Here is a 54,961-nt window from a genome sequence, read left to right on the forward strand (position 1 = left end):
CGCTGCCATGACACCGACCCAACTCGCCGAGGCGCATCACCTGGTCGAAAGCCGTTGGCAGGCGATCCGCAAGTAGAGGTCGCGCGGACCTCAGTTCACCTTGCAGCCGAGACGCTTTTCCTGCCGCCGAATCTGGTCGATCCGCCGCTGTTCGGCCTTCGTGAAGCTCGGATCGCTGGTGTAGCAGTCGCTGTTGTCGAACACACGCTTGCCGAGCGCCGTCTTGAAGCAATAGCCGTTGTCGTCATAGATCGCGTTGCGCTCGTACCAGAGATCGTAGCAGCTGTCCGCGAAAGCGCTCTGTGCGCTGAAGACGAGCAGCGATGTTGCCAGCAGATGAAATGAAAGTCTGCGCATGGATGACCCCCGAGCCGAAATTGATGACGCCCCGGGCGACATCTGCGCCCTCCGGGAGGTCCTCGTCAATCGTGATCGGGAGCCATGCTGCTGACGCCCGTTTACTGCGTCAGCGACAGTTGGGCGATGGCGTTGCCGATCTTCTGGAATGCGACCTTGAGCTGGCTGACATTGCTGGTCGGGTAGTAATTTGACGGGCTGGATGCGCAGGCGGAGTAGAGCGTGCGGTTGGCGGCGGTGTCGGCGCCCAGAAGCACGGTGAAGATCTGCACGTCCTGGTTCTTCAGCGCGGTGCACATCGACGAGGTCCAGGTGTTGACGTTGGTCAGCGCCGTCGAGCGGTTGGTGGTGCCGAACCGGCCGGAATCGAGGAAGCTGTAGGCGCCATAGTCCGACGTGTTGAAGCTCTGGCTGCTCGCGCCGAACACCGTGTTCTCGCCGTCGGTGAACACCACGACGACCTTCGACACGCTTTCCTGCTTGAAGGGCTTTCCCTGCGTGTAGGGCTCGCCGGGAGAGAGCACGCGCATGCCCCAGGCCAGGCCCTCCGACACGTTCGTACCCCCGCCTTCCCAGTAGGTCATGGCGCTTATGGAGGTCTTGAGTTTGGTGAAATCATCGGTCAGCGGGGTGATCGGCGTGGCGCAGGCATAATTGGGTCCGGTGCTGCGCGGTGGCTTGTCCTCGATATAGCGGGCGGTCGCGGAGGAAAGATAGCGGGCGACATCCTTCACCTTCGACTTGTCGGAGGAGGTGAAGCTGTCGGCCAGGTAGGAGTTGTTCCAGGCGCTCGACGAGTTCGGCGACTTGGCCGCGGCGCCCGGATTGTCCGGCGCGAAGGACGGCACGAAAAGCGTCGCGGGCGTCTTGGGGTCGGGCGCGGTGTCGTCGAGATTATAGGGCGCCGGCCTCGCCTCGACACAGCCCTTCCACTCCACATTCAGGTGCTTGAACAGGTCGAGGTGGTTGTAGTTCTTGTTGCCGTTCTTGTCGAAGTTGGCGCCGTTGTACGGAGCCTTTCCATCGGTGTCGATCCAGCCCGCGTCGTAGCCTTCGCCCTTCACGTTGACCTGGGCGACGAAGGGGACGAGGGCCGCCCGGACCTTGCGATTCGAGGAGCTCGCATTCTCCAGGATGTTGACGAGATCAGTGGCGGCGGAGCGCAGGGCCGCCATGTTCGTGGCTCCCATCGAGCCGGTATTGTCGAGGACCAGCGCTACTTCGAGCTCGTTGGTCGACTCATATGCGGAGGCGTTGACGGAAAGGCGCTGGACGGGGCCGCGCAGCAGCATCAGCTTGACGTCGGCCGTCAGCGTCGCATCCGTGCGGATGTAGTTGAGGCCCTTGTCGATATTCAGATCCCCGTCGGCGTTTTCGATGCTGTTCATATTGGCGAGATTGGCCGCGAGGAAAGCCTGGAACAGTTCGTCCCGCGCCTCGGCCGTGTCGTCCAGCCGGGATGCGGCAAGCACGGCCGCGTCAAGCGCCGACTGCATGTGCGAGCGCGCGCTGGCCAGCGTGGTGATATCGACTGCAAGTCCTATGGCGCCAAGGAAAACCGGCGCGACAAGCGCGAACATCATGCCGAAATTGCCGCGCTCGGATGCGAGAAAGCGATCGAAGATCATGAGTGCCCCAACCCATTGGTCGGGTGAAGATCGCTGAAAAACCTCAATAACGGGTTCATGCGAACGATTGGCCGCCCGGTATCCGGCGCGCTGTCGCGATTTCGTTGGCAGGGAAGGGGAAATGGTGGGCGATGACGGGCTCGAACCGCCGACATCTTCGGTGTAAACGAAGCGCTCTACCAACTGAGCTAATCGCCCCTGACGCGCGGATTTAGGCGGTCGGCCTTTTGGGCGCAAGGAAAAAGCGGCCGGATGGCCTCGCAATCGGCCTTTTCCGCGGCCTTTCGCATGGGCATGCGAAAGAGCCGGCAAAACCGGTGCGGGGCAGCTTGACAGCCCGGAACGAACCCCTTAATTCCGCGCCATCGACGCGGCGCCCACGGCTCCATGTCGCAAGCGCGGGTGTAGCTCAGTCGGTTAGAGTGCCGGCCTGTCACGCCGGAGGTCGCGGGTTCGAGCCCCGTCACTCGCGCCATTTTTTCTTCTCGTGATTCCAGTTCTCATGCAGGGCGTTGCGGTGCTCCCGGGGCATCTTTTCGCAGCTGCGAATGCCGTGTTGCGTTCCGGTGGCCGTCTCCGTCGCTGGAAGCGCCAGCGCGATCACGAGACAGTGACAAAATCGCGCACAATCCATTGACGCTGAAAGGAGGAATCCGGGCGATTGGGGCCAATGTTTGGCTTGCACCGCATCCGCCGCTGGGATAACCCTCGCCGCATTGCAGCAAGCGTTGGAGCTGGTCGCGCGGGCGGCCAATCTGTCGCGTACGAACGACCTGAAACCATGCTAGGGTCTGCCGTATCAGAAAGACCCACAAGGCACGTCATGGATGCACTCCTGAGTTCCTATCTGCCGATCGTCATCTTCATGGGCGTCGCGCTCCTGATCGGCGTGGCGCTGATCGTTGCGCCGTTCCTGGTGGCCTACCGCAACCCGGACCCCGAGAAGCTCTCGGCCTATGAGTGCGGCTTCAACGCTTTCGACGACGCGCGCATGAAGTTCGACGTCCGCTTCTATCTGGTGTCGATCCTGTTCATCATCTTCGACCTCGAAGTGGCGTTCCTGTTCCCCTGGGCCGTATCGTTCGGTGAGATCGGCATGCTCGGCTTCTGGTCGATGATGGTCTTCCTCGGCGTGCTGACGATCGGCTTCATCTACGAATGGAAGAAGGGAGCGCTCGAATGGGATTGAACGATTCGACCGGAACGCTCGTCGCGCCGAAGCCGAAAGGGATCCTTGATCCGGCCACCGGCAAGCCCATAGGCCATGACGATCGCTTCTTCACCGAGATCAACGACGAGCTGGCCGACAAGGGTTTCCTCGTCACCTCGTCCGAGGCGCTGATCACCTGGGCCCGCACCGGCTCGCTGATGTTCATGACCTTCGGTCTGGCCTGCTGCGCGGTGGAGATGATCCACACCTCCATGCCGCGCTACGACAGCGAGCGCTTCGGCGTGGCGCCGCGCGCGTCTCCGCGCCAGTCCGACATCATGATCGTGGCGGGCACGCTGACCAACAAGATGGCGCCGGCGCTGCGCAAGGTCTACGACCAGATGCCGGAACCGCGCTACGTCATCTCGATGGGCTCCTGCGCCAACGGCGGCGGCTACTATCATTATTCCTATTCGGTGGTGCGCGGCTGCGATCGCGTGGTGCCGGTAGACATCTACATTCCGGGCTGCCCGCCGACCGCGGAGGCGTTGCTCTACGGCATCCTTCTCCTGCAGAAGAAGATCCGCCGCACGGGCACGATCGAAAGATGAGGACCGATGCCGGCCGATTGGCGGCCGGCGTCGACAACGGCCGGACACGCGCGGTGTCCGGTGAACTGGAAACGGACAGATGAGCGAAGCGCTGAACGACCTCGCGGCCTATCTGAAGGAAAAGCTCGGCGACGACATCGAAAAGGCTGTCGTGGCGTATGGCGAGCTGACGGTCACCGTCGCGCCCGACGACCTTATCGATGTGCTCAATTTCCTTAAGCGCGATGTGCAGTGCCAGTTCATCTCAATCATCGACGTCTGCGGCGCCGACTATCCCTCGCGCCAGCGTCGTTTCGATGTCGTCTACCATCTGCTGTCGCCGCGCCAGAACCAGCGCATCCGCGTCAAGGTCGAGGCCGACGAGGAGACGCTGGTGCCATCCGCCACCGCCGTCTACCCCGGCGCCGACTGGTACGAGCGCGAGACCTACGATCTCTATGGCGTCCTGTTCACCGGCCATCCGGACCTGCGCCGTCTGCTCACCGACTACGGTTTCGAGGGACACCCGCTGCGCAAGGATTTCCCGCTCACCGGCTTCGTCGAGGTCCGCTACGACGATGAGGTGAAGCGCGTCGTCTACGAGCCGGTCGAACTCAAGCAGGAATTCCGCAACTTCGACTTCCTGTCGCCGTGGGAAGGGACCGACTATGTCCTGCCCGGCGACGAAAAAGCGAAGCAGTGAATGGTGAATGGTGAATGGTGAATGGACGAACAACGCGATCAGATTCGGGACTACCGCGATCTGATCGTTTGGAAAGAGGCGATGGATATCGCCGAATTGGTCTATTCGTTCACGCGGAGCTTTCCGCGGGAAGAGGCATTCGCCATGACGTCTCAAATGCGCCGGGCGGCAATCTCCATTCCGTCCAACATTGCGGAAGGCTTTGGTCGAGCGCAGCGGAAGAGCTTCGTGCAGTTTCTGAGGATATCTCAGGGATCGTTGAAGGAACTGGAGACGCAGGCGTCGCTGGCTATGCGCGTGGGCTTGCTTTCGGCGGAGCAGGAAAAGGATTTTCTGACTCATACTCAGCGGCTCGGAAAGCGGCTCGTCCAGTTCGTTCGGTCTCTGGAACGCGCTCCGTGACAATGACCATTCACCATTCACCATTCACCATTCACGGCGAAGCCTGCCATGGCTGAGACAAACGTCCGCAACTTCAACATCAACTTCGGTCCGCAGCATCCGGCCGCGCACGGCGTGCTGCGCCTCGTGCTCGAGCTCGACGGCGAGGTGGTCGACCGCGTCGATCCGCATATCGGCCTCCTGCACCGCGGCACCGAGAAGCTGATCGAGGCGAAGACGTATCTACAGGCTGTGCCCTATCTCGACCGGCTCGACTACTGCGCGCCGATGAACCAGGAGCACGCCTTCGCGCTCGCCACAGAGCGCCTGCTCGGCATCGAGGTGCCGAAGCGCGGCCAGATCATCCGCGTTCTCTATTCCGAGATCGGCCGGATCATGTCGCACATCCTCAATGTGACGACTCAGGCCATGGACGTCGGCGCGCTGACCCCGCCGCTGTGGGGCTTCGTCGAGCGCGAGAAGCTGATGGTGTTCTACGAGCGCGCCTCCGGCTCGCGCATGCACGCGGCCTATTTCCGGCCGGGCGGCGTGCATCAGGACCTGCCCGAGAAGCTGGTCGAGGACATTGGCAAGTGGATCGATCCGTTTCTGAAATCGATTGACGAACTCGATGCGCTGCTCACGCCCAACCGCATCTTCAAGCAGCGCAATGCCGACATCGGCATCGTGTCGCTGGAAGACGCCTGGGCTTGGGGCTTTTCCGGCGTCATGGTGCGCGGTTCGGGTGCCGCTTGGGACCTGCGCAAGTCGCAGCCCTACGAGTGCTATGCCGAGATGGATTTCGACATCCCGATCGGCAAGAACGGCGACTGCTACGACCGCTATCTCATCCGCATGGAGGAAATGCGCCAGTCGGCCAAGATCATGCGCCAGTGTGTCGACCTGCTGCTCGGCAAGGAAAAGGTCGGGCCGGTGTCGAACACCGACGGCAAGATCGTGCCGCCGAAGCGCCAGGCGATGAAACGCTCGATGGAAGCGCTGATCCACCACTTCAAGCTCTACACAGAAGGCTACCGGGTGCCCGCCGGCGAGGTCTATGCCGCCGTCGAAGCGCCGAAGGGCGAGTTCGGCGTCTATCTCGTCTCCGACGGTACGAACAAGCCATACCGCTGCAAGTTGCGCGCACCGGGTTTCGCGCATCTGCAGGCGATGGATTTCCTCTGCCGCGGTCACCTGCTCGCCGACGTTACGGCGGTGCTGGGGTCGCTCGATATCGTGTTTGGTGAGGTCGATCGCTGAAATGTCCGTCCGCCGTCTCGCCGAGCCAGCTCTCCAGCCAGCCGCGTTCGCCTTCTCCAAGGCGAAGGCCGCGGAAGTAAAGACCTGGATCGCAAAATACCCCGAGGGCCGTGAACAGTCGGCCGTCATCCCGCTGTTGATGCTTGCTCAGGAGCAGGAAGGTTGGGTCACGCGGGCCGCGATCGAGCACATCGCCGACAAGCTGGGCATGCCCTACATCCGCGTGCTCGAGGTCGCGACGTTCTACACCCAGTTCCAGCTGAAGCCGGTGGGCACGCGGGCGCATGTGCAGGTCTGCGGCACGACGCCCTGCATGCTGCGCGGCTCCGAAGAGCTGATGGACGTCTGCCGTTCCAAGATCCATCACGAGCAGTTCCACACCAATGCCGACGGCACGCTGTCGTGGGAAGAGGTGGAATGCCTCGGCGCCTGCGTGAACGCGCCGATGGTGATGATCTTCAAGGATACCTACGAGGACCTGACGCCGGAACGGCTGGCGGAGATCATCGATGCCTTCGAGGCCGGCAAGGGCGACACCGTGAAGCCCGGTCCGCAGATCGACCGCTTCTATTCGGCGCCGCAGGGTGGTTTCACCACGCTGAAGGACGAGAAAGCCGTTTTGAAGTCGACGCGCGACCGCGAGGCGAAGGCGGCTGCGGCAGCCGCACCTGCCGCCGAGACCGTCGCGCCGTCGAATGCGGCCAAGCCGAAGACGGACGCGCCCGAAACCAACCCGGCAATCAAGTCGCCGTCGAAGGTGAAGGTGGCTCCGGCCGCCGAACAGACCAAGAGCGTCGCGCCGGCGGTTTCCGCCAAGGCCGCGAACCTTGCCGAGCCGGCGGTCGAGAAGACCGTCAAGCAGCGCAACGGCAAGACCGCGAAGGCCGAGCCCGTTTCCGCCTACAAGGCGCCCGAGGCGTCCGCCAAATCGTCGGCGAAGCCCTCGCTGACCGACAAGAACCGGCCGGCCGGCATCGAAAAGCCGTCTGCGCTCGACGACCTCAAGCTGATTTCGGGCGTCGGGCCCAAGATCGAGGGTATCCTGCATTCGCTCGGCATCTACACCTTCGCGCAGGTCGCCTCGTGGAAGAAGGCCGAGCGCGAATGGGTCGACGGCTACCTGAACTTCAAGGGGCGGATCGAGCGCGACGATTGGGTCAAGCAGGCCAAGGCGCTCGCCAAGGGCGGTGTCGCCGAATACATCCGCGTCTTCGGCAAGAAGCCGGTCTGAGGGATAGAGCATGCTTCAGGACAAGGACCGCATTTTCACCAACATCTACGGCCGCTTCGACAAGTCGCTGAAGGGAGCGATGTCGCGCGGAGCCTGGGACGGCACGAAGGGCATCATCGACAAGGGCCGCGACTGGATCATCAACGAGATGAAGGCGTCCGGCCTGCGCGGTCGCGGCGGCGCGGGCTTCCCGACCGGTCTCAAATGGTCGTTCATGCCGAAGGTGAGCGACGGCCGTCCGTCTTATCTGGTCGTCAACGCCGACGAATCCGAGCCGGGCACCTGCAAGGACCGCGAGATCCTGCGCAACGACCCGCACACGCTGGTTGAAGGCTGCCTGATCGCCGGCTTCGCCATGGGCGCGATCGCGGCCTACATCTACGTCCGCGGCGAGTTCATTCGCGAGCGCGAAGCGCTGCAGCGAGCGATCGACGAGGCCTACGAGGCCGGGCTGATCGGCAAGGGCAACAAGAACGGCTACGATTTCGACGTCTACGTCCACCATGGCGCCGGCGCCTATATCTGCGGCGAGGAGACGGCGCTGCTCGAGAGCCTCGAAGGCAAGAAGGGCCAGCCGCGCCTGAAGCCGCCGTTCCCGGCCAATATGGGCCTCTACGGCTGCCCGACGACGGTGAACAATGTCGAGTCGATCGCGGTCGCGCCGACCATCCTGCGCCGCGGCGCGGCCTGGTTCTCCTCGATCGGTCGTCCGAACAATGTCGGGACAAAGCTGTTCATGCTCGTCGGCCACGTCAACACGCCGTGCACCGTCGAGGAAGAAATGGGCATTTCCTTCCGGGAGCTGGTGGAAAAGCACGGCGGCGGCATCCGCGGCGGCTGGGACAACCTACTGGCGGTCATTCCCGGCGGCGCGTCCTGCCCGGTTATCCGTGGCGAAGACATGGGCGACGCGATCATGGACTTCGATGGCATGCGCGAGAAGAAGTCGTCGTTCGGGACGGCGGCTGTCATCATCATGGACAAGTCGACCGACATCGTTAAGGCGATCGCTCGGCTCTCCTACTTCTTCAAGCACGAGAGCTGCGGCCAGTGCACGCCGTGCCGCGAGGGCACCGGCTGGATGTGGCGCGTGATGGAGCGTCTCGTCGTTGGCCAGGCGCAGAAGCGCGAGATCGACATGCTGCTCGACGTGACCAAGCAGGTGGAAGGGCACACGATCTGCGCACTGGGCGACGCCGCGGCCTGGCCGATCCAGGGCCTGATCCGCAATTTCCGTCCGGAAATCGAGCGGCGCATCGACGAATTCTCGCGCAACGCGCATCAGACGCAGCCGCTGATGGCGGCCGAATAGAACAGGAGCTTCCGGCCGCGTGCCGGGCGAAAGGGGCAATCGATGACAGAAGGAAAGGAGCGATCGATGACGAATGACGCCCTCCCTGGCGGTCGTCTGCCCGATGCGGACGACGTCGCCAAGCTGAAACAGCAGGTTTCCGACATGATGCCGAGAGAGTTCGAGAATGCGGCCCGCCTGATGGCGCAGCCGATCGCGGGCGCGGCGGCTCTCTCCGCGCTCGGCTTTGGCATGGCGACGCAGGCCTTCGGCTTCTGGCTGACCGCCGTTTCGAGTGCGATGCGGGCGGGCCATGACATCGCCCATGCTGGCGAGCGCGATGCGGCCGCGAAGCCCGCCAGCCTGCGCGCCAAGGCGACAGCGGAAGCCGTCATGGCCGACGCCAAGGCTGCCGCGACGGATGCCGGCGACAAGGTGGTGAAATTCGTTTCGAAAGCCGAGCGCGCCGCAAAGGTGGCGAAGGCGCCGAAGCATCGGGCAGCGCCGCCGGCCAAAGCCGTGGCACCGGCCCCGGCGGTCGTGAAGCCGGTCGCAAAGGCGCGTGCCAAGTCGGCCGACGATCTCAAGGCGATCGGCGGCATCGGCCCCAAGCTCGAAGCCGTGCTTAACGGGCTCGGCGTCCGCACCTATGCGCAGGTCGCGGCGCTGACGGCGTCGGAGATCGCCTCGATCGAGGACAAGCTCGGCTTCAAGGGCCGGATCGGCCGCGACGACTGGGTCGGGCAGGCGAGGGCGCTGGTCAAGGGAGGCAAGGCATGAGGCTTGCCGCCGGACGTGACCGCCTCGACGCGGTCGATTTCGACATGACGGGGTCGGTCTTCGACGATGTGAACCTGACGGGCGCGCGGTTTCACAACGTCAAGCTGCAGGACGTCACGATCGAGGAATCCTGCGTCGCGGGGCTTCGGATCAACGGCATCCTCGTGACCGAACTCCTCGAAACATACGAAGCGGCGAAGGCTGCCGGGGGCAAGTGATGGCAAAGCTCAAGGTCGACGGGAAAGAGATCGAGGTACCCGACCACTACACGCTGCTGCAGGCGGCGGAGGCGGCCGGCGCGGAAGTGCCGCGCTTCTGCTTCCACGAGCGCCTGTCGATCGCGGGCAACTGTCGCATGTGCCTGGTCGAGGTGAAGGGCGGCCCGCCGAAGCCGACCGCGTCCTGCGCCATGGGCGTGCGCGACCTGCGCCCGGGCCCGAATGGTGAAGCGCCGGAGATGTTCACCAACACGCCGATGGTCAAGAAGGCCCGCGAAGGCGTGATGGAGTTCCTGCTGATCAACCATCCGCTCGACTGCCCGATCTGCGACCAGGGCGGCGAATGCGATCTGCAAGACCAGGCAATGGCCTTCGGCGTCGATTCCTCGCGCTATCACGAGAACAAGCGCGCGGTTGAGGACAAGTATATCGGCCCGCTGGTCAAGACGATCATGAACCGCTGCATCCACTGCACGCGGTGCGTGAGGTTCACGACGGAAGTGGCTGGAATCTCCGAACTCGGCCTGATCGGCCGCGGCGAGGACGCCGAGATCACCACCTATCTCGAGCAGGCGATGACCTCCGAGCTGCAGGGCAATGTCATCGACCTCTGCCCGGTCGGCGCGCTGACCTCCCGGCCGTATGCCTTCCAGGCCCGTCCGTGGGAGCTCTCCAAGACCGAATCCATCGACGTGATGGACGCGGTCGGCTCGGCGATCCGCGTCGACACGCGCGGCCGCGAGGTGATGCGCATCATGCCGCGCATCAACGAAGAGGTGAACGAGGAGTGGATTTCCGACAAGACCCGCTTCATCTGGGATGGCCTGCGCACGCAGCGCCTCGACCGGCCCTATGTCCGAAAGGGCGGCCGGCTGACGCCGGCGAGCTGGCCGGAAGCCTTCGCGACGATCCGCGACGCGGTGGCGAAGACCTCGGCTGAGAAGATCGGCGCGATCGCCGGTGACCTCGCGGCAGTCGAGGAAATGTATGCGCTGAAGCTGCTGATGGCCTCGCTGGGCTCGCCGAATGTCGACTGCCGTCAGGACGGCGCGGCGCTCGATCCGTCCTTCGGCCGCGCGAGCTATGTGTTCAATCCGACCATCGAAGGCATCGAGCAGGCCGACGCGCTGCTGATCGTCGGCGCCAATCCGCGCTACGAGGCCTCCGTTCTCAATGCCCGCATCCGCAAGCGCTGGCGGATGGGCAACTTCCCGATCGGCGTGGTCGGCGACATCGGCGACACACGCTATGACTATGAGCGCCTCGGCGCCGGTGCGGAGACGCTGAAGGATCTCGCGACGGGTCGCGGCAAGTTCATGACCGCGTTCCGGCAGGCGAAGAACCCGATCATCCTGGTCGGCCAAGGCGCTATTTCGGGCGAGGGCGGGGCTGCCGTCCTGTCGCTGGCAGCGAAGCTGGCCGCTTCGGTCAACGCCGTGCGCGAGGATTGGAACGGCTTCGGCGTGCTGCACACGGCGGCTTCCCGAGTCGGCGGCCTCGATCTCGGCCTCGTGCCGGGCGAGGGCGGCAAGGACGTCGCCGGCATGATGGGCGCGATGGACGTGCTGTTCCTGCTCGGCGCGGACGAGATCGACATGAACCGCATCGGCAACGCCTTCACGGTCTATATCGGCACGCATGGCGACGCGGGCGCGCACCGCGCCGACGTCATCCTGCCGGGTGCGGCCTACACCGAGAAGTCGGGCACCTACGTCAACACCGAAGGCCGCGTGCAGGTCGCAAATCGCGCCGGCTTCGCGCCGGGCGAGGCCAAGGAAGACTGGGCCATCCTGCGTGCTCTGTCGGACGTGCTCGGCAAGCGGCTGCCGTTCGATTCGCTGCCGCAGCTGCGCGCGAAGCTCCATGCGGAGTTCCCCCACTTCGTCGGGCTCGACCAGATCGCGCTTGCCGAGGTGGAGGGCCTGTCGCGCCTGGCGCAGGCAGGTGGGGAAGCCGGCCGCGCGCCGTTTGCCTCGGCGGTCAAGGACTTCTATCTGACGAACCCGATCGCGCGGGCCTCGGCCGTGATGGCCGAATGCTCGGCTCTCGCGCAGAACGGTTTCCGCCAGGCGGCCGAATAGGGCAGGGACGATGGACAGCTTCTTCTCAATCTACGTCGTCCCGGCGCTCTGGATCCTTCTCCAGTCGGTCGTGCTGATCGTCGTCCTGCTGGTCGCGATCGCCTTCATCCTCTACGCCGACCGCAAGATCTGGGCGGCGGTCATGCTGCGTCGTGGCCCGAACGTCGTCGGTCCGTGGGGACTGCTGCAATCCTTCGCGGACCTGCTGAAGTTCGTCTTCAAGGAGCCGGTCATTCCGGACGGCGCCAACAAGGCGATCTTCCTCCTTGCTCCGCTCGTCTCGACCGTGCTCGCGCTCGCGACCTATGCCGTGATCCCGTTCGATGAGGGCTGGGTGATCGCCAACATCAATGTCGGCATCCTCTTCATCTTTGCGATCTCCTCGCTCGAGGTCTACGGCGTCATCATGGCCGGCTGGGCGTCGAACTCGAAATATCCGTTCATGGGCGCACTGCGCTCGGCGGCGCAGATGGTGTCCTACGAGGTTTCGATCGGCTTCGTCATCGTCGCCGTCCTGCTCTGCGTCGGCTCGCTCAACCTGACCGACGTCGTCCTGTCGCAGAAAGATGGTCTCGGCACCCATCTCGGCCTGCCGAACAGCTTCCTCGACTGGCACTGGCTCGGCCTGTTCCCGATGTTCGTGATCTTCTACATCTCGGCGCTGGCGGAAACGAACCGGCCGCCCTTCGACCTTGTCGAGGCGGAATCGGAGCTCGTCGCCGGCCACATGGTCGAATATTCGTCGACGCCGTATCTGCTGTTCATGCTGTCGGAATATGTCGCGATCGTGCTCCTGTGCTGCCTCGGCGCGATCATGTTCCTCGGCGGATGGCTGCCGCCGTTCGACTTTGCGCCCTTCACCTGGGTGCCGGGCATCGTCTGGTTCGTGCTGAAGGTCCTGCTCGGCTTCTTCTTCTTCTCGATCGTGAAGACCATCGTGCCGCGCTACCGCTACGACCAGCTGATGCGGCTGGGCTGGAAGGTGTTCCTGCCGATCTCGCTGTTCATGGTCATCGCCACGGCGGCGTTCCTGAAGTTCACGGGGCTGGCGTGATGGATTTATCCTTCTTCGCCGAGCTTTCGAAGCCGATGGGCGCGCTGGTAGGCGCGGTCGTTCTAGGTTTGGTGGCTGTGGCTGCTGGTTCATTCATGCTGGTTGTCCTGCGGCGTTCGGAATTTATGCGAAATACGGAAGTGGCGCAGACGATTTTCTCACGGGTAAGCCCGCCCGTGTTCTACTTCGGCGTCGTCGCACCGGTATGGGCGATTTTCGGAGCCATGGCCGGCTATCAGATCGCGGGGACCCCCTGATGTCCGGTTCGCTCATCGGCGCCCTGGCTGGACTCGTCATCGCAGCGGCGGATTTCGTCGTCCTGCGGATGCTGGCCGGTCGCGTCGATCTGGATGAAACCAAGCGGGTGCTCAGGATCACTGCTGCCAGCCAGTTCGTGTTGCTGCCGCTCGTGGGCTGGTTCGTCGGCCCCTACGTGTTTGGAGAATAGAGATGTCAGCGCTAGCCCAAGCCGCCAAGTCGCTGTTGCTGCAGGATTTCGTCAGCGCGTTCTTCCTTGCCATGCGCCAGTTCTTCCGCGCCAAGGAGACGATCAACTACCCGCACGAAAAGGGGCCGCTGTCGCCGCGCTTCCGCGGCGAGCACGCGCTGCGCCGCTATCCGAACGGCGAAGAGCGCTGCATTGCCTGCAAGCTGTGCGAGGCGATCTGCCCGGCGCAGGCGATCACCATCGAAGCCGGTCCGCGCCGTAACGACGGCACCCGCCGCACGGTGCGTTACGACATCGACATGGTGAAGTGCATCTATTGCGGCTTCTGCCAGGAGGCCTGCCCGGTGGATGCGATCGTCGAGGGCCCGAATTTCGAATTCGCGACCGAGACGCGCGAGGAGCTCTACTACGACAAGGAGCGGCTGCTCGCGAACGGCGATCGGTGGGAGCGCGAGATCGCGCGCAACATCGAGCTGGATTCGCCTTACCGCTGAGGGCGATGGACGGGGCGCAACGCCTCGTCTAAGGAACGCGCGAATTCCGGGTCGGGGGTATCCGGGAGTCGCCAGAGAACGGAATGAGCGTCCCGCGTGGACGCCGCAGTACGAACCGGGGGCAACCCATGCTGTCAGGACTTGAAGCGGTATTTTTCTACCTCTTCGCCTTCGTCGCGGTCGCGGCGGGGTTCATGGTCATATCGGCCCGCAACCCCGTTCACTCGGTGCTCTATCTGATCCTGACCTTCTTCAACGCGGCGGCGCTGTTCCTGCTCACCGGCGCGGAATTCCTCGGCATGATCCTGCTCGTCGTCTATGTCGGCGCGGTGGCGGTGCTGTTCCTGTTCGTCGTCATGATGCTCGACGTCGATTTCGCCGAACTGAAGCAGGGTGCTTTGCAATATGCGCCGATCGGCGCGCTGGTCGGCCTGATCCTGGCGGCGGAGCTGATCGTCGTCGTGGGCGGCTATACCTTCGCGCCGCAGCTCGCCTCGACGGTGGCGCAGCCGACGCCGGACCTCGCAACCCGCAGCAACACGGCGGCACTCGGCGACATTCTCTACACGGACTATTTCTTCCACTTCCAGATCGCGGGCCTCGTGCTGCTGGTCGCCATGGTCGGTGCCATCGTGCTGACCCTGCGCCACAAGACGGGCGTCAGGCGCCAGTCGATCGCCGCGCAGGTCGCGCGCACGCCGGCGACCGCGATCGAGGTGAAGAAGGTCGAGACGGGGAAGGGCATCTGATGGAAATCGGTATCGCGCATTTTTTGACCGTCTCGGCGATCCTGTTCACGCTCGGCGTGTTCGGCATCTTTCTGAACAGGAAGAACGTCATCGTCATCCTGATGTCGGTCGAGCTCATCCTGCTCGCTGTGAACATCAACTTCGTCGCATTCTCGGCCGCGCTCGGTGATCTCGTCGGCCAGGTCTTCGCGCTGTTCGTGCTCACCGTCGCGGCGGCGGAGGCCGCGATCGGGCTTGCCATTCTCGTCGTCTTCTTCCGCAACCGCGGCTCGATCGCGGTGGAAGACGTCAACATGATGAAGGGCTGAGGAAGCCATGTATCACGCCATCGTCTTCCTTCCGCTCATCGGCTTCCTGATCGCCGGCCTCGGCGGCCGCGCGATCGGCTCCGCGGCGTCGGAATACATAACGTCGGGCTTCCTCGTGATCGCGGCCGCGCTGTCGTGGATCGCGTTCTTCTCGGTCGCCCTGGGCGACGGCCAGGCCTTCACCGTGCCGGTGCTCACCTTCATCCAGGTCGGCGCGATGGACGTGGACTGGGCATTCCGCGTCGACACGCTGACGGTGGTGATGCTGATCGTCGTGACGACGGTCTCCGCGCTCGTGCACATCTACTCGATCGGCTACATGCACCACGATCCGCATCGGCCGCGCTTCTTTGCCTATCTGTCGCTGTTCACCTTCGCCATGCTGATGCTGGTGACGTCGGACAACCTGGTGCAGATGTTCTTCGGCTGGGAAGGCGTCGGCCTCGCGTCGTACCTGCTCATCGGCTTCTGGTACAAGAAGCCGTCTGCAAGCGCTGCCGCGATCAAGGCCTTTGTCGTCAATCGCGTCGGCGACTTCGGCTTCATCCTCGGCATCTTCGGCGTCTACATTCTGTTCGGTTCGGTCAATTTCGACACGATCTTCAACAATACCGCCTCCTTCATTCCGGCGGCCGGTCACGGCGAGGCGGCTGCGGGCGCCGAGGCGGCTGCGGCGCATGGCGAGACGGTGCTGACCTTCCTCGGCTACCATCTCGACAAGGCAGCCGCGCTGACCGTCACCTGCCTGCTGCTGTTCATGGGCGCCATGGGCAAATCGGCGCAGGTGCCGCTGCACACCTGGCTGCCGGACGCGATGGAAGGCCCGACGCCCGTGTCGGCGCTGATCCACGCTGCGACGATGGTGACCGCCGGCGTGTTCCTTGTCGCCCGCATGTCGCCGCTGTTCGAGCTGTCGCATACGGCGCTGATCGTGGTCACCCTGGTCGGCGCGATCACCGCGATCTTCGCCGCCACGGTCGGCCTGGTGCAGAACGACATCAAGCGCGTCATCGCCTATTCGACCTGCTCGCAGCTCGGTTACATGTTCGTGGCGCTCGGCCTCGGCTTCTATTCCGCCGCGATCTTCCACCTGTTCACGCATGCCTTCTTCAAGGCGCTGCTGTTCCTCGGCTCGGGCTCGGTGATCCACGCCGTCTCCGACGAGCAGGACATGCGCAAGATGGGCGGCTTGAGGAAGCACATTCCGACCACATACTGGATGATGGTGATCGGCACGATCGCGCTGACCGGCGTCGGCATCCCCGGCACGATCATCGGCACCGCCGGCTTCTTCTCGAAGGACGCCATCATCGAAGGCGCGTTCGTCGGTCACAACGTGATCGCGCCGATCGCGTTCACGCTGCTGGTGATCGCCGCGATGTTCACCTCCTTCTATTCGTGGCGGCTGATCTTCATGACCTTCCACGGCAAGCCGCGCGCTTCGGCCGACGTCATGCACCACGTGCACGAATCGCCGATGGTCATGCTCGCGCCGCTGTTCATCCTGGCGGTCGGCGCGCTGTTCGCCGGCGTGCTCTTCCACGAGTTCTTCATCGGCGAGGGCTATGAGCACTTCTGGAAGTCGGCGCTGTTCACGCTGCCCGACAACCATATCCTGCACGACTTCCACTCCGTGCCGGTCTGGGTGAAGCTCGCGCCGTTCGTGGCGATGCTGCTCGGCCTTGTCACCGCCTGGTATTTCTACATCCGTTCGCCGGAGACGCCGAAGGCGCTGGCGGAGCAGCATCGCGGCCTCTACGCGTTCCTGCTCAACAAGTGGTATTTCGACGAGCTCTACGACTTCCTGTTCGTTCGCCCGGCCAAGCGCCTCGGCCACTTCCTATGGAAGAAGGGCGACGGCTACGTCATCGACGGCTTCGGACCGGACGGCGTGTCGGCTCGCGTGGTCGACGTCACCGATCGTGTCGTCAAGCTACAGTCCGGCTACCTCTATCACTACGCCTTCGCCATGTTGATCGGCGTCGCGGCGCTCGTCACCTGGATGATGCTCGGGAGCAGTTTCTAGACCATGACCGACTGGCCCATCCTCTCCACGGTCACGTTCCTGCCGCTTGTCGGAGCGTTCCTGATCCTCTGGATCGGCGACGACAACGAGGCCGGACGCCGCAACATCCGCTCCGTGACTCTGTTCACGACGGTGTTCACCTTCCTTTTGTCGCTCGGCATCTGGATCGGCTTCGACAATGCGACGCCCGGCTTCCAGATGGTCGAGAAGGTCGAGTGGCTGAACTCAGGCATCGCCTATCACATGGGCGTGGACGGTATCTCGATGCTGTTCGTGATCCTGACCACCTTCCTGATGCCGCTCTGCATCCTGGCGTCGTGGGAATCGATCCAGAAGCGCGTCAAGGCCTACATGATCGCCTTCCTCGTGCTCGAGACGCTGATGATCGGCGTGTTCTGCGCGCTGGACCTGGTGATCTTCTACGTCTTCTTCGAGGCCGGCCTGATCCCGATGTTCATCATCATCGGCGTGTGGGGCGGCAAGCGGCGCGTCTACGCCTCGTTCAAGTTCTTCCTCTACACGCTGCTCGGCTCGGTGCTGATGCTGCTGGCCATCATGGCGATGTACTGGCAGGCGCAGACCACCGACATCACCCAGCTCCTGACGCATGAGTTCCCGGCCAACATGCAGACATGGCTGTGGCTCGCCTTCTTTGCCTCCTTCGCGGTGAAGATGCCGATGTGGCCGGTGCACACCTGGTTGCCCGACGCCCACGTCGAGGCGCCGACGGCGGGCTCGGTCATCCTGGCCGGCATCCTGCTGAAGATGGGCGGCTATGGTTTCCTGCGCTTCTCGCTGCCGATGTTCCCGCTCGCCTCGGACTGGTTCGCGCCGTTCGTGTTCACGCTCTCGGTGGTGGCCATCATCTACACCTCGCTCGTCGCGCTGATGCAGGAGGATATCAAGAAGCTGATCGCCTACTCATCGGTCGCCCACATGGGTTACGTGACCATGGGCATCTTCGCGATGAACGTCGAAGGCGTGCAGGGCGCGATCTTCCAGATGCTGTCGCACGGCCTGGTGTCGGGGGCGCTGTTCCTCTGCGTCGGCGTCATCTACGACCGGCTGCACACCCGTGAGATTGCCGCCTATGGCGGGCTGGTCAACAACATGCCGAAATATGCGGTGGTGTTCCTGATCTTCACCATGGCCAATGTCGGCCTGCCGGGCACCAGCGGCTTCGTCGGCGAGTTCCTGACGCTGCTTGGCGCCTTCAAGGTGAACACCTGGGTGGCCCTGTTCGCGGCAACCGGCGTGATCCTGTCGGCGGCATATGCGCTGTGGCTCTATCGCCGCGTCATGTTCGGCGCGCTGACCAAGGAAAACCTGAAGGCGATGCTCGATCTCTCGCTGCGCGAGAAGATCATCCTCTACCCGCTGGTGATCCTGGTCATCTTCTACGGTGTCTATCCGTCGGCGCTGCTGAACCCGACCACCGCCTCCGTCGAGGCGCTGGTGAACAATCTGACGATCTCGCGCGAAGCGGCCGCCGCCGCCGAGCCTGTCGCCGCCCCGGCGCCGGCACATTGACGAAGGCCCGACGACATGACGCCTGACATGATCTCGAACCTGTCCACGATTGCCCCCGAGCTGATCCTCGCGGTCGGCGCGATGGTGCTTTTGATGATCGGCGTCTTTTCCGGCGAGCGCGGCAACACGATGGTGACCGGCCTCGCGGTGGCGATCCTGATCGGCGCGGGCGCCTGGATGGTCCTGATCGGCGAGCAGGGCGAGGCCTTCGGCGGCGCCTACATCTCCGATCCGTTCGCGCGCTTCATGAAGGTGCTGACGCTGATCGGCTCGGTCGTGACACTGGCCATGTCGGTCTCCTTCGCGCAGGAGGAGAAGTTCGACAAGTTCGAGTATCCGGTGCTGATCCTGCTCTCGACGCTGGGCATGCTGCTGATGGTCTCGGCCAACAACATGCTGACGCTCTATCTCGGCCTCGAACTGCAGTCGCTGGCGCTCTACGTTGTCGCCGCCATCAACCGCGACAGCACCAAGGCGACCGAGGCGGGCCTGAAATACTTCGTTCTCGGCGCCCTGTCGTCGGGCATGCTGCTCTACGGCATCAGCCTCGTCTACGGCTACACCGGCAACATCGGCTTCGACGCGATCGCGGCGGCGCTCGGCCAGGGCGAGCGGCAGCTCGGCCTCGTTTTCGGCCTGGTCTTCGTGCTCGCCGGCCTCGCCTTCAAGATCTCGGCCGTGCCGTTCCACATGTGGACGCCGGACGTCTACGAGGGCGCGCCGACGCCGGTGACGGCCTTCTTCGCCGCCGCGCCGAAGATGGCGGCCATGGCGCTGGTCGTGCGCGTCGTGGTCGGCCCGTTCGAACCGGTGGCGGCCGACTGGCAGCAGATCATCGTCTTCATCTCCATCGCCTCGATGCTGCTCGGCGCCTTCGCGGCGATCGGCCAGAAGAACATCAAGCGCCTGATGGCCTATTCGTCGATCGGCCACATGGGCTTCGCGCTGGTCGGACTCGCCGCCAACACCGAGGTCGGCGTACGCGGTGTCGCCATCTACATGGCGATTTATCTGGCGATGACGCTCGGCACCTTCGCCTTCATCCTCGCCATGCGTCGCAAGGACGGGAATGTGGAGCAGATCGAGGACCTGTCGGGCCTGGCGCAGACCAATCCTATGATGGCCACCATCATGACCATCCTGATGTTCTCGCTGGCCGGCATCCCGCCGCTCGCCGGCTTCTGGGCCAAGTGGTACGTCTTCCTCGCCGCGATCCAGGCGAACCTGCTCGCGCTCGCCATCATCGGCGTGCTCGCCTCGGTCGTGGGCGCCTACTACTACCTGCGCATCATCAAGATCATGTGGTTCGACGAGCCGGCCGGCGGCTTTGTGCCGATGACCGGCGAGCTCCGGATCGTGCTCGGCCTCTCCGGCCTGTTCGTGCTGTTTTACATGCTGGTCGGGCAGCCGGTCGAAGCGCTTGCCGAGGCGGCCGCGCGGGCGTTCTTCTGAGCGGATGGGATTTCGCCTTTCCCCGATCGCCGAAGCCGCGGGCTACCGTCTGGAGGCATTCGAAGTCTCCGGCTCCACGAATGCGATCGCGCTCGAACGGGCACGTCAGGGGGAAACCGGCCCGCTCTGGCTCGTCACCACGCGCCAGGAGGGGGGACGCGGCCGTCGCGGCCGGCCCTGGGCATGGGTCGACGGCAATCTCGCGGCCACCTTGCTTCGGGTCGAGACCGATCTGCGCCAGGCAGCCACGCTCGGCTTCGTCGCGGGCCTTGCCCTTGGGGAGGCCCTTGATGCTCTCGCGCCCGATGCCGACATCTCCATCGGCATGGACGGCGCAAGCGGCCCGAACGCGCCGCGGTTCGAGCTGAAGTGGCCGAACGACGTGCTCTGTTCCAATGCCAAACTCTCCGGCATCCTGCTCGAATCGTCCATGTTGCCGGATGGTCGCTTCGCGCTTGCGATCGGCATTGGCATAAATGTCGTGGCGCATCCTGCCGGCTTGCCATACCCCGCGACGTCGCTTGCAGCACTCGGCTTCAAGATCGACGCCGAAACGCTCTTTCTCGCGCTCTCCGACGCCTGGACGCGGCTCGACCGCATCTGGGCCGAGGGCAGGGGGATCGCCGAGATCCGCCGGCTCTGGCTCGCCCGCGCCGCGGGTCTCGGCAGCGAAGTGGCGGTCAATGTCGACGGAAATATAGTGCGCGGCGTGTTCGAGACGATCGACGAGGATTGCCGCTTCGTCATCCGCGACGATAAAGGTGGCACTGTAGCGATCGCTGCCGGCGACGTGCATTTCGGCGCGGTCGCCTCGGCGGGCAGGAACTGAACGGGGCAAGAGGAAACGACAATGGCGAAAAATGATTCGGCCGAACTCGTCTTCGTCCCGTTGGGCGGCGTCGGCGAAATCGGCATGAACTTCGCGCTCTACGGCTACGGGCCGGCGAATGCGCGGCAGTGGATCGTGGTCGATGTCGGCGTGACCTTTCCCGGCCCCGACCTGCCGGGCGTCGACCTCGTCCTGCCGGACACGCGTTTCATCGAGGCCGATCTCGCCAATCTCAAGGGCATCGTCATCACCCACGCCCACGAGGACCACTACGGCGCGCTGCTGGACCTTTGGCCGCGGCTGAAGGCGCAGGTCTGGATGAGCCCGTTTTCCGCCGGTCTGCTCGAGGCCAAGCGCCAGTCGGAGCGCGGCGCGCCGGAGGTGCCGGTGACGATCTATCGTGCCGGCGAGACCTTCGAGATCGGCCCGTTTCGCATCGAGGCGATTCCGGTGGCACATTCGATCCCGGAGCCGGTGTCGCTCGCGATCACGACGCCGCTCGGCACGGTGATCCACACCGGCGACTGGAAGATTGATCCCGCGCCCGAGATCGGCCCCAAAACCGACGAGGCGCGCTTCCGCGCGCTGGGGGATGCGGGCGTCATCGCGCTGATGTGCGATTCCACCAACGCCATGCGCGAGGGCGAATCCCCGTCCGAGCAGGATGTCGGGAAGGGGCTGCGGGCCGAGATCGAGAAGGCGCCCGCGCTCGTCGCCATCACCACCTTCTCCTCCAATGTCGGCCGCATCCGCTCCATCGCGGAAGCAGCGCGCGACGCTGGCCGCTCCGTGCTGGTGCTCGGCCGCTCCATGCGCCGCGTCATCGATGTCGCCGGCGAGCTCGGCTACCTCGACGGGCTGCCTCCCTTCATTGCCGAAGAGGAGTTCGCCGCCGTCCCGCGCGAGAGCCTGGTGGTTCTTTGCACCGGCAGCCAGGGCGAGGACCGCGCAGCACTCGCGAAGCTGTCGCGCGACGAGCTGCGCTCGGTGAAGCTTGCGGCCGGCGACACGGTGATCTTTTCCTCCCGCACCATTCCCGGCAACGAGAAAGCGATCCTGGAGATCAAGAACAGTCTCATCGATATGGGCGTGAAGATCATCGAAGACGGCGACGCGCTGGTTCACGTCTCCGGCCATCCGCGCCGCTCCGAACTGAAGCGTATGTACGAGTGGACGCGGCCGCGCATCCTCGTGCCGGTGCACGGCGAGGCAGCCCACCTGGTCGCGCAGGGTTCGCTGGGCGCCATGCAAGGCATTCCCGAGGTCATGCAGGTGCGCAACGGCGACGTCGCCCGGCTGGCGCCCGGCCCGGCCGAGATCATCGACCAGGTTCCATTCGGCCGGATCTACAAGGACGGCCGCATCATCGGCACCGACGAGGGCGTCGGCGTCAAGGACCGGAGAAAACTCTCCTTCGCCGGCCATGTCGCGGTCAACGTCGTGCTGGACGAGCGCTACGACCTCGCCGGCGATCCGGACCTCGTGGCGATCGGCCTGCCGCAGCTCAACACCGGCGGCGAGGATTTCGAGGAGATGCTGCTCGACGCTGCTGCCGGCGCGGTCCAGTCCATTCCGCGCCAGCGGCGCAAGGACCTCGACCTCGTGGCAGAGGCCGTGCGGCGCGCCGTGCGCAGCTCCGCCAATGAGGCCTGGGGCAAGAAACCGGTCGTGACGGTGTTTGTGACATACTAAGGGAGTAGAGCATTAGGGGAGTAAGGGAAGATTCGGCGACGGCCGGATCGTCCCGGATGTGCGCGCTTTCGCCCCGTTTCCCGCTTTCTCCTATTGCCCTACTGCCTTATTGCCGTACTCCCCTGAACCCGCGGAGCCGCCTCATGCTCGGACGCTTGAACCATGTCGCCATCGCCGTGCCGGACCTCGCGGCGGCGGCTGCGACCTACCGCGACACGCTGGGCGCGACCGTTACTGCGCCGCAGGCGCTGCCCGAACATGGCGTGACCGTCGTCTTCATCGAACTGCCGAACACCAAGATCGAGCTGCTGGAGCCGCTCGGTACCGACTCGACCATCGCTGGCTTCCTGGCGAAGAACCCGTCGGGCGGCATGCATCACGTCTGCTATGAGGTCGAGGATATCCTGGCCGCGCGCGACCAGCTCAAGGCGTCCGGCGCCCGGGTGCTCGGCGACGGCAATCCGAAGATCGGCGCGCATGGCAAGCCGGTTCTGTTCCTCCATCCGAAGGATTTCGCCGGCACGCTGGTGGAACTGGAACAGGTCTGATCCTGCCATGGGCTACTTCTCCGCCTTCGCCATCTTCTTCATCATCTGGTGGATCGTGCTGTTCGCCACGCTGCCATTCAGCCTGAAGACGCAGGACGAGGACGGCGAGGTGACGCTGGGCACCGTGTCGAGCGCTCCGCGCGGCGCCCACATGCTGCGGGCGATGGTGCGCACGACGATCGTCGCCGCGATCATCTTCGGCGGGCTCTACTATCTCAACCAGGTGGCCGGCTACAGCTTCGACGACCTGCCGCGCATCGCGCCCGAGTTCGACTAGGCTGATTCTGTCTCGCCGCCGCGCGCAGCCGCGACGAGCGCCAGAATCTGTTCCGAACAGACGTTCTGAAACGAAAAAAGAACATGGAGTGGAATACATATATTTTTCAATGAGTTGATACCCCTTGCCAAAAGAGAACAAAACGGATACAAATCACCATCGGACAAAGCGGCGCTCGGCCTTCATTGACGATCTAGGGGTGATGTATCATGGCTCAGAACACACTGCGGCTGGTTGAGGACAAATCGGTGGACAAGACAAAGGCTTTGGACGCGGCGCTGTCCCAGATCGAGCGCGCCTTCGGCAAGGGCTCGATCATGCGGCTCGGCCAGAACGAGCAGGTGGTGGAGATCGGCGTCGTGTCGACCGGCTCGCTCGGCCTCGACATCGCGCTCGGCGTCGGCGGCCTGCCGCGCGGTCGCATCATCGAGATCTATGGCCCGGAAAGCTCGGGCAAGACCACCATGGCGCTGCACACGGTCGCAGAGGCGCAGAAGAAGGGCGGCATCTGCGCCTTCGTCGACGCCGAACACGCGCTCGACCCGGTCTATGCCCGCAAGCTCGGCGTCGACCTGGAGAACCTGCTGATCTCGCAGCCCGATACCGGCGAGCAGGCGCTGGAGATCTGCGACACGCTGGTCCGCTCCGGTGCGATCGACGTTCTGGTTGTGGACTCTGTGGCGGCGCTAACGCCGCGCGCCGAAATCGAAGGCGAGATGGGCGACTCGCTGCCGGGCCTGCAGGCCCGCCTGATGAGCCAGGCGCTGCGCAAGCTGACCGCCTCCATCTCGCGCTCCAACACGATGGTCATCTTCATCAACCAGATTCGCATGAAGATCGGTGTCATGTTCGGCTCGCCCGAGACGACCACCGGCGGCAACGCGCTGAAGTTCTATGCCTCGGTGCGCCTCGACATCCGCCGCATCGGCTCGGTCAAGGACCGCGACGAGGTGACGGGCAACCAGACCCGCGTCAAGGTGGTGAAGAACAAGCTCGCACCGCCCTTCAAGCAGGTCGAGTTCGACATCATGTATGGCGAAGGCGTGTCGAAGACCGGCGAACTCATCGACCTCGGCGTCAAGGCCGGCGTGGTCGAGAAGTCGGGCGCCTGGTTCTCCTACAATTCGCAGCGCCTCGGCCAAGGCCGCGAGAACGCCAAGGAGTTCCTGCGCGCCAATCCCGAACTCGCCGGCGAGATCGAGCAGATGCTGCGCCAGAATGCCGGGCTGATCGCCGACAAGTTCCTCGAGACCGGCTCGGCGTCCGATTCCGATGATGCCGACGACGCGGCCGCAATGTAGTCGACCTGCGCAGGCGCAAGGACGTTTCGGGCCGCGGTCGATCCGCGGCCCTTTTCACGTCTGCGCCACTCTGCGCCACCAGCACGCCCCGCGCATTCTGGACAGTGCGGAAGGGCGCCGCTAAAAGGCCGAAGTCCAGAATTCCGCCGGGTTCCCGGCGTTCCCCGCAAAGGCACGAAGATGAGTGGCGTCAACGAGATCCGGTCGACCTTCCTCGACTACTTCCGCAGGAACGGCCACGAGGTGGTTGAGTCGAGTCCGCTCGTGCCGCGCAACGATCCGACGCTGATGTTCACCAATGCGGGCATGGTGCAGTTCAAGAACGTCTTCACCGGACTTGAGACGCGTCCCTACGTGCGGGCGGCGACGGCGCAGAAGAGCGTGCGCGCCGGCGGCAAGCACAACGACCTCGACAATGTCGGCTACACCGCCCGCCATCTCACCTTCTTCGAGATGCTCGGCAACTTCTCCTTCGGCGACTATTTCAAGGAACGCGCGATCGAGCTCGCCTGGAACCTGATCACCAAGGAGTTCGGGCTGGCGAAGGACAAGCTGCTCGTCACCGTCTATCACACCGACGAGGAGGCGGCCGGCTACTGGAAGAAGATCGCCGGCTTCTCCGACGACCGCATCATTCGCATCGCGACCTCGGACAATTTCTGGGCGATGGGCGACACCGGCCCCTGCGGCCCGTGCTCTGAGATCTTCATCGACCGCGGCGAGCACATCTGGGGCGGGCCGCCCGGCAGCCCGGAAGAGGACGGCGATCGCTTCCTCGAGTTCTGGAACCTCGTCTTCATGCAGTACGAACAGGTGACGAAGGAGGAGCGCATCGACCTGCCGCGTCCGTCGATCGACACCGGCATGGGCCTGGAGCGTATGGCCTCGATCCTGCAGGGCGTCGAGAGCGTCTTCGAGACGGACCTGTTCCGCCACCTGATCGACGCCGCCTCGTCCGAGATCGGCAAGGGCCCGGGCAAGGACAACGTCGCGTCCTACCGCGTCATCGCCGACCATCTGCGCTCGTCCTGCTTCCTCATCGCCGACGGTGTGCTGCCGTCGAACGAGGGGCGCGGCTATGTGCTGCGCCGCATCATGCGCCGCGCCATGCGCCACGCGCAGCTTCTCGGCGCCTCCGATCCGCTGATGTGGAAGTTGGTGCCGGCGCTGGTGCGCGAGATGGGCCAGGCCTATCCGGAGCTGAGCCGCGGCCAGGCGCTGATCACCGAGACGCTGAAGCTGGAGGAGACGCGCTTCAGGAAGACGCTGGCGCGCGGCCTCGGCCTGCTCGCGGATGCGACCGAAACGCTGCACGCCGGCGACATGCTGGACGGCGAGACGGCCTTCAAGCTCTACGACACCTACGGCTTCCCGCTCGACCTGACGCAGGACGCGCTGCGCCAGCGCTCGATCTCCGTCGATCTCGCCGGCTTCACCGATGCGATGGAACGCCAGCGCGCCGAGGCGCGGGCTAACTGGGCCGGTTCCGGCGAGGCCGCGACCGAGACCATCTGGTTCGGCCTGCGCGAAAAGCTCGGCGCGACCGAGTTCCTCGGCTACGACACCGAAAAGGCCGAAGGCGTCATCACCGCGATCGTGCGCGACGGCGCGGCGGTCGACGCAGCGACGGAGGGCGAGACCGTGTCGGTCATCGTCAACCAGACGCCGTTCTACGGCGAGTCCGGCGGCCAGATGGGCGACACCGGAATGATCTCGGGCGAAGGGGTGGCGATCGAGATCACCGACACGCAGAAGAAGGCCAACGGCGTTTTCGTCCATATCGGCAAGATCGTGTCGGGCAAGGCCAAGGTGGGCGCCGCGGTCGAACTCAAGGTCGACCATGCGCGCCGCGGCCGCCTGCGCGCCAACCATTCGGCCACGCACCTCATCCACGAAGCTTTGCGCGAAGTGCTCGGCACCCATGTCGCGCAGAAGGGCTCGCTCGTCGCGCCCGAGCGCCTGCGTTTCGACATCTCGCACAACAAGCCGATCTCTCAGGAGGAGCTCGAGCAGGTCGAGCGCATGGCCAACGAGATCGTCGTCCAGAACAGCCCGGTGACCACACGGCTGATGTCGGTCGACGACGCGATCGCGGAAGGCGCCATGGCGCTGTTCGGCGAGAAATACGGCGACGAGGTCCGCGTTGTGTCGATGGGAACGGCGCTGCATGGCCAGAAGGCGAACCGGCCCTATTCCGTCGAACTCTGCGGCGGCACCCATGTGCGGGCAACCGGCGACATCGGCCTGATCCGCATCGTCTCCGACGCCGCGGTGGCCGCCGGCGTACGGCGCATCGAGGCGCTGACCGGCGAGGACGCGCGCCACCATCTCGACGAGCAGGACCGCCGCCTCAAGGCGGTCGCATCCGCGCTCAAGGTCGGTCCGGGCGAAGTGCTTTCGCGCGTCGAGGGTCTTGTCGAGGAACGCCGCAAGCTTGAGCGCGAACTCACCGAGGCGCGCAAGAAGCTGGCGCTGGGTGGCGGCGGAGGGAGCGGGGCAGGGGAGACCGAAACAATCGCCGGTGTCTCCTTCACCGGGCGGGTTGTCACAGGCGTCCAGCCGAAGGACCTGAAGGGCCTCGCCGACGAGGCTAAGCAGGCGCTGGGCTCCGGAGTGGTGGTCTTCATCGGCGCGTCCGACGACGGCAAGGCGAGCGTCGTCGTCGCGGTGACGCCAGACCTTACCGGCCGTTTCAGCGCGGTCGACCTCGTCCGCGTGGCGGCAGACGCGCTTGGCGGTCAGGGCGGCGGCGGGCGTCCAGACATGGCGCAGGCCGGCGGCCCGGACGCGTCGAAGGGCGAGGCCGCGATCGCCGCCGTCAAGGCGGCCATGGCAGGCTGAGACAGCACGCAAGGTTCATGGGGCGGCGCCATAGGTGCCGCCAGCTTTGGTATCATCGGGCCGCAGGACGATTCGGCGGCGACGAGACCTGTCTCGTCACCGGCATGATCTCGCTTCATCCCCGCGTCAGTCGGATGGCTCGGTGACGATGAAGCTCTCCCGCCCGCGCATCGCGCGCCACCAGGTCGATATGTTGGGATGCCTGTCCAGCATTGCGCCGGCAATGTCGGCCTTCTCGAAATAGGCCATGACCGGAGCGAGATAGAGGTCGGCGAGAGAAATATCCTCGCCGGTCAGCCACGGCCCGCTTCGCTTCAGACGCGACAATTCGGAGAGGCAGGTTTCGGCGACCGGAACAGCCTTCGACACGCGCTCCGTGTCCGTCGTCTCGCCGCGTTCGGGTTTTGAGACGGTCTCGACATAGATATCCCAGACCAGCGTTCTGTAGGCGTAGGAATCGATGATTCCGATGATCTGGTTCATCACCGCTCGATCGCCTGGCGCGATCGGCTGGAGGAGCGGACCGTCAAACGCTTCGTCGACATAGCGGATGATTGGCCCGGTCTCGTAGAGATCGATGCCTGCATGCGAGAAGGCGGGGATGCGAAGGAAGGGATGTCGCTCGCGATACCAGGCGGGTGGTCCGCCCGGGGCGAAAATATCAACCGGAACAAGCTCATACGCCACGCGCTTCTCTTCGAGCGCGAGGCGGACTATCCGGACATAGACGCTGTAGTCCGATCCGTAGAGGGTCGGACCTTGCATCGGCGTGCCTCAGGCCATCGCCTTCTGCAGGTTCTCGTCGATCTTGTCGAGGAAGCCGGTGGTGGAGAGCCAGGGCTGGTCGGGCCCGATCAGCAGCGCCAGATCCTTGGTCATGTAGCCGCTCTCGACCGTCTGCACGCACACCTTCTCCAGCGTGTCGGCGAACTTCGCCAGTGCCTCGTTGTCGTCCAGCTTGGCGCGATGAGCGAGGCCGCGCGTCCAGGCGAAGATCGAGGCGATCGAGTTGGTCGAGGTCTCCTCGCCCTTCTGGTGCTGGCGATAATGGCGCGTGACCGTGCCGTGCGCGGCTTCGGCCTCGACGGTCTTGCCGTCCGGCGTCAAGAGCACCGAGGTCATCAGGCCGAGCGAGCCGAAGCCCTGCGCCACCGTGTCCGACTGCACGTCGCCGTCGTAGTTCTTGCACGCCCAGATGTAGCCGCCGGACCACTTGAGCGAGGAGGCGACCATGTCGTCGATCAGGCGGTGCTCGTACCAGAGCTTCCGCGCCTTGTATTCGGCGGCGAATTCCTTGTCGTAGATCTCCTGGAAGATGTCCTTGAAGCGGCCGTCATAGGCCTTGAGGATGGTGTTCTTGGTCGAGAGATAGACCGGATAGCCGCGCTGCAGGCCGTAGTTCAGCGAGGCGCGCGCGAAGTCGGCGATCGACTCGTCGAGATTGTACATGCCCATCGCGACGCCCGACGACGGCGCGTCGAACACTTCGTGCTCGATCACTTGGCCGTCCTCGCCGACGAACTTCATCGTCAGCTTGCCCTTGCCGGGGAAGCGGAAGTCGGTCGCGCGATACTGGTCGCCGAAGGCGTGGCGGCCGACGACGATCGGCTTGGTCCAGCCGGGCACCAGGCGCGGCACGTTCTTGCAGATGATCGGCTCGCGAAAAATCACGCCGCCGAGGATGTTGCGGATCGTGCCGTTGGGGCTCTTCCACATCTTCTTGAGCTTGAACTCCTCGACGCGCTGCTCGTCGGGGGTGATCGTGGCGCATTTCACGCCGACGCCGTATTTCTTGATCGCGTTCGCCGAATCGATCGTCACCTGGTCGTTGGTGGCGTCGCGGTGCTCGATACCGAGGTCGTAGTAGTGGAGGTCGATGTCGAGGTAGGGGTGGATCAACTTCTCCTTGATGAACTGCCAGATGATGCGGGTCATCTCGTCGCCGTCGAGCTCGACGACGGGGTTGGCCACCTTGATCTTCGCCATTGAATGCGCCTCTTTGAGAAAGTCGGAACCGCGGTTCCGCAGAGCCTTGGACTGGAGATTGGGCCGCTATAGCAAAGCCGTCCGGAAGGCGCAAACGATGCGAAGGGCTTAGGGCGGCTCATGCAGGGAGGAAGAGGAAATTCATATGTTCCAGCCTGAATTCATGGCGTTCGACGCCGGCGGCGTCACGCTGAACGTCGCGCATGCTGGCGACCGGTCGCGGCCGCTGATCATCCTGCTGCACGGCTTTCCTGAATACTGGGCCGCATGGCGCGAGGTGATGGCTGATCTCGCCTCCGATTTCTTCGTCGTCGCGCCGGATCAGCGGGGCTATGATCTCTCCTCCAAACCGGCGGGCATGGACGCCTACCGCACGAAGCACATGGTCGCCGACCTCGCGGCGCTCGCCGACCATTTGTCGCCGGGCAGGCCTTTCGTGCTCGCCGGGCACGACTGGGGCGCCTCTGTCGCCTATGCCTACGCCTTCGCGCATCCCGGCCGGCTCAGCCGCCTCGTCATCGCCAACGGCGTCCATCCCTGGTGCTTCCAGAAGGCGATCCATGACGATCCGGCGCAGCGCGAGGCGAGCCAGTACATCAACAAGCTGCGCGCTCCCGCCGCCGACGAACGCTTGGTCGAGGACGGTTTCCGGCGCACCCTGCGCATGATCGAGGGTTTTTCGCGGGCAGACTGGATGACTGGCGAGATCAGAGCCGGCTATCTCGACGCCTGGGGACAGCCCGGCGCGATGCCGGCCATGCTCAACTGGTATCGTGCTTCGCCCATCGACGTCCCGGAGCCCGGCGCGTCGGCGGCACGGACGGTGCTCGACACGATCCCGCCCGAGACAATGGCCGTGCGCATGCCCCATCTCGTCCTGTGGGGGGAGGAGGACCGCGCTTTGACGGCGTCGTGCCTCCAAGGGCTCGACCGCTTCGCGCCCGACCTGACCATCCAGCGCGTGCCGGGCGCGGGCCACTGGATCCTGCACGAACAGCCCGGAGCGGTCGCGGCCGCGATCAGGCATTTCGCCGCCTGAGGCCTTGCAGCGCGGGCCGCGAGGTGGGAATGCTGAAAAGCTACCGGCCCGGCAAGGGTCCGGGCGCGGTTGACCACTACTCACCGGAGAATGCACGACGTGGACAAGCGAAACCTGAGCCTCGACGAATCCCGCGCGTTGAAGCCGGGCGAGGAGCATTTCGCCGCCTATGTAGGACCGCCGAAGCAGTGGGATTTCATGGGGGCGACGCAATTTCGGCTGCTGTGCTCGCTCGGCCTGCGGCACCATCATCGCGTGCTCGACGTCGGCTGCGGCTCACTCAGGGCGGGGCGCTTCCTGATGCTCTATCTGGACAAGGGCAACTACTACGGCATCGAGCCAAACAAATGGCTCATCGACGACATGGTGGCGAAGGAACTGGGCGAGGAACTGATCAAGCTCAGGGCGCCTCATTTCAGCTATCGGGATGACTTCGACGCGACGGAGTTTGGCGTCGCGTTCGAGTTCATCGTCGCCCAGTCGATCTTCTCGCATGCAGGGCCCGACATCGTGGTGCCGGCGCTCAGATCGCTGAAGCGCTCGCTGGCGCCGGGCGGCCTCATGCTTGTCACTTTCCTGGACAGCATCCGGCGGCCGAACAGCCCGGTCGAAAAACCGGGCTGGACGTATCCCGGAAACACCGCGTACCTGCCGGAGCGGATCCTGCACTTCATTGGAGAGGCTGGTCTGGTCGGACGCGAACTGCCCTGGTACCACCCGCGCCAGAACTGGTATGCGATCGCGCACGAGCCGGCGCACCTGCCGCCAAAGGAGTTCGACGTCCACCTGACCGGCGAGGTCATGTCGGAGATCGACCTGTCGAAGAAGGCGGCGGCCCTGACCGGGCAGGAGGGGGCCTGACTCGAAAACGAAAAGGCCCGGCGCAGGCCGGGCCTTTGTCTTCAATGTGCGGACGGTCTTGTGCGTCCCGTGCGTTTGCTTATTGCAGAGCTATGGTGCCTCCAAAAGCCCCGTCGGTGCCGTTGCCGTTGAGCTGGTTGTTGCCGTAGCTGCGGATGTTGGCGCCGTTGATCGCATTCAAGCCGACGAGGTTGCCCGAGATGACAGACGAGCCGACCCGCACGATCGTATTTGCGCCCGAGGCGCGAATGCCGGTATCGCCGTTGCTCACGATCTGGCTGCCGGTGACCATGACCTTGCTGCTGCCCGGGTCTGCCTGAACGACAAGACCATGCGACGTCGAGTTGCTGATTTCACTATCGGTGACCGACAGCTGGATGGTTCCGGTCGTGCCGGTGCCGATGGCGCGGATTCCGACCCTGTTGTCGGTGAACAGCGATCCCTCGACCGAGACCGTCACGCTCGTGGAGCCAGTCGGCGAGATATCGATGCCCGCGCCGCTTGTCGTCGCGCCGTTGTTGGTGAAGACGGAATCACGCACCACGAGCTTCAGGTTACCCGAGGTCGCATTGACCATGATGCCGGCGCCGTTCGGCGAGGCGCCGTTGAAGTCGCGGAACACTCCCTTTTCGACGATCAGGGACGAGCCCTGAAGGAAACGGATGCCGTTGATGCCCGGCGTGGTGCCTGAGCCGTCGATATCGATACCGCGCAGCACCACGTCGATATCGGCGCCGTTGATGATGATGCCGGTCGTGCCTGACGCCAGGATGCTTCCCATCGTGTATTCGCAGGAGAGCGTGATCGATTTGGTGATCGTCACTGCACCGAAGCCGGCTGGGTCGAGGCAGTTGATGATGCCGTTCGTGGCTGTCTTGGAAATAGCGCCGGCAAAGGTCTTGCATGGCGCGGTGCGGCTGCACGGATTTACGTCGTCGCCGACGCCCGAGACCCAGGTGCGGGTCGCCTGCGCGGAAGCATTTCCGGCCAAGCCAATGAGTGCGGCAGCGGCAACAGCAGCAGCCGTGATGAGTGTCGAGACCTTCATGGTCGTTCCCTTAATTCGGAAAAAGCGCTCCTTCGCGCCGGCCTCCTTTAAACCTTGTCAAAATCTGACGCAACGGAAACTTATGCCTGCCTGAGCCGTGCTTGCGACGGCGCGGTGTTCCTTTCGGCGGCGTTTCATGTCACAGACGCGCGCATGCCCGGTGACCTTTCCCGTCCGCACGACATGCCACCCCCCGCTGTCATCCTCGTCGAGCCGCAGCTCGGCGAGAACATCGGCATGGTCGCACGCGCCATGGCGAATTTCGGTCTCGCCGAGCTGCGCCTGGTGAAGCCGCGCGACGGCTGGCCGAACGAGAGCGCACGTGCCACGGCAAGCCGCGCGGACCATGTGATCGACGGCGCGGTCGTGTTCGAGACCCTGCAGGACGCGGTGGCGGACCTCGTCTATGTCGGCGCGACCACCGCGCGGCCGCGCGACAACTTCAAGCCGGTCGTGGGCCCGGTCGAGGCGGGCCGGGGCTTGAGGGCGCGCAGCAGGGCAGGGCAGAAGACCGGCCTCCTGTTCGGGCGCGAGCGCTTCGGTCTGTTCAACGAGGAGATCGGACTGGCCGACGAGATCGTCACCTTCCCCGTCAATGCCGAGTTCTCGTCGCTCAACATCGCCCAGGCAGTGCTGCTCATGTCCTACGAGTGGATGAAGTCGGGCCTGGAGCACGAGACCGACACGGCCTTTGCCGGCCCTGACCTGACCCCGGCCGACAAGCGGCACATTCACGGCTTCCTCGGCCATCTCGAACAGGCGCTCGACACGCGCGGTTATTTCCGGCCCGCCGAAAAGAAGCCGAAAATGCTCGACAATGTGCGCGCTGTCTTCACCCGGCCAGGCTTCACCGAGCCGGAGGTGAAGGTGCTGCGAGGCGTGCTGGCTTCGCTCGATTATTTCTCGCCGAAAGAGCCGCGTGGTGCGGGCTATCCCGACCGCAAGCGGGACGCGGACGAGGCCGCGCGCAGGAGCGGGAATGGGAATGACATCGACTGACCGCCCCGTGCTGATGTTCGATTCCGGCATCGGCGGCCTGACCGTGCTGCGCGAGGCGCGCGTGATCATGCCGGATCGCCGCTTCGTCTATGTCGCGGACGACGCCGGCTTTCCCTACGGCGCCTGGGAAGAGAAGGCGCTGTCACGGCGCATCGTCGACCTGTTTGGCGGCCTACTCGCCACCCATCATCCGGAAATCGTTGTTGTTGCCTGCAATACGGCCTCGACCATCGTCCTGTCCGACCTGCGCGCGGCCTATCCGGCAACGCCCTTCGTCGGCACCGTGCCCGCAATCAAGCCGGCCGCGGAGCGCACTCGCTCGGGCCTCGTCTCGGTCCTTGCCACTCCCGGAACCGTCAAGCGCCAGTATACGCGCGACCTGATCGCGCAATGGGCGACGAAGTGCCATGTCCGCCTTGTCGGCAGCGACCAGCTCGCGGGCCTAGCGGAGACCTATATGCGCGAGGGTTTCGTCGACGAGGAGGCCGTACGCGCCGAGATCGCCCCGTGTTTCATCGAGAAGGACGGGCAGCGGACGGACATTGTCGTCCTTGCCTGCACGCATTATCCATTTCTCGCCAACCGCATGCGCAAGACCGCGCCCTGGCCTGTCGACTGGATCGATCCGGCCGAGGCCATCGCGCGCCGCGCCCTGTCGCTCCTTCCGTCCCGACGGGGGGATACCCCCGCGGGCGAGGACATCGCGATCTTCACCTCCGGCAAGCCCGATTTCGCCGGAAGACGGCTGATGCAGGGATTCGGCCTCAAGGTCGCCTGACGCTTCGCTGGAACCGGCGATATCCCGCCGCGTTGCTTGTCCACCACAGCGAGGAGAGCAAGCCATGCCCGCAAAGTTCAAGGCCCAGCAGAAAGCAGCCGGCGCCGCCCTGTCGGCCAAGCGCGGCGAGACGCCGAAATCGAAGCTCAAGGGCGCGTCGCGCGAGATGGTGGACTCGATGAGCGAAAAGCAGCTCGAGGAGTTCGCTGAGACCAAACGCAAGACGCTTCCCGAGCGCACAGCCAAGAAATAGCCGTTCCGGCATTCTGTTGTGTGCAACCCTAACGACCGTTCTCCTCTGAGCGGCCGTTTTCGGGCATGATATCAATCTCGAACGCGGGAAACGAAGCCCGTTCAAAGCGCTAGACACATTAACTTTTGTCAATATGATCAAATCTCGGCCACAATCGTCCCTGAAAAGACTTGGATAACAGGCGAAAAACAATCGTCCACAGACGCTGACATGCGATGCATGGGTGACGGGGGCGTCAGACTACACGGCCAGGCATAAGGCCGAACGTGGAGCCAACGACGTGATAACGACCAGGGACGTAGCCTACCGGGGGAATTCGGACGGCGAGATTCTTCCCAACGGAGTAGGTCAGGGCTATTTTGCAATGGGCGCCGCGTTCATCGCGGTGGGCGTAGGCTCCGCGGGCGCAGCCGTTCTGGCGATGTCGCTGCTTGCGAGCGACCTCCCCAATCCCATGCCGGAGCAGGAAATCATCCAGTCCGCCATGGCCGCCGAGCAGGTGCAGGTAGAGCCGGCGCCCGCCGAGAAGCCGATCTTCAGCGATATCGTTCCCGCCAACACCGGCGCCATGCAGGCCAGCGCTGCCGCCGTTCCTTTGCCTTCGCTCCCGGCCGCGACCAGGGAAGCGCCCGCGGAACTGGTCGCGCTCGGCGTCAGGGATCCCCGCTTCGCGCATGACGCAAGTGCCGCACGCGGCATCGAGGACCTCGGCGACATCTCCGATCTCGAACAGCCCGAAAATGCCTTCGTGCCGATGACGAGGCCCTCGCAGGCTCCTTTCGACAAGGTCGACGAGGCGGCGCAGGCTTCGCCCGAAAAGACAGCGGCCATCGTACCACCGCCGAAGGTCGAGGAAGAGGCGGCGGTGGAGGAACAGCCCGCCAAGGCGGAAGGCTCGGGCAAGCAGCCCATTGGCACCGCCCTGATGATCGACGACGCCAATATTCGCAGCCGCCCGAAAAAGGGGTCCAAGGTTATCGGGACAGTTCCCGCCAGGACGCAGGTCCAGCTCGTAGGCTGCAATCAGTGGTGCGAGATCGTCGTCAAGGGCAAGCGCGGCTTCGTCTGGGGCGAGTTCGTGCAGCGCGGCCGCGTCAGCGCGAAGATCCCCGTGTCGAAGGTCGCCGCGAAGGGCGCCGACACGGACAAGCCGGATGTCCTGCCGGCAAAGGAAACAGCGCCGCCGCCCGGCACCAGCCAGTCGCGTTGACAAATCGCGTCTTTGCGCTTATTCGACCGCCAACGCCGCGCAGAAATGCGCGGTGTTTCATTTGAACTATCTCGGGTGCGGTGTCTTAAGCGCCGGTCCCGATCAACTAACGTGTCCCGTGGGGTCTTTCCGCAAAGCGTGCGTGGAAGCCCCTGTCAGGTTCCGCAAAAGGGAGCCAGAGGAGGGCGCGTTTCCTTGAACCGATGCGCAAGCATCGGTTCGCAACATGTTGAGGAAATGCGATGAGCAAGCGCGAAGCCGCCAAGTACAAGATCGACCGCCGTCTCGGCGAAAATATCTGGGGTCGTCCGAAGTCCCCGGTTAACAAGCGTGAATACGGCCCCGGCCAGCATGGCCAGCGCCGCAAGGGCAAGATGTCCGACTTCGGCCTGCAGCTCCGCGCCAAGCAGAAGCTGAAGGGCCACTACGGCGACATCTCCGAGAAGCAGTTCCGCAAGACCTACGAAGAGGCCGATCGCCGTCGCGGCGACACCTCCGAGAACCTGATCGGCCTGCTCGAGTCGCGACTCGACGCGGTCGTCTACCGCGCCAAGTTCGTTCCGACGATCTTCGCCGCGCGCCAGTTCATCAACCACGGCCACGTCAATGTGAACGGCCGCCGCACCAATATCGGCTCCTATCTCTGCAAGCCGGGCGACGTGATCGAGGTGCGCGAGAAGTCGAAGCAGCTGGTGATCGTGCTCGAAGCAGCCCAGCTCGCCGAGCGCGACGTGCCGGACTATATCGAAGCCGACCACAACAAGATGGTCGCGAAGTATGTCCGCGTGCCGGGCCTCGCCGACGTTCCCTACGCGGTCCAGATGGAACCGAACCTCGTCGTCGAATTCTACTCGCGCTGATCCCTCGGCTCAGCGAATCTGCGAAAGGCCGCCTTTTGGCGGCCTTTTCATTTCCGGCCCGGCTCCGTAGTGTCCAATCCGCGCAAGATGAGATCATGAACGCTATCCCGGAACTGCCGCTCGACGATGCAGACGCCCGCTTGGCCGGGTTCTTCGCGCATGCGCCGCAGACCGTCGAGTTCAACAAGCTGCGCAAGCGGCTGCTGCGTTCGACGCGCCAGGCGATCGAGGATTTTGCAATGGCGCGGGCAGGGGGGCGCTGGCTGGTCGCGCTCTCGGGCGGCAAGGATTCCTACGGCCTGCTTGCCTTGCTGCTCGATCTCAAATGGCGGGGCCTGTTGCCGGTCGAACTGCTGGCCTGCAATCTCGACCAGGGCCAGCCGAATTTTCCCAAGCATATCCTGCCCGATTACCTGACCCGGATCGGCGTCGCGCACCGGATCGAATACCGGGACACCTATTCAGTCGTCACCGACAAGATCTCCAAGGGCGCGACCTACTGTTCGCTCTGCTCGCGCCTGCGCCGCGGCCACCTCTATCGCATCGCGCGCGAGGAGGGCTGCTCGTCGCTGGTGCTCGGCCATCATCGCGAGGACATCCTCGAGACGTTCTTCATGAATCTGTTCCATGGCGGGCGGCTGGCGGCGATGCCGCCCAAATTGATGAGCGACGAGGGCGACGTGATGGTGCTGAGGCCGCTCGCCTACTGCGCAGAGGCTGACCTCGCCAAGTTCGCCGAGGCGATGCAGTTCCCGATCATCCCGTGCGATCTCTGCGGCAGCCAGGACGGGCTCCAGCGCAACGCCATGAAGGCCATGCTGGAGGACATCGAGCGTCGCATGCCCGGCCGCAAGGATACCATGATCCGGGCGTTCGCCAATGTGCGGCCGAGCCATCTGCTCGACCGCAAGCTGTTCGACTTCGCGGCCCTCTGACCCGACAGACCCTTAGTGGCCACCCGGCGCCGACGTGCCGAAGAGCCGGCCGCGCTCGGCGAGCAGCACCAGCACCAGCGCGACGATCGACACGCCGCAGAAGCCCGCCGCGAGCGGCGTGACGGTACCGTCGAAGGCCTGGCCGATCAGCGCGCCGACGATGCCGCCGCCGAGCGTCTGGATGAAGCCCTGGATCGACGACGCCGTGCCGGCGATATGGCCGAGCGGCTCCATGGCGATCGAGTTGAAGTTCGACCCGATCCAGCCGAACTGCATCATCGCCAGCGCGAACAGGACGACGAAGGCGGTGAGCGGAACCGGTCCCGTCAGCGACCAGGCGAACCAGATTGCGCTGACTGCGAGAAAGCCGAGCAGGGCGCCGTGCGACAGCCGGCGCATGCCGACGCGCGAAACGAGACGCGAGTTGACGAAGGACGACACCGCCATCATGCCCGCCACTACTGCGAACAGGATCGGGAACAAGGTACCAAGCCCGTAGATCCCGACATAGATCTGCTGCGCCGAGTTGATGAAGCCGAACAGCGCCGCGAACACCGCCGTCGAGGCGAGCGTATAGCCGAGCGAAGTGCGATTCGAGAGCACGATGGCGAACCCTTGCATGATCGAGGCGAAGTCGATCGCGCGCCTGTCTTCAGGATGCAGCGTCTCGGGCAGCCGCACCCAGGTCCAGACGGTGACCGCGGCCGCGATGGCGGCCATCAGCACGAAGATCATGTGCCAGTTGGCAAAGATCATCATCAGCTGGCCGAGGGAGGGGGCGATGACCGGGATGACCATGAAGGTCATGAAGATCAAAGACATGACCTCGGCCATGGCACGCCCGCCGAACCGGTCGCGCACCACCGAGACGGCGATGACGCGCGTCGACGCCGCGCCCACGCCCTGGATGAATCGTAGTGCGAGCAGCACCTCGAACGTCGGCGCGAAGACCGCGGCAAAGGCTGCGAGCACGTAAATCGTAAGGCCGACGAGCAGCGGTCCGCGCCGCCCGAAGCGGTCGGAAAGCGGCCCGTAGATCAGAAGTGCGGCTGCCATGCCGCCGAAATAGGCGGAGATCACGTATTGGCGGTGGTTCTCTTCGGCGACGTTGAGGCTCTCGCCGATCTGCTGCAGGCCGGGCAGCATGATGTCGATTGCCAGCGCGTTGAGCGCCATGAGGGCAGCGGCGAGCGCGATGAATTCCCAGCGCGAGAGCGAATCCTGGCGCGTCTCGGCCAGAGGTGTCTTCTGGTCCATAGTCTTGGTCCAATCGGTCGTCTGAAAATGCAAAGGGATGCGCGGTCGCCCGTCACATCCCCTGGCGAAGGGCGCCTGAGCGGCGCCCGTAAATTTTTGTCAGTCGATCAGGCAGCGCCTTTGACGCTGATGCCCTTCTCGTCGAGGAAGCCCTGCAATTCGCCGGCCTGAAACATCTCGCGGACGATGTCGCAGCCGCCCACGAACTCACCCTTCACGTAGAGCTGCGGGATGGTCGGCCACTGCGAATATTCCTTGATGCCCTGGCGGAGCTCGTCGGAGGTCAGGATGTTGACGCCCTTGTAGTCCACGCCGAGATAATCGAGGATCTGCACGACCTGACCCGAGAAGCCGCACTGCGGGAAGCCCGGGGTGCCCTTCATGAAGAGGACGATGTCGTTGCTCTTGACCTCGTTGTCGATGAACTCTGCGATCGCGCTCATGGTGGTGCCTTCCGTGGCTGCGGCCTGATCCGGGCAGGCGCGTAGCTATAGTGACCTTTGCCAGATTACATAAGCGATCCGGTAGGAGCTGTCGAGACGAGCAGGTCACCTTTCGTAACCATGCTGACGGCAAATGTCAGGCCGGCCGCCGCTCCAGCCATCGCAGCAGCGTCATCTCGCTCTCGGACAGGCCGGATGGCAGCTTGCGGAAGCTTCGCCGTGCCGCCGTGAGCGACGCGGCGAGGCCGCCCGCGATCCAGTCTTCGATCAGCGCGGGATGGACATAGCAGTTGCGGCAGACCGCGCGGGTGTTGCCGAGATGCGAGGCGACCTGATCCACCGCCTCGTTCAGCGCCCTGCGTTGCCCCGCCTGCGTCTCGGGTAACTCGGTGGCCGCGAGAACCTCGGCCGCCAGCACGCTCCCTCCCCAGGTGCGGAAATGCTTGGACGTAAAGGGCGAACCGGTCGCCTCGCGGATATAGGCATTGATGTCATCGGAGCGGATGCGGCGGCGGGCGCCGTCTCCGTCGAAATACTGGAACAGATGCTGGCCGGGAATGTCCTGCGCTCCCTTCACGACCCGCGCTATTCGCCGATCAGAGAGCCTTAGCCGCCATTCCTTGCCCGACTTGCCTTTGAACGCGAAGCGCAGGCTGGCGCCCTCGATCTCGACATGCCGGTCCCTCAGCGTGGTGAGGCCGAACGAGCCGTTGTCGCGCGTATAGGAGGAGTTGCCGACGCGGATCATCGTCTTGTCCAGCAGCCGCACCACCGCCGCCGCGACGCATTCGAACGACAGGGTGCGGCGCCGCAGGTCCGTGTCGATCGCCGCGCGCAAGCGCGGCAGAGCCCGCGCAAAGTCAACGAGGGAGCCGTATTTGGCCTCGTCGCGACAGGCGGCCCACCGCGCGTGGTAACGATACTGCTTGCGGCCCTTATGGTCGCGGCCGGTGGCCTGGATGTGACCCTCGGGATCCTCGCATATCCAGACGTTCGTCCACGCCGGCGGGATGGCGAGGGCCCGTATCCGGGCGAGCACCTCGTCGTGGTCGATCCGGCGTCCCCGGCTGTCCACATAGGAAAAGCCGCGGCCGGCCCCACGGCGGCGGATGCCGGGCTCGCCGTCGTTCACATAGACCAGCGCGACGAGTTCGGCGGCCTGCTTCGTCAGGTCGGAAGGGCCGTTGCGATCCTCGAGACTGTGCGGGTGGGAGAGTTCCGTCATGCCAGCCAGCTAACTGCCAGCGCGCGCTGCGGTTCCATGCGCCTGTGGCACACGAGTGACCATATGACGGTTACATGACGTGATCCCTTGTCAGTCCGGTACGACGGGCGCACGATTCCACAAAAGCAGTTTGCGGAGCGAATCGCGCCCAAGGAGCAGACCAAAGGAGAAGGTCATGCTCTTCAAGCAAATGATGCCCACGCGTGCCAGTGTGCGTGCCGCGTTCCTCCTGACGACCGTGTCGGTTGTGCCTGCCGCGAGCGCCCATGAAGCGCCGAAGGGCTGGGCGTATCCGCTGTCGTGCTGCTCGAACTTCGACTGCAAACCGGTGTCGAACGGTTCGGTCAGCGAGCGGCCGGAGGGCTATGTCATCAGCACCGGCGAGGTGGTGGCCTACAACGACAAGCGCATCCGCAATTCGCCCGACGGCGAGTTCCACTGGTGCGCGCACCAGTCCGGCCTGGACGCGGGCCGCACCATCTGCCTGTTCGTGCCGCCGCGGGGCTTCTGAGGGCAGCTGAGGAACCATGACTGGCATGGCCCGCCGTGACGAACGCGGCGGGCACGCAGCGGCGCATTCAAGCGTTACCGATCATGGTAAAGATCGGATTCAATCTTTCTTGGTAATTTCCCATTCATAAAGAGGCTGGTCTTTCCGGGCGCTGCTCGGTCCTTCTCGTATTGCGTAACGGTCCGACATGCGACTTTCCCCTCTCGTCGTCTCGCTCCTTGCCTGCGTCGCACTCGCCGGCTGCATGTCGAGCAATGCCGCCGATGTGCTCAAGGTCGGCGCCTCTTCCGAAACCACAGCCTCCGTCTCCGGTCCGCGCCCAGCCGAAGTGGTGGGGCTGGCTGAGGAGCAGCAGACCATGATCGAGGCAGACGCCGACGTCGACCCGGTCAAGGTGTCCGCGCTCGCCCCTCCGGACGTGATCGACGAGCCCGCCGTCAAGGCCGTTGCCCTCGTCACCCCGCCGACGCCGACGGCACGGCCCGAGACGCGCCGCTATGGCGCGGTCCAGCGGCAGCGCTTCCGCGACGCCAAGCCGATCAACTTCGGCAAGCGCAAGCCGGCCGACTATGCCGTTCACGGTGTCGACGTCTCGCGCTGGCAGGGCGAGATCGACTGGGTGAAGCTGCGCAGCCAGGGCGCCAACTTCGCCTACATCAAGGCCACCGACGGTGGCGACCATCTCGACCCGATGTTCCGCAAGAACTGGCGCGAAGCCGATGCCGCGGGCCTGAAGCGCGGCGCCTATCACTTCTTCTACTGGTGCCGCAGCGCCTCCAGCCAGGCCGACTGGTTCATCCGCAACGTGCCGAAGGACCCGAACGCGCTGCCGCCGGTGATCGACGTCGAGTGGAACCATCTCTCCGCCTGCAAGAAGCGGCCCTCGCGCGCCACCGTGCTCGAGAAGATGCAGGTGTTCATGGACAAGATCGAGGCGCATTACGGCCAGCGCCCTGTCATCTACACCGCGCCGGATTTCTACGGCGACAATCTGAAGAACGCTTTCCAGAACTACCCCTTCTGGCTGCGCGCAGTCGCCCAGCATCCCTCCAAGGTCTATCCAGGCCGCGACTGGGTGTTCTGGCAGTATTCGGGATCGGGCCTGTCGCACGGCGTGAAGGGCAAGATCGATCTCAACGTCTTCTCCGGCTCCGAATCCGACTGGCGCCGCTGGCTCGGCAAGCAGGAACGCGTCGCGGCGAACTGACCTGGCGGGCGAGGGGGCTACAGTCCGCTCGGCAGCTTCGAACGCATCATCTCCCTGCGGTCGATCCTGCGTCCGTCGACGATGAACGTGCCGTCGCCGACCGCGTGGATGGTCCGCTTCTCCTTCCGGGCACTGTCGAAATAGGCGGCAATCCCCTCCAGCACGACGATGCCATGCCGCTCGACGATGTCGACGACGCGGCACTCGACATTTGCGAGACACTGCCCGATCAGCGGCGCCCGTATATGCTTGGCCTTGACGGGCGAGCCCGAACTTTTCGAACTTGTCCGTATCCTTGCCGGAGCACGTTCCCACGCCGACGACCGTGTCGATCATGTCGACGGTCGGAACCGCGATCACGCATTCCCGCGTGTCGCGCAGGGCCGCATAGGAATGGTTCCACGGCCCGGTCGTCAGCGCGAATGTCGGCGAGAAGTCCATCACCATGGTCCAGGGGATGGTCATCGCATTGTCCTTGCGGCCGTCGCTCGTGGTCACCAGCACGACCGGCCCCGGCTCCAGCAGCGTGAACGCCCTGGCAATCGGCAAGCCCTCCATCTCCGCCTCCGTGACACGAACCACGCCAGCATGAACAGGCTGGGTCCAGCTGTCGAGGCGGATGTTCGGGAGGAGGAAGGTGGTACGCCCTAGGGGAGTCGAACCCCTCTCTGCACCGTGAAAGGGTGCCGTCCTAACCGATAGACGAAGGGCGCGTAGCCGAGGCGGCTTATAGTCAGCTTCGCCGGGACGGGCAACCCGGACGGCAGAGGAATTTTCGCTTTTTTGCCGCAGCCGCCGGAGGAGTGTCCGCTCAGCCTGCAACCCGCTCCATGAACGCCATCGCGCCCTGCGGCGCGCGGATCTTGCCCTCGTGGATGATGTAGACGAACACGTCGCGCGATACCTTCTTTGCCTTCCGCGCCGGGTCGGCATAGGGCAGGTCGTCGGGCTGGCCGCCCTCGGCCCAGATCCTGGCCCGCCTGGCCCAGCCGTCGAGATCCTTCGGCGCATAGGCAGTCGCGATGTCGTCCGAACCGCGCTGCAGGCGGGCATAGACGAAATCCGCCGTGATGTCGGCGAATTCCGGATAGTCGAAATGATGCGCGTAGCAGATCGCGCAGCCATGCTTCTCGGCGAGCGCGACGAAGTCCGGCACGGCAAACGAGCCGTGGCGCACCTCTAGCACATGCCTGAGCTTCACGCCGGCATGGGTTTGCGGCAGAAGCTTCAGGAAGCCCTCAAAATCGTCCGGCTCGAATTTTTTCGTCGGCGCGAACTGCCAGACCAGCGGCCCGAGTTTTGGCCCAAGCTCCTCCAGCCCTTGCGAGAAGAACTTCGCCATCGACTCTCCGGCCTCGGACAGCACCTTGCGGTTGGTGACGAAGCGGTTGCCCTTGATCGAGAAGACGAAGTCTTCCGGCGTCTCGGCCGCCCATTTGGCATAGGTCGCCGGCGTGAAGCCCGAATAGTAGGTGCCGTTGACCTCGATGGTCGGCACCTGCCGCGAGGCGAATTCGAGCTGCCGCTTCTTCGGCAGCGTGTCGGGATAGAACGTGCCCTCCCAGGGCTCGAAGGTCCAGCCGCCCATTCCCGCGCGGATCGTTCCGGCCTTGCTCATCACGCCTCCCATCGATGTCGCCGGACAGAACTTATGTCGCAAGGGGCCACGGGTCCATCGCGGCGGCACGCTGCCCGCCAGCCTCCTGACATATGGTGCCGGGCTTCGCATCACATTCACAGGCGCCGGTTACGGGTGTAATGAAGCAAGCCGCCGGTGGGGACCGGCCCCGGAGCCAGTCACCTCATGCCGATATCCGCCAAACTCGCCCGCAAGCTCGCCGTCGCCGCCGTCGTCGTCCTTGCCGGCCTCTGGTTCATCCCGGTCGTCACCATCGTATGGCTTGCCTGCGGGCTGATCGACGTGATGCGCAACACGCGCCGCGACGCGATGGTGTTCGAGCGTTACTTCCTCGGCAACGGCATCCCGACCTTCCTTCTGTCGCCGTTCAACCTGTTGATCGACCTCCTGTCCTACCGCAACAAGGGCATCTGGAAAATGGAGGACCTGCCGCCGGCCTGGCGCGAGGAGGTCGAGTTCGTGCTTGGCACCTTCCGCACCCGCAAGGACGAGATCGTCGGCGACATCGACAAGGTGTTCGAGGCCGGCCGGCGCGGCATGTATGTCTTCTCCTGGTACGGCAAGGAGAACCCGCACAACATCGAGGAGTTCAAGCGCGAGTTCAAATACATCAAGACGATCGCCGTCTCGGTGTTTTCGAAGCGCGAATCGACCACCTTCCATTACGGCCCGCTGAGGCTGACGCTGCGCGTGCTCTACAATCTCTCGCCGGTGAAGACCGACCAGATCTTCATCGAATGCGGCAACGCCAAGCACTACTGGCACGACGACCCGCTCTACATCTTCGACGACACGCTGATCCACCGCTCGGTCAACGAATACGACGCGCGCCGCTATTGCGTGTTCATGGACATCGTGCGGCCGACGCCGTTCCCGGGGCTGCTGTCGGCGCTCGTCTCGGTCGTGTCGCTGATCGCCTCCAAGATCAACGCCATCTTCTACAAGAACTGGAAGATGTTCCGCCCCGCACCCAAGCCCGCCGCGAACTGAGGCGCGGCCGCGCGGGACAGGGCGCGCCGGGCGCAGCAGGCACCGGATGGCGCGGTGGAGACGGCGGGGCAGGGGCCGCCGCCGACACACGCGGCCGTGACGACAAGCGACGCCAGCACCAGCCTCGGCGCCTCCCGGTCTTCTCGATCGCCCTGTTCCAGCCACCGCCGCCTCCGCTCTGGCCGGCCAAGCCTCGCGCCGGTCGCCTGGGGCGCGGGAGACCCTGGCGCTTCGTCATCCCGGCGACCGGAGGTCAGCCGGGATCGATTGGCGGTCGGAATCCTGGCGCAAGAAGCGGCCAATCGCGAAGAGGAATGGATACCGGGTCGCCTTCGGCGCCCGGTATGACGGAAGGAGGGGGGACGCCTGCGAACCTCAAAGCCGCTTGGCCCGGGAGACTGTAGCTCGACTCGCAAGACTTTTCGGTCCGACGCGCGCGCCGCGTTTGCAGATCGTTAACCCTGCCTCCGGAACGCAGGGCACCTTCGCCCCCGCCGGTGGTTGTATGCAGCGCTGCAGTCGATGGAGCCTGAGATGTGGAAAGCTGCGCTGGGTCTTGCCGCGATACTGCTCGCGGCCTCGCCGGCGGGGGCGGGCGAATGGCAATATGATCCCGCCACCGATGTGATCTATCACGGCTCCGTCCCGGTGGCCCGTTGGTATAACGAGCGTCCCGCGATGGAGACGGGGGCGCGGCGTTATCACAGCCCGCGGCATTATCGCCTCCGGCACGTGCCGAGGTGCCCGCATCGGCTGTGCGGCTATCCGCTGCCGATCTACAAGGCGCACCGCCCGCTCCCGCCGCTCCAGGGCCCTACCGCGCACGTCGACTGGTGCGCGGCGCGCTACCGGTCGTACGACGCGTGGACGGATACGTATCAGCCGTATCATGGGCCGAGGCGATATTGCCGGTCACCTTATAGGTGAGGGTGCGAGCGGCCCGGCGCCGCCTGTCCTTCTCCCCGTTCACGGGGAGAAGGTGCCCGAAGGGCGGATGAGGGGCATTGCGCGAGCCCTCGAAAGTCGGGGCTGCCCATCATCTGGCTGCCGCCATCTTCTCCCCGTGAACGGGGAGAAGGACGCAGCTCGAACGCCCGCACCCTCGTCACCCTCTGCGCTGACTTCGGCTTCATTGAACGGCCGGTCAACGGCACCCATGCGTTGATGGCCGGAGAATTGCGCGGCCGGACGATTATTCCGACCCTGCAGAGCGAGTGGCATCAGCGGCCAGCGTCTGACTTAGCTCCCAGATCAAATCAGCTTCCAATGAATGTTGGCAAACGGCTTGCCAAGTAGTTCTCAAAGGAACGAATATTGAGGCGCTGGTGGGGAGGGGCCAATGCCGTTTTATTTTCGCAAGTCGGTGAGCGCAGGGCCTTTCAGGTTTAATTTCTCTAACGGAGGCGTCGGAGCGTCGGTTGGCATCAAAGGGTTGCGGTTTGGAACCGGACCTCGCGGCCACTACGTGCATGCGGGTCGTGGCGGCATCTATTATCGAGCGACGATTGGCCGTGCTGGTGAGGCACGTGCTTCGCGCCAACCGTCGCAGTTCGAGGCGCCCGTCCCCAGCGCTCCAATTCAGATCGATGGCGTTCAGATGATCGAAGTCGACTCTGGAGATGTGTTGGCAATGAGAGATGAGGCGTTCGGGGAACTCTTGGACGAAATCAACGGAAAGCGCCGGCAGGTGAAAATGGGGTCCGTTCTCGGCTGGTCCGTTGGCATCGTTGGCATACTGACGATGATGGTTGCCGGGATCATGGGAGTATTTGTCGCCCTGTGTGCGATCCCTGCGTGGCTTATGGGAAGATGGCTGGATTCGTATCGCCGCACGACGGTCTTGTTCTACGACCTCGAGCCGGACGCCATGAAGGCATACGAAGAATTGGTCAGCGGCTTTGATGCAATGATGTCTTGCGGCGGCAAATGGCACGTTGAGGCCGGCGGCGCGGTGAACGATCTAACGACCTGGAAGCGCAATGCGGGGGCGTCTCACATCGTCCGCAAAAAACCTACCGTGCTTGATTTTAGGCTGCCGGCGACGTTAGCGTCCAATATCACACCGCCGGCGCTCCATGTCGGGAAGCAGGTGATCTACTTTCTGCCTGACGTCGCACTTGTTGAAGATGGCCACAAAGTCGGAGCGGTCGGGTATTCTGATCTTTCAATCGTCTGGCAGGATTCGAATTTCATCGAGGACGGACCTTTGCCGCGAGATGCACAGGTGATCGGCCATACATGGAAACATCCAAATAAGAATGGTGGTCCTGATCGCCGATTCCGAGACAACAGGCAAATCCCGATCTGTCGATATGAGATATTGCACTTCACCAGCAGCAGCGGCGTGAACGAGTTGGTGGAGTTTTCCAAAACCGGTGTCGCGCGGCTTTTCGTGTCCGGCGTGAAGAAACTTCCGATCAACCCCGCAATTACTCGGCGTCCAGAACAGCATCTCCAGATTACGAGATGAAGAATGGCAATTCGTTTGACTCAAAGCCGAACGGCCATCTGCTCAAAGCAATTCAATCAGCCAGCGAGACGCGTAAATCTCCAACCGAACTGGTCTCCCCGCCGACAGCACCTTCGGAACCTATCCCTTATCGCCGCTCGCTTACGCCACCTTCGTCAGCTCGAACACTTCCCCGTGCCGGGCCGCGCCGGCGATGTCGCCGCCGCGCAGCGCCCTGCGCACCTCGTCGAGCTTGAGTGCGTCGCCGGATGAAAGGTACGGGCCCCAATTGGTCGGGTCGTCGGTCTCGTAGATCAGCGTAACGGGAACCTTGGCGATGTAGCCGTTTTCCTCGACGAGCCGCGTCACCTGTTCACGCCTTGCGTCGGGTTGTGGACTGCTCATCCCACTTCTCCTTGTCAGGCAGATAGACCGTCACGAGAACGGCATGAACCGCATTTGCATTGATCATACCCCAGACCACGTGGATGGGGCCAGTCGCTAGAACATGCCGAGCGAGGAAGGACGGTCCCATCCTGCCGGCGATATAGGTCTCGATGATCGACCAGGACGGGATGCTTGCCAGAATGTCCGAGAGCAGGAGGCCGCGTTCGTCCAGCCGGCCTTGCGCATGATCCGAGACCCTGAATTTGCCGCTCTCGATACGCCGGCGTATCTGATCGACAAGGTCGTCCATGACTACTCCGCCGCCTCGCGCTGTTGCCCTTGGCTATGGCCTCAGGCGTTTGTTCACTCGCAAGCCCATGAAAGCCCATTTAGTGGCTTTCTGTTTGCAGCGCGCCCACCCCTCACCAGGCATGTCCAGCCGAACTGCGAAGGGCAGTTCGGGGACAAGCCATCCTCTCCCGTAGGGGGCGAGGAGGACTACTCCGCCGCCTCGCGCTTCCCGCCCGGCCGTCGCTCCAAGAGCTCCTTCAAGAACTGCCCCGTATAGCTGCGCTTCTCGGCAACAATGTCCTCCGGGCGGCCCTGCGCCACCAGTTCGCCGCCGCCGTCGCCGCCCTCCGGTCCGAGGTCCAGAACCCAGTCGGCGGTCTTGATGACCTCCAGATTGTGCTCGATGACGACGACCGTGTTGCCCTGGTCGACCAGCTCGTGCAGGACTTCGAGCAGTTTGGCCACGTCGTGGAAGTGCAGGCCGGTGGTGGGCTCGTCGAGGATGTAGAGGGTCTTGCCCGTCGCGCGGCGGGAGAGTTCCTTGGCGAGCTTGATGCGCTGCGCCTCGCCGCCTGAGAGCGTGTTGGCTTGCTGGCCGACATGGATGTAGCCGAGGCCGACCTTGGCCAGCGTCTCCAGTTTGTCGCGGACGGCGGGGACCGCGGCGAAGAATTCGGCGCCTTCCTCGACCGTCATGTCGAGCACGTCGGCGATCGACTTGCCCTTGAAGGTGACTTCCAGCGTCTCGCGGTTGTAGCGCTTGCCGTGGCAGACGTCGCAGGTGACGTAGACGTCGGGCAGGAAGTGCATCTCGATCTTGATGACGCCGTCGCCCTGGCAGGCCTCGCAGCGGCCGCCCTTGACGTTGAAGGAGAAGCGGCCGGGCTGGTAGCCGCGCGCCTTGGCTTCCGGCAGGCCGGCGAACCAGTCGCGGATCGGCGTGAAGGCGCCGGTATAGGTGGCCGGGTTCGAGCGCGGGGTGCGGCCGATCGGCGACTGGTCGATGTCGATGACCTTGTCGAGGAACTCGAACCCTTCGATGCGGTCGTGCTCGGCCGGGTGCTCGCGCGCGCCCATGATGCGGCGCGAGGCGGCCTTGAACAGGGTCTCGATCAGGAGCGTCGACTTGCCGCCGCCCGACACGCCCGTGACACAGGTGAAGGTGCCGAGCGGGATCTCGGCCGTGACGTTCTTCAAATTGTTGCCGCGCGCGCCGACGATCTTCAGCCGCTTGTTCTTCTTCAGCGGCCGGCGCTCGGACGGGACGGAGACTTCGAGCTCGCCCGACAGGTATTTGCCGGTGAGCGAGCGCGGATTGGCCATCACCTCGGCGGGCGTGCCTTGCGCGATGATGCGACCGCCATGGACGCCGGCGGCGGGGCCGATGTCGACGACGAAATCGGCGGCAAGGATCGCGTCCTCGTCATGCTCGACCACGACGACGGTGTTGCCGATGTCGCGCAGGTGCTTCAGCGTGTCGAGCAGGCGGGCATTGTCGCGCTGGTGCAGGCCGATGGAGGGCTCGTCGAGCACGTAGAGCACGCCGGTGAGGCCGGAGCCGATCTGCGAGGCGAGCCGGATGCGCTGGCTCTCGCCGCCCGACAGCGTGCCGGAATTGCGCGCCAGCGTCAGGTAGTCGAGGCCGACGTCGTTCAAAAACTTCAGCCGCTCGCGGATCTCCTTCAGGATGCGGTAGGCGATCTCGTTCTGCTTGTCGTTGAGCTGCGCGGGAAGCGCATCGAACCAGGCGCCGGCCTTGCGGATCGACTGGTCGGTGACCTGGCCGATGTGCAGGCCGGCGATCTTCACCGCCAGCGCCTCCGGCTTGAGGCGGAAGCCGTTGCAGGCGGGGCAGGGGGTCGAGGCCATGAAGCGCTCGATGTCCTCGCGCGACCAGGCGGAGTCGGTCTCCTTGTAGCGGCGCTCGAGATTGGGGATGACGCCTTCGAAGGTCTTGGTCGTCTTGTAGGAGCGCAGCCCGTCGTCATAGCTGAAGGCGACCTGGCGCTCGCCGGTGCCGTGGAGGATCGCGTCGCGCGCCTCTTCGGAAAGGTCAGACCAGCGGTCGGTGACCTTGAAGCCGTAGGCCTTGCCAAGCCCCTCCAGCGTCTGGAGGTAATAGGGCGAGGTCGAGCGCGCCCAGGGGGCGACGGCGCCCGATTTCAGCGTCAGGCTCTCGTCGGGGATGATGAGGTTGCGGTCGATCGCCTGCTGCGAGCCGAGGCCGTCGCAGGTGGGGCAGGCGCCGAACGGGTTGTTGAAGGAGAACAGCCGCGGCTCGATCTCGGGAATGGTGAAGCCGGAGACCGGGCAGGCGAACTTTTCCGAGAACAGCATGCGCTCATGCGTCTCGTTGGCCGACTTGTTGGCGGAATCCTCCTTGGTCTCCGAGGCCGGCAGCGGCCTGTCGGCAAATTCGGCGACCGCGATGCCGTCGGCGAGCTTGAGCGAGGTTTCGAGGGAGTCCGCCAGACGGGTCGCGATGTCGGGCCGCACGACGAGGCGGTCGACCACCACGTCGATGTCGTGCTTGTATTTCTTGTCGAGCGCGGGGGCTTCCGCGATCTCGTAGAACTGGCCGTCGATCTTGAGGCGCTGAAAACCCTTCTTCTGCAGCTCGGCGATCTCCTTGCGGTATTCGCCCTTCCGGCCGCGCACGATCGGCGCCAGGATGAACAGGCGCGTGCCTTCCGGCAGCTCCAGCACCCGATCGACCATCTGCGACACGGTCTGGCTCTCGATCGGCAGGCCGGTCGCCGGCGAATAGGGGATGCCGACGCGCGCGAAGAGCAGGCGCATATAGTCGTAGATCTCGGTCACGGTGCCGACCGTCGAGCGCGGATTGCGCGAGGTGGTCTTCTGCTCGATCGAGATGGCGGGCGACAGGCCGTCGATCTGGTCGACGTCCGGCTTCTGCATCATCTCGAGGAACTGCCGCGCATAGGCCGACAGGCTCTCGACATAGCGGCGCTGGCCCTCGGCATAGATCGTGTCGAAGGCGAGCGAGGACTTGCCCGAACCCGACAGGCCGGTCATCACCGTCAGCGAATCCCGCGGGATGTCGAGGTCGACGTTCTTCAGATTGTGCTCGCGCGCGCCGCGGATCGAAATGTACTTCTGATCGGCCATGACCGGTCCGCAGCCTCATGCTGATAAAGGGGATGGCGGAGACCGCCAGCCCGAATGTAGGTATTTTCGCCGCAAGGTCGAGGGCTGCGCGCCCGCGACCCCCCAAGCATTAGACGGCGGCGGAAGACGCGGCAAGCGAAAAGAACGGAGAGTGAACGGAAGCTCCTGACAAGACGATGTCAGGAGGGAGGGGCGGTTCGCGCCAGGCGGCCTGTAACATTCGATCACGATTTGGGCCGGGCGGCTGGAAATGTTTGACCTGAGGCGCGCGCGGGAGCAGACTTCTACCTGTCGGGAATGACGAGCGCGAGGCGCTCTCCGGGCCGATGGGCAGGCTGCGAGACGCCGCAGACACCGGATCAGAGCACTCCCCGACGAAGCGAAACGGACATGGGAGGGAGCCATGACTCCACCGGACAGTCCCTTGCGGCTCCGCAGCTAGACGGAGCCACGGCAGGCGCAGGCGCGGGTCAAAATCCGCCGAACCACGCATTGCCGCCAAAACCACAATCAGAGACCGCAGTCGGATCGATGGCTGACGCCATCTCGGCATCCGAAACAGGACCGGCCCCTTAAAGCCGGCCGATGAGCAATGGCTCACAAAAACGAAACCCCGACCGCGCGGAAGCGCGGCGGGGTTTTGCTTTGGGATCTCGCATGATGCGCATACCACGGCAAAGCGCCGCGAATGCTCAGAGCCGGGCACCGCCCGTGGCGTCGATCACCTGTCCCGTGGTCCAGCGCGCATCGTTGGAGGCGAGGAAGGCGATCACGTCGGCGAGGTCGTCGGCCGTCCCGATGCGCGAGAAGACCGACATCGCCTCTGCGCCCGCCCGTGCCTCGGGATTGGCCAGCCAGCCGGCGTTCATGTCCGTCTCGGTGATGCCCGGCATGACCGCGTTGATGGTGATCCCGCGCCGGCCCAGCTCGGGCGCCAGTGCCAGCGTCAGCGTTTCGAGCGCGCCTTTCGACGCCGAATAGGCCGGGTGGCTGGGCGCGGCGACGCGCGTGAAGCCGGTCGAGACGTTGATGATGCGCCCGCCGTCGCGGATATGTTCGGCCAGAGCCTGGATCAGGAAGAAGGGCGCCTTCAGGTTGATCGCCATGACCTCGTCGTAGACGGCTTCGCTCGTCTCGGCCAATGAGACCGCTGGCGCCACGCCGGCATTGTTGACCAGAATGTCCAGGCCGGGCTCGCCGGTGTGGGCGACGGCTGCGTCCCTGAACTGCTCCCAGATACCGAGCGCCGCCTCCCTCCCTTTACCGAGATCAGCCTCGATGGCGACGGCCTTGGCGCCGAGCGCTTCGATCTGCCCGACGGCCTCGCGGGCGGCATCGGCGTTGCTGCCATAATGCACGCCGATGAGGGACGCGCCATCCCTGGCAAGGGCCAACGCCGTCGCCCGGCCGATACCGCGCGAGCCTCCAGTCACCAGGGCCACTTTGTTCGACAGTCTTCCAGGCATCGGTCGCTCCATTGAAATTTTATAGCGACCGATATAATAAATGACCGGAAAGCGTGTCAATGAATATTATAGGGATCGATATAAAAATGACGGAAGCCGTCCGAAAGCGCGGCAGGCCACGGCTGCTGAATCCGGAGGTGGGGCTCGAAAAGGCCGCGCTGCTGTTCTGGGAGCATGGCTATGAGGGGACGTCGATCGCCGACCTGACGCAGGCAATGGGCGTCACGCCGCCGTCGCTCTACGCCACCTTCGGCTCGAAGGAGGACCTGTACCGACAGGCGCTCGACTACGCCATCGACGGCGAAAACAGGCGGCGCGCCGAAGCCTTGCAAGGCGCGGCGAGCGCTTATGACGCCATGGCGTTCTACCTGTACGACGTTGCCGAAAGCATCAGCCAGCCCGGCAAACCGCGCGGGTGCATCGTCTCGTCGGCGGTGCTCCAGCATGCGGAGGCGAGCGAGTCGGTTGCCCGGGATGTGGCGGCGCGGCGGGAGGCCGCGACCCGGGCCATGCAGGTGCGTTTCGATCGCGCCGTGAGCGACGGCGAGCTCCCGGCCGACACGGACACCGATTCGCTCGCCCGCTTCTATGCGGCCATCGTCCAGGGCATGTCCGCGCAGGCGTGCGACGGGGCATGTACGGCCAGGCTGAAGCAGGTGGCCGACATCGCGCTGTCTGCATGGCCGGGAGAGCGGACGCAGAGGACGTGACGAGGACTGGCGCAGACCGGGTTGCCGTCGCGACGTTTGTCAAACCGAGCCGGATTGGCGGCGCCGACGCGGCATGATCGTCTGCGTCAGCACAACGCTTTGTGCACCCTAACGTTAAGCTTCGCCCATGATGTAGCGTTCCGGCCTGGTCGTCGCTGTCGGCCTCGGTCGCTTGATACGCCAATCACGGATGTCTCACCTTGCAATCCGAACGGTGCCATTATACTTAGGCTTCTAATTATCTGATACTTACTTATATGGCACCTATGGATAACACCGTTCTTGAGACCGCGTTCGTGGACGAGCTGTCGAAGGTGAACCGCAAGCTGCGGACGATGTTCGACGCCCGCGTGAAGGCGCAGGGCCTCACGCTGGCCCGTGCGCGTCTGCTGATGCATCTGGCGAAAAACGAGGGAGCGACGCAGTCGGAACTGGCGTCCGCGCTGGAGATCGAGCAGGCATCGATCGTCTCCCTGCTCGATGCCTTGCAGAAGAAAGATCTCGTCGTTCGCCGCGCCGTCAAGGACGATCGACGTGCCAACGGGATTTTCCTGACGGCGAAAGCCCGCAGCGAGGCGGATGCCATACTCGCCTTTGTGGTCGAGTTGCGAAGGCAGATCCTGGCAGGCATCGACGAGAAGGATCTGTCGGCCGCGACGGACGTGTTGAAGCATGTGTCGCGCAACATAGGCGCGGTCGCCTGAACCTGGCCTAGCTTCAAATGCAACGACACTCTTCCTTCCCGTCTGCGCCGGTCGCCGCGGATGGCGTATCCGAGGGCCGGAGTTTCGCCGGATCGTCGTCTGCTCCAATTTCGGGAGAAGAGCTCCAGCCAGCGCCGCAAAGCACAGCCCCGCCAGCCTTCGTGCCAATGCATCCCGCACGTTCGGGCGGCTACATGCTGGCCGCGCTGCTGCTTGCGCTCACGCAAGGGCTCGGCATGAACCTGGTTACGGCGAACATTACCCAAATCCAGGGCTCCATCGGCGCGACGACGAACGAGGCGACCTGGATGGTTGCGGCCTACATGGCGCCGAATGTTTCGCTGTCCCTCGCCCTGATCAAGATACGGGCGCAATACGGCCTGAGGAACTTTGCCGAGATCAGCATTCTTGGTTTCGTGCTCGCTTCGGCGCTTAATCTGATGATCAACGACCTGCCGTCGGCGATCATCGTGCGCTTCATGAGCGGTATTGCCGCAGCGCCGATGTCTACGCTGGGCTTTCTCTACATGCTGGAGCCGTTCCGACCGGAAAGGAAGATGCAGGTCGGACTTCCGCTGGCACTGACCAACATCTCGCTCGGTGCACCGGTCGCCCGGCTTATCTCGCCGACGCTGTTGGACATTGAAGGCTGGCACAATGTGACATTGCTGGAGGTCGCGCTAGCCCTCATCGCTTTCTGCCTTGTCTACAACCTGCCGCTCGGGCAGCCCCACCCCAGGGCAAAGGTCATCGAGAAGCTCGACGTCGTCAGCTATCTCCTTATTGCAATCGGCTTCGGCGCGACTGCCGTCGTCCTTGTGCTCGGCCGCCTCTATTGGTGGTTCGAAGCGCCATGGCTCGGGGTCAGCCTGGCGGTCGCCATTGCCTGCGTCGCGACTGCCGCCGTGATCGAGCTCAATCGCGAGAATCCGCTGCTGGATATCAGATGGCTGTCGAGCCCAGCCGTGCTGCATTTTACCGGCGCGTTGCTGGTCTTCCGCGTGGTGCTCTCGGAGCAGACGACGGGAGCTGCCGGACTGTTCCAGGTTTTCGGCCTCAACAACGGCCAGACGATAACATTGTACTGGATCATACTCGTCGCGTCGGTTGCCGGAGGACTGAGTTGCGTGGCGGTGATGAAACCGGGTCGCGAGCCGGAGATCCATCTCGTCGCGCTCGCGTTCCTGATCGCCGGAGCGCTGATGGACAGCCGCTCGACGAACCTGACGCGTCCGGAGGAAATGTACCTCAGCCAAGCGTTGATCGCCTTCGCTGGCGCGCTGTTCCTCCCCCCAGCATTGCTCAGCGGATTAATGTCGGCACTCAAGAAGGGGCCGAATTACATACTGAGCTTCGTCATTGTGT

Annotated in this window: 56 protein-coding genes, 3 tRNA genes and 2 pseudogenes (2 of these 61 only partly in view); 43 read left to right on the forward strand and 18 right to left on the reverse strand. The window is 64.2% G+C overall.

The window, feature by feature from the left end; translation table 11 throughout:
• Positions 1–76, forward strand: partial view of a tetratricopeptide repeat protein gene (locus tag B9Z03_RS17275; protein WP_085465344.1) — the 3' portion only. It extends 1,202 nt beyond the left edge of the window; the window shows 76 of its 1,278 coding nt (coding positions 1,203–1,278); its start codon lies off the left edge, out of view; it ends in the stop codon at positions 74–76.
• Between the two features lie 14 nt (positions 77–90).
• Here the strand turns inward: B9Z03_RS17275 and B9Z03_RS17280 are convergent, their stop codons facing one another.
• The 3 genes from B9Z03_RS17280 to B9Z03_RS17290 all read right to left on the reverse strand — a co-directional run bounded on the left by B9Z03_RS17280 (position 91) and on the right by B9Z03_RS17290 (position 2,183).
• Entirely contained in the window at positions 91–357 is a 267-nt protein-coding gene (locus B9Z03_RS17280; protein WP_176247549.1) for a YARHG domain-containing protein, read from the reverse strand.
• A gap of 101 nt (positions 358–458) precedes the next feature.
• The gene (locus B9Z03_RS17285) at positions 459–1,985 is read right to left on the reverse strand and encodes a pilus assembly protein (protein ID WP_085465346.1); all 1,527 of its coding nucleotides are present in this window, start codon (positions 1,983–1,985) and stop codon (positions 459–461) included.
• Positions 1,986–2,107: 122 nt separating this feature from the next.
• Positions 2,108–2,183: transfer RNA gene (locus tag B9Z03_RS17290), tRNA-Val, on the reverse strand.
• A gap of 200 nt (positions 2,184–2,383) precedes the next feature.
• Between B9Z03_RS17290 and B9Z03_RS17295 the strand changes: the two genes are divergently transcribed.
• From B9Z03_RS17295 to alaS, 26 genes are all read left to right on the forward strand, one after another.
• Positions 2,384–2,460, forward strand: a tRNA-Asp gene (locus B9Z03_RS17295).
• A 348-nt stretch (positions 2,461–2,808) separates the two neighbouring features.
• The gene (locus B9Z03_RS17300) at positions 2,809–3,174 is read left to right on the forward strand and encodes an NADH-quinone oxidoreductase subunit A (RefSeq protein ID WP_085465347.1); all 366 of its coding nucleotides are present in this window, start codon (positions 2,809–2,811) and stop codon (positions 3,172–3,174) included.
• Positions 3,165–3,746, forward strand: coding sequence for a NuoB/complex I 20 kDa subunit family protein (locus B9Z03_RS17305; protein ID WP_085465348.1), 582 nt, complete (start codon positions 3,165–3,167; stop codon positions 3,744–3,746). Before B9Z03_RS17300 ends, B9Z03_RS17305 begins: the two co-directional genes overlap by 10 nt.
• 79 nt (positions 3,747–3,825) lie before the next feature.
• Entirely contained in the window at positions 3,826–4,428 is a 603-nt protein-coding gene (locus B9Z03_RS17310; RefSeq protein WP_085465349.1) for an NADH-quinone oxidoreductase subunit C, read from the forward strand.
• A gap of 21 nt (positions 4,429–4,449) precedes the next feature.
• Positions 4,450–4,830, forward strand: a complete 381-nt coding sequence (locus B9Z03_RS17315; RefSeq protein WP_085465350.1) for a four helix bundle protein — start codon at positions 4,450–4,452, stop codon at positions 4,828–4,830.
• 48 nt (positions 4,831–4,878) lie between these two features.
• Positions 4,879–6,069, forward strand: a complete 1,191-nt coding sequence (locus tag B9Z03_RS17320; RefSeq protein ID WP_085465351.1) for an NADH-quinone oxidoreductase subunit D — start codon at positions 4,879–4,881, stop codon at positions 6,067–6,069.
• A 1-nt stretch (position 6,070) separates the two neighbouring features.
• Positions 6,071–7,300, forward strand: a complete 1,230-nt coding sequence (locus B9Z03_RS17325; RefSeq protein ID WP_085465352.1) for an NADH-quinone oxidoreductase subunit E — start codon at positions 6,071–6,073, stop codon at positions 7,298–7,300.
• Positions 7,301–7,310: 10 nt separating this feature from the next.
• Positions 7,311–8,612 (forward strand): NADH-quinone oxidoreductase subunit NuoF, encoded by a 1,302-nt coding sequence (gene nuoF / locus B9Z03_RS17330; RefSeq protein ID WP_085465353.1) that lies wholly within the window; start codon positions 7,311–7,313, stop codon positions 8,610–8,612.
• A 66-nt stretch (positions 8,613–8,678) separates the two neighbouring features.
• A complete protein-coding gene (locus B9Z03_RS17335; RefSeq protein WP_085465354.1) occupies positions 8,679–9,371 on the forward strand; it encodes a hypothetical protein in 693 nt (230 codons plus the stop codon).
• Entirely contained in the window at positions 9,368–9,589 is a 222-nt protein-coding gene (locus B9Z03_RS17340) for a pentapeptide repeat-containing protein (protein ID WP_085465355.1), read from the forward strand. Before B9Z03_RS17335 ends, B9Z03_RS17340 begins: the two co-directional genes overlap by 4 nt.
• Positions 9,589–11,670 (forward strand): NADH-quinone oxidoreductase subunit NuoG, encoded by a 2,082-nt coding sequence (gene nuoG, locus B9Z03_RS17345; protein WP_085465356.1) that lies wholly within the window; start codon positions 9,589–9,591, stop codon positions 11,668–11,670. The genes B9Z03_RS17340 and nuoG overlap by 1 nt, the downstream gene beginning before the upstream one ends.
• Positions 11,671–11,680: 10 nt before the next feature.
• Positions 11,681–12,724 carry an NADH-quinone oxidoreductase subunit NuoH gene (gene nuoH / locus B9Z03_RS17350; RefSeq protein WP_085465357.1) on the forward strand — a complete coding sequence of 348 codons (1,044 nt, stop codon included), beginning with the start codon at positions 11,681–11,683 and terminating at the stop codon, positions 12,722–12,724.
• A complete protein-coding gene (locus B9Z03_RS17355) occupies positions 12,724–12,981 on the forward strand; it encodes a hypothetical protein (RefSeq protein ID WP_085465358.1) in 258 nt (85 codons plus the stop codon). The genes nuoH and B9Z03_RS17355 overlap by 1 nt, the downstream gene beginning before the upstream one ends.
• A complete protein-coding gene (locus tag B9Z03_RS17360) occupies positions 12,981–13,172 on the forward strand; it encodes a hypothetical protein (protein ID WP_085465359.1) in 192 nt (63 codons plus the stop codon). Before B9Z03_RS17355 ends, B9Z03_RS17360 begins: the two co-directional genes overlap by 1 nt.
• Positions 13,173–13,174: 2 nt before the next feature.
• Entirely contained in the window at positions 13,175–13,666 is a 492-nt protein-coding gene (gene nuoI / locus B9Z03_RS17365) for an NADH-quinone oxidoreductase subunit NuoI (protein ID WP_085465360.1), read from the forward strand.
• Positions 13,667–13,794: 128 nt separating this feature from the next.
• Positions 13,795–14,415, forward strand: coding sequence for an NADH-quinone oxidoreductase subunit J (locus B9Z03_RS17370; RefSeq protein ID WP_085465361.1), 621 nt, complete (start codon positions 13,795–13,797; stop codon positions 14,413–14,415).
• A complete protein-coding gene (nuoK, locus tag B9Z03_RS17375) occupies positions 14,415–14,723 on the forward strand; it encodes an NADH-quinone oxidoreductase subunit NuoK (RefSeq protein ID WP_085465362.1) in 309 nt (102 codons plus the stop codon). The genes B9Z03_RS17370 and nuoK overlap by 1 nt, the downstream gene beginning before the upstream one ends.
• A 7-nt stretch (positions 14,724–14,730) precedes the next feature.
• A complete protein-coding gene (gene nuoL / locus B9Z03_RS17380) occupies positions 14,731–16,749 on the forward strand; it encodes an NADH-quinone oxidoreductase subunit L (RefSeq protein ID WP_085465363.1) in 2,019 nt (672 codons plus the stop codon).
• A gap of 3 nt (positions 16,750–16,752) precedes the next feature.
• A complete protein-coding gene (locus B9Z03_RS17385; protein ID WP_085465364.1) occupies positions 16,753–18,279 on the forward strand; it encodes an NADH-quinone oxidoreductase subunit M in 1,527 nt (508 codons plus the stop codon).
• A gap of 15 nt (positions 18,280–18,294) precedes the next feature.
• A complete protein-coding gene (nuoN, locus tag B9Z03_RS17390; protein WP_085465365.1) occupies positions 18,295–19,731 on the forward strand; it encodes an NADH-quinone oxidoreductase subunit NuoN in 1,437 nt (478 codons plus the stop codon).
• Positions 19,732–19,735: 4 nt separating this feature from the next.
• A complete protein-coding gene (locus B9Z03_RS17395) occupies positions 19,736–20,560 on the forward strand; it encodes a biotin--[acetyl-CoA-carboxylase] ligase (RefSeq protein ID WP_085465366.1) in 825 nt (274 codons plus the stop codon).
• 21 nt (positions 20,561–20,581) lie between these two features.
• Positions 20,582–22,252, forward strand: a complete 1,671-nt coding sequence (locus B9Z03_RS17400; RefSeq protein WP_085465367.1) for a ribonuclease J — start codon at positions 20,582–20,584, stop codon at positions 22,250–22,252.
• Positions 22,253–22,395: 143 nt separating this feature from the next.
• Positions 22,396–22,800 (forward strand): methylmalonyl-CoA epimerase, encoded by a 405-nt coding sequence (gene mce, locus B9Z03_RS17405; RefSeq protein WP_085465368.1) that lies wholly within the window; start codon positions 22,396–22,398, stop codon positions 22,798–22,800.
• Positions 22,801–22,807: 7 nt separating this feature from the next.
• On the forward strand, positions 22,808–23,077 hold the full coding sequence (locus tag B9Z03_RS17410) for a DUF1467 family protein (protein WP_085465369.1): 270 nt from the start codon (positions 22,808–22,810) through the stop codon (positions 23,075–23,077).
• A gap of 209 nt (positions 23,078–23,286) precedes the next feature.
• The gene (gene recA / locus B9Z03_RS17415; RefSeq protein ID WP_085465370.1) at positions 23,287–24,378 is read left to right on the forward strand and encodes a recombinase RecA; all 1,092 of its coding nucleotides are present in this window, start codon (positions 23,287–23,289) and stop codon (positions 24,376–24,378) included.
• A 180-nt stretch (positions 24,379–24,558) separates the two neighbouring features.
• The gene (gene alaS / locus B9Z03_RS17420; protein WP_085465371.1) at positions 24,559–27,219 is read left to right on the forward strand and encodes an alanine--tRNA ligase; all 2,661 of its coding nucleotides are present in this window, start codon (positions 24,559–24,561) and stop codon (positions 27,217–27,219) included.
• A 126-nt stretch (positions 27,220–27,345) separates the two neighbouring features.
• Here the strand turns inward: alaS and B9Z03_RS17425 are convergent, their stop codons facing one another.
• Together B9Z03_RS17425 and B9Z03_RS17430 are read right to left on the reverse strand one after the other, a co-directional pair.
• Entirely contained in the window at positions 27,346–27,984 is a 639-nt protein-coding gene (locus B9Z03_RS17425) for a glutathione S-transferase family protein (RefSeq protein WP_085465372.1), read from the reverse strand.
• Positions 27,985–27,993: 9 nt separating this feature from the next.
• On the reverse strand, positions 27,994–29,205 hold the full coding sequence (locus B9Z03_RS17430) for an NADP-dependent isocitrate dehydrogenase (protein WP_085465373.1): 1,212 nt from the start codon (positions 29,203–29,205) through the stop codon (positions 27,994–27,996).
• Between the two features lie 145 nt (positions 29,206–29,350).
• On the opposite strand from B9Z03_RS17430, the gene B9Z03_RS17435 reads away from it, so the two are divergent.
• Positions 29,351–30,244, forward strand: coding sequence for an alpha/beta fold hydrolase (locus B9Z03_RS17435; RefSeq protein WP_085465374.1), 894 nt, complete (start codon positions 29,351–29,353; stop codon positions 30,242–30,244).
• Positions 30,245–30,343: 99 nt separating this feature from the next.
• Complete coding sequence (locus B9Z03_RS17440; RefSeq protein WP_085465375.1) at positions 30,344–31,105, forward strand: SAM-dependent methyltransferase; 762 nt, start codon at positions 30,344–30,346, stop codon at positions 31,103–31,105.
• A 79-nt stretch (positions 31,106–31,184) separates the two neighbouring features.
• On the opposite strand, the gene B9Z03_RS17445 is transcribed toward B9Z03_RS17440, so the two are convergent.
• Positions 31,185–32,153, reverse strand: a complete 969-nt coding sequence (locus B9Z03_RS17445) for a right-handed parallel beta-helix repeat-containing protein (RefSeq protein ID WP_085465376.1) — start codon at positions 32,151–32,153, stop codon at positions 31,185–31,187.
• Positions 32,154–32,306: 153 nt separating this feature from the next.
• Between B9Z03_RS17445 and B9Z03_RS17450 the strand changes: the two genes are divergently transcribed.
• The 6 genes from B9Z03_RS17450 (at position 32,307) to ttcA (ending at position 37,188) form a co-directional block, all read left to right on the forward strand.
• Entirely contained in the window at positions 32,307–33,152 is an 846-nt protein-coding gene (locus B9Z03_RS17450) for an RNA methyltransferase (RefSeq protein ID WP_085467719.1), read from the forward strand.
• Positions 33,133–33,930: a glutamate racemase gene (gene murI / locus B9Z03_RS17455; protein ID WP_085465377.1), complete on the forward strand. Its 798-nt coding sequence runs from the start codon at positions 33,133–33,135 to the stop codon at positions 33,928–33,930. The genes B9Z03_RS17450 and murI overlap by 20 nt, the downstream gene beginning before the upstream one ends.
• Before the next feature lie 64 nt (positions 33,931–33,994).
• On the forward strand, positions 33,995–34,183 hold the full coding sequence (locus B9Z03_RS17460; protein ID WP_085465378.1) for a DUF3008 family protein: 189 nt from the start codon (positions 33,995–33,997) through the stop codon (positions 34,181–34,183).
• Positions 34,184–34,547: 364 nt separating this feature from the next.
• Complete coding sequence (locus B9Z03_RS17465) at positions 34,548–35,393, forward strand: SH3 domain-containing protein (RefSeq protein WP_085465379.1); 846 nt, start codon at positions 34,548–34,550, stop codon at positions 35,391–35,393.
• Positions 35,394–35,635: 242 nt separating this feature from the next.
• Positions 35,636–36,253 (forward strand): 30S ribosomal protein S4, encoded by a 618-nt coding sequence (gene rpsD / locus B9Z03_RS17470; RefSeq protein WP_085465380.1) that lies wholly within the window; start codon positions 35,636–35,638, stop codon positions 36,251–36,253.
• Between the two features lie 95 nt (positions 36,254–36,348).
• Positions 36,349–37,188 (forward strand): tRNA 2-thiocytidine(32) synthetase TtcA, encoded by an 840-nt coding sequence (gene ttcA, locus B9Z03_RS17475; RefSeq protein ID WP_085465381.1) that lies wholly within the window; start codon positions 36,349–36,351, stop codon positions 37,186–37,188.
• A gap of 12 nt (positions 37,189–37,200) precedes the next feature.
• Here the strand turns inward: ttcA and B9Z03_RS17480 are convergent, their stop codons facing one another.
• The 3 genes from B9Z03_RS17480 to B9Z03_RS17490 form a co-directional block, all read right to left on the reverse strand.
• The gene (locus B9Z03_RS17480; protein WP_085465382.1) at positions 37,201–38,445 is read right to left on the reverse strand and encodes a multidrug effflux MFS transporter; all 1,245 of its coding nucleotides are present in this window, start codon (positions 38,443–38,445) and stop codon (positions 37,201–37,203) included.
• 107 nt (positions 38,446–38,552) lie between these two features.
• Positions 38,553–38,888: a Grx4 family monothiol glutaredoxin gene (gene grxD, locus B9Z03_RS17485; RefSeq protein WP_085465383.1), complete on the reverse strand. Its 336-nt coding sequence runs from the start codon at positions 38,886–38,888 to the stop codon at positions 38,553–38,555.
• A gap of 136 nt (positions 38,889–39,024) precedes the next feature.
• Positions 39,025–40,113, reverse strand: a complete 1,089-nt coding sequence (locus B9Z03_RS17490; RefSeq protein WP_085465384.1) for a DNA topoisomerase IB — start codon at positions 40,111–40,113, stop codon at positions 39,025–39,027.
• Between the two features lie 175 nt (positions 40,114–40,288).
• Here B9Z03_RS17490 and B9Z03_RS17495 point away from each other — a divergent pair, with 175 nt between their 5' ends.
• Together B9Z03_RS17495 and B9Z03_RS17500 are read left to right on the forward strand one after the other, a co-directional pair.
• Positions 40,289–40,624, forward strand: a complete 336-nt coding sequence (locus B9Z03_RS17495) for a hypothetical protein (RefSeq protein ID WP_244561771.1) — start codon at positions 40,289–40,291, stop codon at positions 40,622–40,624.
• 187 nt (positions 40,625–40,811) lie between these two features.
• Positions 40,812–41,831: a glycoside hydrolase family 25 protein gene (locus B9Z03_RS17500; protein WP_085465385.1), complete on the forward strand. Its 1,020-nt coding sequence runs from the start codon at positions 40,812–40,814 to the stop codon at positions 41,829–41,831.
• A gap of 17 nt (positions 41,832–41,848) precedes the next feature.
• Here B9Z03_RS17500 and B9Z03_RS30530 read toward each other — a convergent pair whose 3' ends face one another.
• The 5 genes and pseudogenes from B9Z03_RS30530 to B9Z03_RS17515 form a co-directional block, all read right to left on the reverse strand.
• Complete coding sequence (locus B9Z03_RS30530) at positions 41,849–41,995, reverse strand: hypothetical protein (protein WP_348529036.1); 147 nt, start codon at positions 41,993–41,995, stop codon at positions 41,849–41,851.
• A 12-nt stretch (positions 41,996–42,007) separates the two neighbouring features.
• Positions 42,008–42,124 (reverse strand): annotated as a pseudogene (locus tag B9Z03_RS30535) (hypothetical protein); the annotation flags it as partial.
• Positions 42,125–42,149: 25 nt separating this feature from the next.
• Positions 42,150–42,389 (reverse strand): annotated as a pseudogene (locus B9Z03_RS30540) (flavin reductase); the annotation flags it as partial.
• An 80-nt stretch (positions 42,390–42,469) separates the two neighbouring features.
• Positions 42,470–42,544: transfer RNA gene (locus B9Z03_RS17510), tRNA-Glu, on the reverse strand.
• 98 nt (positions 42,545–42,642) lie between these two features.
• A complete protein-coding gene (locus B9Z03_RS17515) occupies positions 42,643–43,449 on the reverse strand; it encodes a DUF72 domain-containing protein (RefSeq protein ID WP_085465386.1) in 807 nt (268 codons plus the stop codon).
• Positions 43,450–43,635: 186 nt separating this feature from the next.
• On the opposite strand from B9Z03_RS17515, the gene B9Z03_RS17520 reads away from it, so the two are divergent.
• The 3 genes from B9Z03_RS17520 to B9Z03_RS17530 all read left to right on the forward strand — a co-directional run bounded on the left by B9Z03_RS17520 (position 43,636) and on the right by B9Z03_RS17530 (position 46,930).
• On the forward strand, positions 43,636–44,460 hold the full coding sequence (locus B9Z03_RS17520) for an aspartyl/asparaginyl beta-hydroxylase domain-containing protein (RefSeq protein ID WP_085465387.1): 825 nt from the start codon (positions 43,636–43,638) through the stop codon (positions 44,458–44,460).
• A 678-nt stretch (positions 44,461–45,138) separates the two neighbouring features.
• Positions 45,139–45,387, forward strand: a complete 249-nt coding sequence (locus B9Z03_RS30655; protein ID WP_432417039.1) for a BA14K family protein — start codon at positions 45,139–45,141, stop codon at positions 45,385–45,387.
• A gap of 412 nt (positions 45,388–45,799) precedes the next feature.
• Positions 45,800–46,930, forward strand: coding sequence for a DUF4236 domain-containing protein (locus B9Z03_RS17530; protein ID WP_085465388.1), 1,131 nt, complete (start codon positions 45,800–45,802; stop codon positions 46,928–46,930).
• 141 nt (positions 46,931–47,071) lie between these two features.
• Here B9Z03_RS17530 and B9Z03_RS17535 read toward each other — a convergent pair whose 3' ends face one another.
• From B9Z03_RS17535 to B9Z03_RS17550, 4 genes are all read right to left on the reverse strand, one after another.
• Positions 47,072–47,314, reverse strand: coding sequence for a hypothetical protein (locus tag B9Z03_RS17535; protein WP_085465389.1), 243 nt, complete (start codon positions 47,312–47,314; stop codon positions 47,072–47,074).
• A complete protein-coding gene (locus B9Z03_RS17540; protein ID WP_085465390.1) occupies positions 47,283–47,606 on the reverse strand; it encodes a DUF4258 domain-containing protein in 324 nt (107 codons plus the stop codon). Before B9Z03_RS17540 ends, B9Z03_RS17535 begins: the two co-directional genes overlap by 32 nt.
• Positions 47,607–47,794: 188 nt before the next feature.
• Positions 47,795–50,716 carry an excinuclease ABC subunit UvrA gene (uvrA, locus tag B9Z03_RS17545; RefSeq protein WP_085465391.1) on the reverse strand — a complete coding sequence of 974 codons (2,922 nt, stop codon included), beginning with the start codon at positions 50,714–50,716 and terminating at the stop codon, positions 47,795–47,797.
• Between the two features lie 692 nt (positions 50,717–51,408).
• On the reverse strand, positions 51,409–52,182 hold the full coding sequence (locus B9Z03_RS17550; protein ID WP_085465392.1) for an SDR family oxidoreductase: 774 nt from the start codon (positions 52,180–52,182) through the stop codon (positions 51,409–51,411).
• A gap of 86 nt (positions 52,183–52,268) precedes the next feature.
• On the opposite strand from B9Z03_RS17550, the gene B9Z03_RS17555 reads away from it, so the two are divergent.
• The 3 genes from B9Z03_RS17555 to B9Z03_RS17565 form a co-directional block, all read left to right on the forward strand.
• The gene (locus B9Z03_RS17555) at positions 52,269–52,892 is read left to right on the forward strand and encodes a TetR/AcrR family transcriptional regulator (protein ID WP_085465393.1); all 624 of its coding nucleotides are present in this window, start codon (positions 52,269–52,271) and stop codon (positions 52,890–52,892) included.
• Between the two features lie 257 nt (positions 52,893–53,149).
• The gene (locus B9Z03_RS17560; protein ID WP_139832303.1) at positions 53,150–53,596 is read left to right on the forward strand and encodes a MarR family winged helix-turn-helix transcriptional regulator; all 447 of its coding nucleotides are present in this window, start codon (positions 53,150–53,152) and stop codon (positions 53,594–53,596) included.
• Between the two features lie 167 nt (positions 53,597–53,763).
• A protein-coding gene (locus B9Z03_RS17565) for an MFS transporter (protein ID WP_139832304.1) crosses the window boundary here: on the forward strand, positions 53,764–54,961 show its 5' portion. The gene runs 374 nt beyond the window's last position; only the first 1,198 of its 1,572 coding nucleotides appear in the window; it begins with the start codon at positions 53,764–53,766; the stop codon falls past the right edge of the window.

Source organism: Mesorhizobium australicum, assembly GCF_900177325.1.
Classification (GTDB): Bacteria; Pseudomonadota; Alphaproteobacteria; order Rhizobiales; family Rhizobiaceae; genus Mesorhizobium_A; species Mesorhizobium_A australicum_A.

Coding starts and splice junctions, on each gene's coding strand:
- nuoG (WP_085465356.1), top strand. CDS start 9,589: ATGGCAAAGCTCAAGGTCGACGGGAAAGAGATCGAGGTACCCGACCAC.
- B9Z03_RS17285 (WP_085465346.1), bottom strand. CDS start 1,985: ATGATCTTCGATCGCTTTCTCGCATCCGAGCGCGGCAATTTCGGCATG.
- B9Z03_RS17315 (WP_085465350.1), top strand. CDS start 4,450: ATGGACGAACAACGCGATCAGATTCGGGACTACCGCGATCTGATCGTT.
- B9Z03_RS17490 (WP_085465384.1), bottom strand. CDS start 40,113: ATGACGGAACTCTCCCACCCGCACAGTCTCGAGGATCGCAACGGCCCT.
- nuoI (WP_085465360.1), top strand. CDS start 13,175: ATGTCAGCGCTAGCCCAAGCCGCCAAGTCGCTGTTGCTGCAGGATTTC.
- mce (WP_085465368.1), top strand. CDS start 22,396: ATGCTCGGACGCTTGAACCATGTCGCCATCGCCGTGCCGGACCTCGCG.
- B9Z03_RS30655 (WP_432417039.1), top strand. CDS start 45,139: ATGGAGACGGGGGCGCGGCGTTATCACAGCCCGCGGCATTATCGCCTC.
- nuoH (WP_085465357.1), top strand. CDS start 11,681: ATGGACAGCTTCTTCTCAATCTACGTCGTCCCGGCGCTCTGGATCCTT.
- B9Z03_RS17520 (WP_085465387.1), top strand. CDS start 43,636: ATGCCGATATCCGCCAAACTCGCCCGCAAGCTCGCCGTCGCCGCCGTC.
- B9Z03_RS17385 (WP_085465364.1), top strand. CDS start 16,753: ATGACCGACTGGCCCATCCTCTCCACGGTCACGTTCCTGCCGCTTGTC.
- B9Z03_RS17465 (WP_085465379.1), top strand. CDS start 34,548: ATGGGCGCCGCGTTCATCGCGGTGGGCGTAGGCTCCGCGGGCGCAGCC.
- B9Z03_RS17450 (WP_085467719.1), top strand. CDS start 32,307: ATGCCCGGTGACCTTTCCCGTCCGCACGACATGCCACCCCCCGCTGTC.
- B9Z03_RS17445 (WP_085465376.1), bottom strand. CDS start 32,153: ATGAAGGTCTCGACACTCATCACGGCTGCTGCTGTTGCCGCTGCCGCA.
- B9Z03_RS17310 (WP_085465349.1), top strand. CDS start 3,826: ATGAGCGAAGCGCTGAACGACCTCGCGGCCTATCTGAAGGAAAAGCTC.
- alaS (WP_085465371.1), top strand. CDS start 24,559: ATGAGTGGCGTCAACGAGATCCGGTCGACCTTCCTCGACTACTTCCGC.
- B9Z03_RS17530 (WP_085465388.1), top strand. CDS start 45,800: ATGCCGTTTTATTTTCGCAAGTCGGTGAGCGCAGGGCCTTTCAGGTTT.
- nuoL (WP_085465363.1), top strand. CDS start 14,731: ATGTATCACGCCATCGTCTTCCTTCCGCTCATCGGCTTCCTGATCGCC.
- B9Z03_RS17360 (WP_085465359.1), top strand. CDS start 12,981: ATGTCCGGTTCGCTCATCGGCGCCCTGGCTGGACTCGTCATCGCAGCG.
- ttcA (WP_085465381.1), top strand. CDS start 36,349: ATGAACGCTATCCCGGAACTGCCGCTCGACGATGCAGACGCCCGCTTG.
- nuoN (WP_085465365.1), top strand. CDS start 18,295: ATGACGCCTGACATGATCTCGAACCTGTCCACGATTGCCCCCGAGCTG.
- B9Z03_RS17435 (WP_085465374.1), top strand. CDS start 29,351: ATGTTCCAGCCTGAATTCATGGCGTTCGACGCCGGCGGCGTCACGCTG.
- B9Z03_RS17550 (WP_085465392.1), bottom strand. CDS start 52,182: ATGCCTGGAAGACTGTCGAACAAAGTGGCCCTGGTGACTGGAGGCTCG.
- murI (WP_085465377.1), top strand. CDS start 33,133: ATGGGAATGACATCGACTGACCGCCCCGTGCTGATGTTCGATTCCGGC.
- B9Z03_RS17535 (WP_085465389.1), bottom strand. CDS start 47,314: ATGAGCAGTCCACAACCCGACGCAAGGCGTGAACAGGTGACGCGGCTC.
- B9Z03_RS17515 (WP_085465386.1), bottom strand. CDS start 43,449: ATGAGCAAGGCCGGAACGATCCGCGCGGGAATGGGCGGCTGGACCTTC.
- B9Z03_RS17355 (WP_085465358.1), top strand. CDS start 12,724: ATGGATTTATCCTTCTTCGCCGAGCTTTCGAAGCCGATGGGCGCGCTG.
- B9Z03_RS17555 (WP_085465393.1), top strand. CDS start 52,269: ATGACGGAAGCCGTCCGAAAGCGCGGCAGGCCACGGCTGCTGAATCCG.
- recA (WP_085465370.1), top strand. CDS start 23,287: ATGGCTCAGAACACACTGCGGCTGGTTGAGGACAAATCGGTGGACAAG.
- uvrA (WP_085465391.1), bottom strand. CDS start 50,716: ATGGCCGATCAGAAGTACATTTCGATCCGCGGCGCGCGCGAGCACAAT.
- B9Z03_RS17325 (WP_085465352.1), top strand. CDS start 6,071: ATGTCCGTCCGCCGTCTCGCCGAGCCAGCTCTCCAGCCAGCCGCGTTC.
- B9Z03_RS17400 (WP_085465367.1), top strand. CDS start 20,582: ATGGCGAAAAATGATTCGGCCGAACTCGTCTTCGTCCCGTTGGGCGGC.
- B9Z03_RS17335 (WP_085465354.1), top strand. CDS start 8,679: ATGACGAATGACGCCCTCCCTGGCGGTCGTCTGCCCGATGCGGACGAC.
- B9Z03_RS17320 (WP_085465351.1), top strand. CDS start 4,879: ATGGCTGAGACAAACGTCCGCAACTTCAACATCAACTTCGGTCCGCAG.
- B9Z03_RS17305 (WP_085465348.1), top strand. CDS start 3,165: ATGGGATTGAACGATTCGACCGGAACGCTCGTCGCGCCGAAGCCGAAA.
- B9Z03_RS17540 (WP_085465390.1), bottom strand. CDS start 47,606: ATGGACGACCTTGTCGATCAGATACGCCGGCGTATCGAGAGCGGCAAA.
- B9Z03_RS17280 (WP_176247549.1), bottom strand. CDS start 357: ATGCGCAGACTTTCATTTCATCTGCTGGCAACATCGCTGCTCGTCTTC.
- rpsD (WP_085465380.1), top strand. CDS start 35,636: ATGAGCAAGCGCGAAGCCGCCAAGTACAAGATCGACCGCCGTCTCGGC.
- B9Z03_RS17480 (WP_085465382.1), bottom strand. CDS start 38,445: ATGGACCAGAAGACACCTCTGGCCGAGACGCGCCAGGATTCGCTCTCG.
- B9Z03_RS17300 (WP_085465347.1), top strand. CDS start 2,809: ATGGATGCACTCCTGAGTTCCTATCTGCCGATCGTCATCTTCATGGGC.
- B9Z03_RS17370 (WP_085465361.1), top strand. CDS start 13,795: ATGCTGTCAGGACTTGAAGCGGTATTTTTCTACCTCTTCGCCTTCGTC.
- nuoK (WP_085465362.1), top strand. CDS start 14,415: ATGGAAATCGGTATCGCGCATTTTTTGACCGTCTCGGCGATCCTGTTC.
- nuoF (WP_085465353.1), top strand. CDS start 7,311: ATGCTTCAGGACAAGGACCGCATTTTCACCAACATCTACGGCCGCTTC.
- B9Z03_RS17425 (WP_085465372.1), bottom strand. CDS start 27,984: ATGCAAGGTCCGACCCTCTACGGATCGGACTACAGCGTCTATGTCCGG.
- B9Z03_RS17340 (WP_085465355.1), top strand. CDS start 9,368: ATGAGGCTTGCCGCCGGACGTGACCGCCTCGACGCGGTCGATTTCGAC.
- B9Z03_RS17495 (WP_244561771.1), top strand. CDS start 40,289: ATGCTCTTCAAGCAAATGATGCCCACGCGTGCCAGTGTGCGTGCCGCG.
- B9Z03_RS17560 (WP_139832303.1), top strand. CDS start 53,150: ATGGCACCTATGGATAACACCGTTCTTGAGACCGCGTTCGTGGACGAG.
- grxD (WP_085465383.1), bottom strand. CDS start 38,888: ATGAGCGCGATCGCAGAGTTCATCGACAACGAGGTCAAGAGCAACGAC.
- B9Z03_RS17430 (WP_085465373.1), bottom strand. CDS start 29,205: ATGGCGAAGATCAAGGTGGCCAACCCCGTCGTCGAGCTCGACGGCGAC.
- B9Z03_RS17410 (WP_085465369.1), top strand. CDS start 22,808: ATGGGCTACTTCTCCGCCTTCGCCATCTTCTTCATCATCTGGTGGATC.
- B9Z03_RS17395 (WP_085465366.1), top strand. CDS start 19,736: ATGGGATTTCGCCTTTCCCCGATCGCCGAAGCCGCGGGCTACCGTCTG.
- B9Z03_RS17500 (WP_085465385.1), top strand. CDS start 40,812: ATGCGACTTTCCCCTCTCGTCGTCTCGCTCCTTGCCTGCGTCGCACTC.
- B9Z03_RS17460 (WP_085465378.1), top strand. CDS start 33,995: ATGCCCGCAAAGTTCAAGGCCCAGCAGAAAGCAGCCGGCGCCGCCCTG.